This window comes from Streptomyces sp. NPDC085927 (assembly GCF_044540975.1).
Lineage (GTDB): Bacteria > Actinomycetota > Actinomycetes > Streptomycetales > Streptomycetaceae > Streptomyces > Streptomyces hirsutus.
Window position 1 is genome coordinate 1 of sequence record NZ_JBITSN010000018.1, and the last position, 55793, is coordinate 55793.

The 55793-nt window shown below is 69.7% G+C and carries 55 protein-coding genes and 9 pseudogenes (1 of these 64 running past the window's edge); 39 read left to right on the plus strand and 25 right to left on the minus strand.

Annotated features, from left to right (window positions below):
• Positions 1–105 precede the first annotated feature (105 nt).
• The 3 genes and pseudogenes from ACIF80_RS32365 to ACIF80_RS32375 all read left to right on the plus strand — a co-directional run bounded on the left by ACIF80_RS32365 (position 106) and on the right by ACIF80_RS32375 (position 2574).
• Positions 106–594 (plus strand): hypothetical protein, encoded by a 489-nt coding sequence (locus tag ACIF80_RS32365; RefSeq protein ID WP_399811195.1) that lies wholly within the window; start codon positions 106–108, stop codon positions 592–594.
• A gap of 197 nt (positions 595–791) precedes the next feature.
• A pseudogene (locus ACIF80_RS32370) lies at positions 792–2047 on the plus strand (IS256 family transposase).
• Entirely contained in the window at positions 2044–2574 is a 531-nt protein-coding gene (locus tag ACIF80_RS32375; RefSeq protein WP_399811197.1) for a GNAT family N-acetyltransferase, read from the plus strand. Before ACIF80_RS32370 ends, ACIF80_RS32375 begins: the two are co-directional and overlap by 4 nt.
• A 269-nt stretch (positions 2575–2843) precedes the next feature.
• Here the strand turns inward: ACIF80_RS32375 and ACIF80_RS32380 are convergent, their stop codons facing one another.
• Entirely contained in the window at positions 2844–4916 is a 2073-nt protein-coding gene (locus ACIF80_RS32380; protein ID WP_399811200.1) for a SpoIIE family protein phosphatase, read from the minus strand.
• Positions 4916–5251, minus strand: a complete 336-nt coding sequence (locus tag ACIF80_RS32385) for a hypothetical protein (RefSeq protein ID WP_399811203.1) — start codon at positions 5249–5251, stop codon at positions 4916–4918. Before ACIF80_RS32385 ends, ACIF80_RS32380 begins: the two co-directional genes overlap by 1 nt.
• A 749-nt stretch (positions 5252–6000) precedes the next feature.
• On the opposite strand from ACIF80_RS32385, the gene ACIF80_RS32390 reads away from it, so the two are divergent.
• Positions 6001–6723 carry a dienelactone hydrolase family protein gene (locus tag ACIF80_RS32390; protein WP_399811205.1) on the plus strand — a complete coding sequence of 241 codons (723 nt, stop codon included), beginning with the start codon at positions 6001–6003 and terminating at the stop codon, positions 6721–6723.
• 405 nt (positions 6724–7128) lie between these two features.
• Here ACIF80_RS32390 and ACIF80_RS32395 read toward each other — a convergent pair.
• Positions 7129–7236 (minus strand): annotated as a pseudogene (locus tag ACIF80_RS32395) (IS5/IS1182 family transposase); the annotation flags it as partial.
• A gap of 82 nt (positions 7237–7318) precedes the next feature.
• On the opposite strand from ACIF80_RS32395, the gene ACIF80_RS32400 reads away from it, so the two are divergent.
• A complete protein-coding gene (locus ACIF80_RS32400; protein WP_399811207.1) occupies positions 7319–7963 on the plus strand; it encodes a nucleotidyltransferase family protein in 645 nt (214 codons plus the stop codon).
• 61 nt (positions 7964–8024) lie between these two features.
• Here ACIF80_RS32400 and ACIF80_RS32405 read toward each other — a convergent pair whose 3' ends face one another.
• On the minus strand, positions 8025–8615 hold the full coding sequence (locus tag ACIF80_RS32405) for an SMI1/KNR4 family protein (protein WP_399811210.1): 591 nt from the start codon (positions 8613–8615) through the stop codon (positions 8025–8027).
• 303 nt (positions 8616–8918) lie between these two features.
• Between ACIF80_RS32405 and ACIF80_RS32410 the strand changes: the two genes are divergently transcribed.
• Both ACIF80_RS32410 and ACIF80_RS32415 read left to right on the plus strand, forming a co-directional pair.
• The gene (locus ACIF80_RS32410; protein ID WP_399811212.1) at positions 8919–9206 is read left to right on the plus strand and encodes a DUF6355 family natural product biosynthesis protein; all 288 of its coding nucleotides are present in this window, start codon (positions 8919–8921) and stop codon (positions 9204–9206) included.
• A 249-nt stretch (positions 9207–9455) separates the two neighbouring features.
• Entirely contained in the window at positions 9456–9875 is a 420-nt protein-coding gene (locus ACIF80_RS32415; protein ID WP_399811215.1) for a hypothetical protein, read from the plus strand.
• Positions 9876–10041: 166 nt separating this feature from the next.
• On the opposite strand, the gene ACIF80_RS32420 is transcribed toward ACIF80_RS32415, so the two are convergent.
• Complete coding sequence (locus ACIF80_RS32420; RefSeq protein ID WP_399811217.1) at positions 10042–10761, minus strand: IS6 family transposase; 720 nt, start codon at positions 10759–10761, stop codon at positions 10042–10044.
• An 80-nt stretch (positions 10762–10841) separates the two neighbouring features.
• On the opposite strand from ACIF80_RS32420, the gene ACIF80_RS32425 reads away from it, so the two are divergent.
• The 3 genes and pseudogenes from ACIF80_RS32425 to ACIF80_RS32435 form a co-directional block, all read left to right on the plus strand.
• On the plus strand, positions 10842–11108 hold the full coding sequence (locus ACIF80_RS32425) for a hypothetical protein (RefSeq protein ID WP_399811220.1): 267 nt from the start codon (positions 10842–10844) through the stop codon (positions 11106–11108).
• Between the two features lie 169 nt (positions 11109–11277).
• Positions 11278–11640 carry a hypothetical protein gene (locus ACIF80_RS32430; protein ID WP_399811490.1) on the plus strand — a complete coding sequence of 121 codons (363 nt, stop codon included), beginning with the start codon at positions 11278–11280 and terminating at the stop codon, positions 11638–11640.
• Between the two features lie 8 nt (positions 11641–11648).
• Positions 11649–11847, plus strand: a pseudogene (locus ACIF80_RS32435) (porphobilinogen synthase); the annotation flags it as partial.
• Between the two features lie 25 nt (positions 11848–11872).
• On the opposite strand, the gene ACIF80_RS32440 reads toward ACIF80_RS32435, so the two are convergent.
• The 4 genes from ACIF80_RS32440 to ACIF80_RS32455 form a co-directional block, all read right to left on the minus strand.
• A complete protein-coding gene (locus tag ACIF80_RS32440) occupies positions 11873–12532 on the minus strand; it encodes a response regulator (protein WP_399811223.1) in 660 nt (219 codons plus the stop codon).
• A complete protein-coding gene (locus ACIF80_RS32445; protein WP_399811225.1) occupies positions 12529–13677 on the minus strand; it encodes a sensor histidine kinase in 1149 nt (382 codons plus the stop codon). The genes ACIF80_RS32440 and ACIF80_RS32445 overlap by 4 nt, the downstream gene beginning before the upstream one ends.
• A complete protein-coding gene (locus ACIF80_RS32450; RefSeq protein ID WP_399811228.1) occupies positions 13674–14510 on the minus strand; it encodes a lysostaphin resistance A-like protein in 837 nt (278 codons plus the stop codon). The genes ACIF80_RS32445 and ACIF80_RS32450 overlap by 4 nt, the downstream gene beginning before the upstream one ends.
• A 473-nt stretch (positions 14511–14983) precedes the next feature.
• The gene (locus tag ACIF80_RS32455; protein ID WP_399811231.1) at positions 14984–15643 is read right to left on the minus strand and encodes an IS6 family transposase; all 660 of its coding nucleotides are present in this window, start codon (positions 15641–15643) and stop codon (positions 14984–14986) included.
• 208 nt (positions 15644–15851) lie between these two features.
• On the opposite strand from ACIF80_RS32455, the gene ACIF80_RS32460 reads away from it, so the two are divergent.
• From ACIF80_RS32460 to ACIF80_RS32470, 3 genes are all read left to right on the plus strand, one after another.
• A complete protein-coding gene (locus tag ACIF80_RS32460) occupies positions 15852–16229 on the plus strand; it encodes a hypothetical protein (protein WP_399811233.1) in 378 nt (125 codons plus the stop codon).
• On the plus strand, positions 16226–16627 hold the full coding sequence (locus ACIF80_RS32465; protein WP_399811235.1) for a hypothetical protein: 402 nt from the start codon (positions 16226–16228) through the stop codon (positions 16625–16627). Before ACIF80_RS32460 ends, ACIF80_RS32465 begins: the two co-directional genes overlap by 4 nt.
• A gap of 67 nt (positions 16628–16694) precedes the next feature.
• Positions 16695–17078 carry a hypothetical protein gene (locus ACIF80_RS32470; protein WP_399811237.1) on the plus strand — a complete coding sequence of 128 codons (384 nt, stop codon included), beginning with the start codon at positions 16695–16697 and terminating at the stop codon, positions 17076–17078.
• On the opposite strand, the gene ACIF80_RS32475 is transcribed toward ACIF80_RS32470, so the two are convergent.
• The gene (locus ACIF80_RS32475; protein WP_399811239.1) at positions 17059–17307 is read right to left on the minus strand and encodes a transposase family protein; all 249 of its coding nucleotides are present in this window, start codon (positions 17305–17307) and stop codon (positions 17059–17061) included. The genes ACIF80_RS32470 and ACIF80_RS32475 overlap by 20 nt on opposite strands.
• A 652-nt stretch (positions 17308–17959) precedes the next feature.
• Here ACIF80_RS32475 and ACIF80_RS32480 point away from each other — a divergent pair.
• Entirely contained in the window at positions 17960–19216 is a 1257-nt protein-coding gene (locus tag ACIF80_RS32480; RefSeq protein ID WP_399811475.1) for an MFS transporter, read from the plus strand.
• Positions 19217–19528: 312 nt separating this feature from the next.
• The gene (locus ACIF80_RS32485) at positions 19529–20629 is read left to right on the plus strand and encodes a transposase (protein WP_399811241.1); all 1101 of its coding nucleotides are present in this window, start codon (positions 19529–19531) and stop codon (positions 20627–20629) included.
• Between the two features lie 185 nt (positions 20630–20814).
• Here the strand turns inward: ACIF80_RS32485 and ACIF80_RS32490 are convergent, their stop codons facing one another.
• Positions 20815–21957 (minus strand): pentapeptide repeat-containing protein, encoded by a 1143-nt coding sequence (locus ACIF80_RS32490; protein ID WP_399811243.1) that lies wholly within the window; start codon positions 21955–21957, stop codon positions 20815–20817.
• A 583-nt stretch (positions 21958–22540) separates the two neighbouring features.
• A protein-coding gene (locus tag ACIF80_RS32495) for an IS5 family transposase (protein WP_399811478.1) occupies positions 22541–23340 on the minus strand; the annotation gives its coding sequence in 2 pieces (ribosomal slippage) (positions 22541–22992 and positions 22992–23340; 801 coding nt in all).
• Positions 23341–23540: 200 nt separating this feature from the next.
• On the opposite strand from ACIF80_RS32495, the gene ACIF80_RS32500 reads away from it, so the two are divergent.
• Complete coding sequence (locus tag ACIF80_RS32500; RefSeq protein ID WP_399811245.1) at positions 23541–24044, plus strand: GNAT family N-acetyltransferase; 504 nt, start codon at positions 23541–23543, stop codon at positions 24042–24044.
• A gap of 269 nt (positions 24045–24313) precedes the next feature.
• Complete coding sequence (locus ACIF80_RS32505; protein ID WP_399811248.1) at positions 24314–24976, plus strand: IS5 family transposase; 663 nt, start codon at positions 24314–24316, stop codon at positions 24974–24976.
• A gap of 85 nt (positions 24977–25061) precedes the next feature.
• On the opposite strand, the gene ACIF80_RS32510 is transcribed toward ACIF80_RS32505, so the two are convergent.
• Positions 25062–25580: a hypothetical protein gene (locus ACIF80_RS32510; RefSeq protein ID WP_399811250.1), complete on the minus strand. Its 519-nt coding sequence runs from the start codon at positions 25578–25580 to the stop codon at positions 25062–25064.
• Positions 25581–25587: 7 nt separating this feature from the next.
• On the opposite strand from ACIF80_RS32510, the pseudogene ACIF80_RS32515 reads away from it, so the two are divergent.
• Together ACIF80_RS32515 and ACIF80_RS32520 are read left to right on the plus strand one after the other, a co-directional pair.
• Positions 25588–26508: pseudogene (locus tag ACIF80_RS32515) on the plus strand (IS701 family transposase); the annotation flags it as partial.
• Between the two features lie 160 nt (positions 26509–26668).
• Positions 26669–26970 (plus strand): annotated as a pseudogene (locus ACIF80_RS32520) (lamin tail domain-containing protein); the annotation flags it as partial.
• Between the two features lie 420 nt (positions 26971–27390).
• Here ACIF80_RS32520 and ACIF80_RS32525 read toward each other — a convergent pair.
• Positions 27391–27795 carry a peptidoglycan-binding protein gene (locus tag ACIF80_RS32525; RefSeq protein WP_399811253.1) on the minus strand — a complete coding sequence of 135 codons (405 nt, stop codon included), beginning with the start codon at positions 27793–27795 and terminating at the stop codon, positions 27391–27393.
• 165 nt (positions 27796–27960) lie between these two features.
• On the opposite strand from ACIF80_RS32525, the gene ACIF80_RS32530 reads away from it, so the two are divergent.
• A complete protein-coding gene (locus ACIF80_RS32530) occupies positions 27961–29028 on the plus strand; it encodes a winged helix-turn-helix domain-containing protein (protein WP_399811256.1) in 1068 nt (355 codons plus the stop codon).
• A gap of 48 nt (positions 29029–29076) precedes the next feature.
• On the opposite strand, the pseudogene ACIF80_RS32535 reads toward ACIF80_RS32530, so the two are convergent.
• From ACIF80_RS32535 to ACIF80_RS32545, 3 genes and pseudogenes are all read right to left on the minus strand, one after another.
• A pseudogene (locus ACIF80_RS32535) lies at positions 29077–29706 on the minus strand (HNH endonuclease family protein).
• A 37-nt stretch (positions 29707–29743) separates the two neighbouring features.
• A complete protein-coding gene (locus ACIF80_RS32540) occupies positions 29744–30268 on the minus strand; it encodes a hypothetical protein (protein WP_364745406.1) in 525 nt (174 codons plus the stop codon).
• Positions 30269–30636: 368 nt separating this feature from the next.
• Positions 30637–31382, minus strand: a pseudogene (locus ACIF80_RS32545) (IS6 family transposase).
• Between the two features lie 53 nt (positions 31383–31435).
• Here ACIF80_RS32545 and ACIF80_RS32550 point away from each other — a divergent pair.
• Together ACIF80_RS32550 and cynS are read left to right on the plus strand one after the other, a co-directional pair.
• Entirely contained in the window at positions 31436–32065 is a 630-nt protein-coding gene (locus ACIF80_RS32550; RefSeq protein WP_399811260.1) for a carbonic anhydrase, read from the plus strand.
• Complete coding sequence (cynS, locus tag ACIF80_RS32555) at positions 32007–32477, plus strand: cyanase (protein ID WP_399811263.1); 471 nt, start codon at positions 32007–32009, stop codon at positions 32475–32477. The genes ACIF80_RS32550 and cynS overlap by 59 nt, the downstream gene beginning before the upstream one ends.
• A gap of 494 nt (positions 32478–32971) precedes the next feature.
• Here cynS and ACIF80_RS32560 read toward each other — a convergent pair whose 3' ends face one another.
• Complete coding sequence (locus ACIF80_RS32560; RefSeq protein ID WP_399811265.1) at positions 32972–33652, minus strand: endonuclease; 681 nt, start codon at positions 33650–33652, stop codon at positions 32972–32974.
• A gap of 383 nt (positions 33653–34035) precedes the next feature.
• On the opposite strand from ACIF80_RS32560, the gene dacB reads away from it, so the two are divergent.
• Entirely contained in the window at positions 34036–35622 is a 1587-nt protein-coding gene (dacB, locus tag ACIF80_RS32565) for a D-alanyl-D-alanine carboxypeptidase/D-alanyl-D-alanine-endopeptidase (protein ID WP_399811268.1), read from the plus strand.
• 384 nt (positions 35623–36006) lie between these two features.
• On the opposite strand, the gene ACIF80_RS32570 is transcribed toward dacB, so the two are convergent.
• A complete protein-coding gene (locus tag ACIF80_RS32570; protein ID WP_399811271.1) occupies positions 36007–36726 on the minus strand; it encodes an IS6 family transposase in 720 nt (239 codons plus the stop codon).
• A 192-nt stretch (positions 36727–36918) separates the two neighbouring features.
• Here ACIF80_RS32570 and ACIF80_RS32575 point away from each other — a divergent pair, with 192 nt between their 5' ends.
• Positions 36919–37302, plus strand: a complete 384-nt coding sequence (locus ACIF80_RS32575) for a PPOX class F420-dependent oxidoreductase (protein ID WP_399811481.1) — start codon at positions 36919–36921, stop codon at positions 37300–37302.
• Positions 37303–37466: 164 nt separating this feature from the next.
• Here ACIF80_RS32575 and ACIF80_RS32580 read toward each other — a convergent pair whose 3' ends face one another.
• The gene (locus ACIF80_RS32580; protein ID WP_399811274.1) at positions 37467–38384 is read right to left on the minus strand and encodes an alcohol dehydrogenase catalytic domain-containing protein; all 918 of its coding nucleotides are present in this window, start codon (positions 38382–38384) and stop codon (positions 37467–37469) included.
• 121 nt (positions 38385–38505) lie between these two features.
• Here ACIF80_RS32580 and ACIF80_RS32585 point away from each other — a divergent pair, with 121 nt between their 5' ends.
• Positions 38506–38955, plus strand: coding sequence for a winged helix-turn-helix transcriptional regulator (locus ACIF80_RS32585; protein WP_399811277.1), 450 nt, complete (start codon positions 38506–38508; stop codon positions 38953–38955).
• 120 nt (positions 38956–39075) lie between these two features.
• Here the strand turns inward: ACIF80_RS32585 and ACIF80_RS32590 are convergent, their stop codons facing one another.
• The 4 genes from ACIF80_RS32590 to ACIF80_RS32605 all read right to left on the minus strand — a co-directional run bounded on the left by ACIF80_RS32590 (position 39076) and on the right by ACIF80_RS32605 (position 42940).
• On the minus strand, positions 39076–39501 hold the full coding sequence (locus tag ACIF80_RS32590; protein ID WP_399811279.1) for a hypothetical protein: 426 nt from the start codon (positions 39499–39501) through the stop codon (positions 39076–39078).
• 30 nt (positions 39502–39531) lie between these two features.
• The gene (locus tag ACIF80_RS32595) at positions 39532–40482 is read right to left on the minus strand and encodes an ATP-dependent DNA ligase (RefSeq protein ID WP_399811282.1); all 951 of its coding nucleotides are present in this window, start codon (positions 40480–40482) and stop codon (positions 39532–39534) included.
• 276 nt (positions 40483–40758) lie between these two features.
• Complete coding sequence (locus tag ACIF80_RS32600; RefSeq protein ID WP_399811284.1) at positions 40759–41877, minus strand: fatty acid desaturase family protein; 1119 nt, start codon at positions 41875–41877, stop codon at positions 40759–40761.
• A 7-nt stretch (positions 41878–41884) separates the two neighbouring features.
• On the minus strand, positions 41885–42940 hold the full coding sequence (locus ACIF80_RS32605; RefSeq protein ID WP_399811287.1) for a ferredoxin reductase: 1056 nt from the start codon (positions 42938–42940) through the stop codon (positions 41885–41887).
• An 87-nt stretch (positions 42941–43027) separates the two neighbouring features.
• Here ACIF80_RS32605 and ACIF80_RS32610 point away from each other — a divergent pair, with 87 nt between their 5' ends.
• The 14 genes and pseudogenes from ACIF80_RS32610 to ACIF80_RS32675 all read left to right on the plus strand — a co-directional run bounded on the left by ACIF80_RS32610 (position 43028) and on the right by ACIF80_RS32675 (position 55171).
• Entirely contained in the window at positions 43028–44167 is a 1140-nt protein-coding gene (locus ACIF80_RS32610; protein ID WP_399811289.1) for a PucR family transcriptional regulator, read from the plus strand.
• Positions 44168–44314: 147 nt separating this feature from the next.
• Positions 44315–45198 (plus strand): IS5 family transposase gene (locus ACIF80_RS32615; RefSeq protein ID WP_399811292.1). Its coding sequence is split into 2 segments (ribosomal slippage): positions 44315–44662 and positions 44665–45198, totalling 882 coding nucleotides; the frame shifts between segments, so codons are not numbered across the junction.
• Positions 45174–45679: pseudogene (locus tag ACIF80_RS32620) on the plus strand (ketoacyl-synthetase C-terminal extension domain-containing protein); the annotation flags it as partial. The gene ACIF80_RS32615 and the pseudogene ACIF80_RS32620, both read left to right, overlap by 25 nt.
• Positions 45680–45753: 74 nt before the next feature.
• Entirely contained in the window at positions 45754–46191 is a 438-nt protein-coding gene (locus ACIF80_RS32625) for an acyl carrier protein (protein ID WP_399811295.1), read from the plus strand.
• A complete protein-coding gene (locus tag ACIF80_RS32630; RefSeq protein ID WP_399811297.1) occupies positions 46185–46724 on the plus strand; it encodes an AfsA-related hotdog domain-containing protein in 540 nt (179 codons plus the stop codon). The genes ACIF80_RS32625 and ACIF80_RS32630 overlap by 7 nt, the downstream gene beginning before the upstream one ends.
• A gap of 16 nt (positions 46725–46740) precedes the next feature.
• Positions 46741–47064: pseudogene (locus ACIF80_RS32635) on the plus strand (AfsA-related hotdog domain-containing protein); the annotation flags it as partial.
• Between the two features lie 188 nt (positions 47065–47252).
• A complete protein-coding gene (locus ACIF80_RS32640) occupies positions 47253–48002 on the plus strand; it encodes a TetR/AcrR family transcriptional regulator (protein WP_399811299.1) in 750 nt (249 codons plus the stop codon).
• Positions 48003–48046: 44 nt separating this feature from the next.
• A complete protein-coding gene (locus ACIF80_RS32645; RefSeq protein WP_399811302.1) occupies positions 48047–48712 on the plus strand; it encodes a maleylpyruvate isomerase family mycothiol-dependent enzyme in 666 nt (221 codons plus the stop codon).
• 194 nt (positions 48713–48906) lie between these two features.
• Positions 48907–49818 carry an NAD-dependent epimerase/dehydratase family protein gene (locus ACIF80_RS32650; RefSeq protein ID WP_399811304.1) on the plus strand — a complete coding sequence of 304 codons (912 nt, stop codon included), beginning with the start codon at positions 48907–48909 and terminating at the stop codon, positions 49816–49818.
• 274 nt (positions 49819–50092) lie between these two features.
• Positions 50093–51691 carry a tyrosine 2,3-aminomutase gene (cmdF, locus tag ACIF80_RS32655; RefSeq protein WP_399811306.1) on the plus strand — a complete coding sequence of 533 codons (1599 nt, stop codon included), beginning with the start codon at positions 50093–50095 and terminating at the stop codon, positions 51689–51691.
• 198 nt (positions 51692–51889) lie between these two features.
• A complete protein-coding gene (locus ACIF80_RS32660; RefSeq protein ID WP_399811309.1) occupies positions 51890–52444 on the plus strand; it encodes a hypothetical protein in 555 nt (184 codons plus the stop codon).
• Positions 52441–53484: a carboxymuconolactone decarboxylase family protein gene (locus tag ACIF80_RS32665; protein WP_399811312.1), complete on the plus strand. Its 1044-nt coding sequence runs from the start codon at positions 52441–52443 to the stop codon at positions 53482–53484. Before ACIF80_RS32660 ends, ACIF80_RS32665 begins: the two co-directional genes overlap by 4 nt.
• A 139-nt stretch (positions 53485–53623) precedes the next feature.
• Positions 53624–54622 carry a methyltransferase gene (locus tag ACIF80_RS32670; RefSeq protein WP_399811314.1) on the plus strand — a complete coding sequence of 333 codons (999 nt, stop codon included), beginning with the start codon at positions 53624–53626 and terminating at the stop codon, positions 54620–54622.
• A 126-nt stretch (positions 54623–54748) separates the two neighbouring features.
• The gene (locus ACIF80_RS32675) at positions 54749–55171 is read left to right on the plus strand and encodes an SgcJ/EcaC family oxidoreductase (protein WP_399811316.1); all 423 of its coding nucleotides are present in this window, start codon (positions 54749–54751) and stop codon (positions 55169–55171) included.
• Between the two features lie 458 nt (positions 55172–55629).
• Here the strand turns inward: ACIF80_RS32675 and ACIF80_RS32680 are convergent, their stop codons facing one another.
• On the minus strand, positions 55630–55793 hold the 3' portion of the coding sequence (locus ACIF80_RS32680; RefSeq protein ID WP_399811319.1) for a beta-ketoacyl synthase N-terminal-like domain-containing protein. It continues 5149 nt past the right edge of the window; the window shows 164 of its 5313 coding nt (coding positions 5150–5313); its start codon lies beyond the right edge, outside the window — the gene reads right to left on this strand; the stop codon is at positions 55630–55632.

The following is a 55793-nucleotide window of genomic DNA, read 5'->3' on the forward strand; positions in this document are numbered from 1 at the left end:
TCAACCCAGATCCTCTGCCGTGCTACCGCTGCCCGCGGCCAGAGCTGGGGACGTTGGTCCGTACGCAACTGGGGAGAAAAGTCCGTACGCCGACACCAATGCGTCATGGGAGTCGGAGTGCGGCAACTGCGGCGGAATCACGGCACCCACGCTCAGCAGCGTCCGCAAGGCAATCAGGCATGGGCAGCCGAAGTGCTGCGACCTTTGCAGGAGGAACGGCCCGGTTACCGCGGCCGCCGCGGAAGACCTGCTGCGCCTGGCCGGAGCCGAGCCCTTCGTTGCCTTCCCCGGCATCAAGAGGCCCTGCGAGCAAGCTGCCTGAAATGCCACAGGGAGATCGCGCCCAGCCTGGGCAGCATCAAGCACGCCGGCACCGGCGCCTGCCGATTCTGCGGCGGATACGGCATCGGCACCGACGACGCCCTCATCTACCTGACCACACACCAGACTCTGGGTGCGGCGAAGATCGGAATCGCGAAGATGGGAAACAAACGGCTGGACCAGCACAGAGCGCGTGGCTGGACTGCGGTCAAGACGGTCAATCTCCCCGGCGGACGCGCCCGAGCCGTGGAGCACGCCGTCCTGACCATGTGAAAGGCCCTCGCGCTGCCCTACGGCGTTCGGCCCGCCGACATGCCAGAAGCGGGCTTCACAGAGACCGTCAGGAGCAATGCTCATGACTTGTGGATCGGTCTTCGGGACGGCATGCGAAGGGCGTACCTTCCCGAATGATCCTGTATCGGTCACCAAGTCAGGCCCGCGTTCGCAGCGCGGGTCGGGAAGGCACGCCCGTGCTCAGCGTAGTCAACGAAGAAGGCTCCACCGCTACCGGTTCCCTGATCGACGAGATCGTGCGGGAGGGCGCCAGGCGGATGCTCGCCGCCGCACTGGAAGCCGAAGTAGACCAGTACATAGCCGAGTTGGCGGCTGAGCGGGACGAACGGGGCCGCCGTCTGGTCGTGCGCAACGGCCACCACTGTCCCCGCAGCGTGACGACAGCGGCTGGCCCGGTCGAGGTCCGCGCCCCGCGGGTGAACGACCGCCGCGTCGACGAGGCGACCGGTGAACGGCAGCGGTTCTCGTCGAAGATCCTGCCGCCCTGGTGCCGGAAGTCCCCGAAGATCAGCGAGGCCCTCCCTCTGCTCTACCTGCACGGCCTGTCCAGCGGTGACTTCGTGCCCGTGCTCGAGCAGTTCCTCGGCTCCGCGGCGGGCCTGTCGGAGGCGACCGTGAACCGGCTGACCAAGCAGTGGCAGGACGACCACGCCGCCTTCCAGCGCCGCGACCTGTCGGAGACGGACTACGTCTATGTGTGGGCCGACGGTGTCCACCCCAAGGTCCGTCTCGGACAGGCCCACTCCTGCGTCCTGGTCCTGATGGGCGTCCGTCTGGACGGCACGAAGGAGCTGATCGTCCTGGCGGAGGGGCTGCGGGAGTCGACGGAGTCGTGGGCGGATCTGCTGCGGGACTGCCGCCGGCGCGGCATGCGCGATCCGGAGCTCGTCGTGGGCGACGGGGCGATGGGCCTGTGGCGGGCCCTGGCGGAGGTGTTTCCGCAGGCCAGGCACCAAAGGTGCTGGGTTCACAAGACCCGGAACGTGATCAACGCACTGCCGAAGTCCGTGCACGCGCGGGAGCGAAGAAGGCCCTGCAGGAGATCTACAACGCCGAAGACCGGGCCCACGCCGAACAGGCGGCGAAGCAGTTCGCGAAGGACTACGGGGCGAAGTGGCCCAAGGCCGCCGAGAAGATCACCAGCGACCTGGACGAGCTGCTGGCGTTCTACGACTTCCCGGCCGAGCACTGGATCCATCTGCGGACCACGAGCCCGCTCGAGTCCACGTTCGCCACCGTCCGGCTGCGGACCAAGGTCACCCGCGGTGCCGGCAGCCCGGCCGCCGCCCTGGCGATGGTGTTCAAGCTCCTCGAGTCCGCCCAGGAACGCTGGCGCGCGGTCACCGGAGCCCGCCTGGTCGCCCTGGTCCGCTCCGGCGCGAAGTTCGAGAACGGCGTCCTGGCCGAGCGTTCTGAGAGGATCGCAGCATGACCGGCCAACGCCACGCCTCCACCGAATCCCACTGGCCCTTTGCTGAACCAGTCCGGCTCGACCTGTCCGATCCCGGCACCCTGCGTCATCTGTGGGACCTTCAGCGGGCCTCCTACGCGGTCGAAGCCCGGCTCATCGGCTTCGACGGCATCCCGCCCCTGCACGAGTCCCTTGAGCAGTTGCGCGCATGTGACGAGACCTTCCTCGGGGTTCGCGACGAGTTGAGACTTGTCGGAGCGGTCGCCTGGACCCGCTTGCCGAATGGTGCTCTGGACATCTGCCGCCTCGTGGTCCATCCCGTCGCGCATCGCCGCGGCGTCGCAACGGCACTGCTCGACGCTCTGGACTCGATCGAGCCCGCGGAACTGACCGTCGTCTCCACCGGAACCGCCAACCTGCCTGCGGTCGCGCTCTATCGACAGCGCGGATTCGTACCAGTCGGCGAGCGCCAGGTCGCGCCCGGAGTCACGGTCACACTGCTGGAACGTAAGAACGCATCAGCATCTCAGTCAATCCACAACTCTTGACAATTGCTCGATCGTCAGCCTGCAGGACTACAGCCTTCAGCAAGTCCAGCAGGACTTTGCCCGGGCATTGGCGACGGTATCGGAGGCGCCGACTGCCCGCCGCTCCGGCTCCAGATGACAGCCGCGATTGCCGGACCGCCTGTCCGGCGATCGCTCGCGTATCCCGGCCTCGGGACTGGTGAGCTCGCATGTAGAGGTGTCGCGTATTCATTGCCAGACGGTCTCGGCGAGTTGCTTCATGAGAGTTTCCGTGCTCGGTGATCGTCGCTTCATTCGGGGTCGGACTGAGAGCTGATGAGGAGCAGGGCGATGTCGTCTACGGGGGTGGGGGCGTGTCGGATGAGGGCATCGGCCATGGCGTCGAGGTCGGTCGGATCCGCCTGTTCCACGAGTCCGGCCAGGGCGGCGGTGGCGTCGTCGAGGTCGACTCCGGGGGATTCGACGAGTCCGTCGGTGTAGAGAACGAGCACACAGCCGGGTGGCAGGGGGAATTCCAGTGTCGGGTACTGGGTGTCCGGGGCGATGCCGAGGAGGAGGCCGGGTGGGACGTTGAGGAGTTCGGTGCGTCCGTCCGCGTGGCGCAGCAGGGGTGGTGGGTGTCCGGCGGTGGCCAGGCAGGCGCGGTGGCGGGCGAGGTCCAGGTGGGCGTAGAGGCAGCTGGTGAACAGGCCGGGGTCGAGGTCGGTGAGGAGACGGTTGGTGCGGGCCAGGACGCGGTCCGGCGGTGCGCCGACGGTGGCGTGGGCGTGGACGGCGGTGCGGACCTGTCCCATCAGGGCGGCGGCGTCCTCGTTGTGGCCCTGGACGTCGCCGATGGCGGCGGCCGCGGTGTGTGCGTCGAGGCGGATGAGGTCGTAGAAGTCGCCGCCGATGCCCAGGCCGCGAGCAGCGGGCAGGTAGCGGGCGGCGGCCTTCAGGCCGGGAACGTGGGGCAGGCGGTGGGGCAGCAGGGCGGACTGCAGGCGGTGGGAGAGATTGTCTTTGCTGTCGTAGAGGCGGGCGCGGTCGAGGGCCTGGCCGACCAGGCCGGCCAGAGAGGTGAGGACGGCGCGTTCGCTGGGCGAGAAGGTATGGGGCCGGTTGTAGGCGAGGATGAGGGAGCCGATGGGGCGACCGGAGGAGATCAGCGGCAGGACGGCCCATGCGGCCATCCCGTCCTCATGCACGGTAATCGGGTAGGAACGCTTCAGGTCGGCAAAGGTGGGGAAGAAGCCCGGCTCGCCGGTGGTCAGGACTCTGACGGCGGGGTTGCCCAGGCTCAGGGGAATAGCGTCGAAGCGGTCCATCAGTTCGGTGCTGTAACCGCGATGGCCGTGGATCTTCAGGCGGCCGTCCTCGGCGGTCATCAGCACCATGCCCTGTGCGCCGAGAGCGGGCAGGAGCTGGTCGGCGGTCTGGTCGACCACGTCCCGCACGCCGACGGCCTCGGTAAGGGTGGTGGCCAGATGCATCAGGTGGTACAGCACAGCGGCACGGCCGGGGCCCGCAGCAGGCGCCGTCTTCGGTGCGGGAGTGTCCTGGGCCTCGCCAGCGGGGATGATGCGGACGCTGATGCCGGAGGAGTCCGGGTACAGCTCGAAGGACAGCCACGCGTCCGGTGGGCGCAGGACCGTGAAGGTCTGGGGTTTCTGGCTGATCAGTGCGGCCCGGTAGCGGTCTTCGACCTGGGGGACATCCATCCACGGCAACGCCTCCCAGGGCAGAGCGCCCAGCAGGTCGTCAGAATCGACACCGAGGAGGTCGGCGGCGGCTGGGGTGATGAAGGTGATCTGGCCCTTCAGGTCCAGCGCGCAAGCTCCTTCGGGCAGACGGTCGAGGAACGCTGCGATCGCCGGTGCCTCGGCGGGGGAGAGAGTCCGTCCCGGCGGCGGGGGCAGGGTTCGCGGCCGTCCCGCGGGTAGCAGCGGATCGCCGCGGTCCGCGGCCTGTTGCAGGAGAGCGCCCAGGCGGCGGCAGCCCGTCTCGATGGCGTCCCGCTCGTCACGGCTGAGCTGCGGCGGATGATCACCGGGCCACAAAAGCACCAGTCCGCCCCAGATCGTGGCCTTCGAAGCGACCGGAGCGGCCGCCAGCGCAAAGTCGTAGGGCAGCACGAGCGCCAGCCTCGGGTAACGGCGCGCCATCTCCTCCTGACCGCCGATCCATACCAGGCGCTGCTCGCGCACAGCGTCCGCCACCGGCATCGGGTCGGTCACTGCCACCCGCGTCCATGGGACGGCGATCTCATAGGGACTCCCCGTCATCACAGCCAGCCACAAAGCGTTCCCGTCCGGCGCCAGCACATACAGCAGCGCCCCGAAGGCATGACTCTCCCGCACCACTTCGGCCAGTGCGGTATCCATCAGCTGCCCGCCTGAACCCGCAGCGGCAGTGAGGCCGATCCGGTTCCGTCCCGCTCAGTGTTGCCGGGCGGCGGGTGCTGAGAACCACGCGTCCGCCCGAAGCGTGCCCTGGCCGCCTCCCCGCTGATGTCCAACGCAACCCCGATCTGCGCCCAGCTCGCCCCGGCCCGCCGGTCGGCCAGCACGGCCGAGCGCACCAGCCGCGCCGCCCGCTTCGGAACCTCGGCCACCGCAGCACAATGACACCCGCCAGCCGGCTCCGCGGAAGAAAGCCCGCTCATCTGCTGGGTGACGGCCTGCACCTGGGCCAGAAGATCGGCCCCTGCCAGGAACATCTCCTGCCGTGCACCGTCCGCGGCCTGCCAACGACGCCGCGCCCGCCAGGCCGCCTGCCGGTGCGCCGGGCGGCAATACCGGCGGCCATGTCCCGCCGGCTCCGGCAGGGCTGCACCACACCAGCCACACCGAGCATCGCCCATAGCCGGACAATACGCCCACTCTGGCGTGACAGCATCCAGGCGCCGGAACAGCACGCGCGACGAGTCACGTCCGCTGAGTCGGGGTACCGATAGGAACCGTGCCATCAACCGCAATCGGGCATAACCACGGGCCAGGCTGAGTGGAAGCCGCAGAGTGTGCAACATCCCGCGAGTTCGCCGTGCCCCTCGGTTCCTCGGTATGGAGTCTGACCAGGCACCTCGTGGCTCTCGGCCTGTGCATCTATGTAGAGATCATGATGGCTCTTCAGGAATTCCGAAGGCCTATCATGATCTATGCGGATCCATCTCCTGTCTGCCGGGCTGACCTGCGGCAACGGGAGATGAAAGCCAGGACGAACTCGCGAGATGTCGCATATATCTAAGGCCGTGTCCTATGTGGTGAGGTGGCATCCGGCCACGGAGCCTCCGCGAAAACCCGTTGGCGGACAACGGCGACCGTTGCTAATCTCCCGGAGGCCGTGCGAGAGAATGAGGAGGTGGTACCCGTGAACGCAGTATCGACATGGGTGCTCCCCTCCGGGGTCACGGTCGGACGATAGGTCGTCCGGGAGCGCTGTTCAAGAGCACTCCCGAAAGGCACGACCATGCAATTCAGTTCTGAAAAGCGCCTCGACGACGGAGTCCTCGAGCGCGAATTCACCCTCGGCGAAATCCCCGGCACCCTGTGGACGCCTGGATCCGCACCGGCCCCGCTGGTCCTGATGGCCCACAACAACGGCCTGCCCAAGGCGGAACCCCGGCTGGTGGCCCGGGCCCGGTACACCGCGGCGCGCGGCTACGCGGTGGCCACCATCGACGCCGCCGGGTGCGGTGACCGTCCCCGTTCCGCCGCCGACGAGCAGGCCCGTGCCGACCTCCGGCGGGCGATGCAGGCCGGCGAGCCGGTCGACGAGATCTTGGAGTCCTTCATCGGCCCGCTGGTCGAAAACGCGGTCCCGGAATGGCAGACCACTCTGGACGTCCTCCTTGAGCTGCCCGAGATCGGCGGCCCGGTCGGGTACTCCGGGGGGTGGGCCGCCCTCGGCATTCGGCTGGCGGTGGTCGAGCCGCGCATCGCGGCCGCAGGCTTCTTCGCCGGGGGGTACGTGCCCCGTGCCCAGCGCGAGGAGGCCCGGCAGGTCACCATTCCGCTGCTGTTCTTGCTGCAGTGGGACGACGAAGGGAATCCCCGGCAACGGGCCCTGGACCTGTTCGACGCCTTCGGCAGCAAGGAGAAGACGCTGCACGCCAATCTGGGAGGGCACACCGGCACCCCGTGGTTCGAACTGGAGGACGGGTGCCGGTTCTTGGACCGACACCTGAAGTGAGGCCGGGCCGTCTGGCGGGCAGCAGACGGTAGGCGGTGTCGGCCAGGATGCCGTCATCGAGGACAGGTCCCGGCCCTCCTCGATGGCGGTGGCCGGCAGATGCCCAACCGCCCAGACCGGCCGGTCGGGGCGGTGCTTGGCCACCAGCGCCGCCATCAGCTGGGACCATGCCGTGAGGCACTCGACCCGTACCTTGCGGATCGCCGGCCAGGCGACCGACTCGACCACCAGCGCCCGGGCCGGGGCTGGCGGCCAGCAGCCGGCAGTAGGTACGCATCGCGGCGTTCAGCATCCCGCGGGGGCCGTCGCTGGGCTCGGTGATCCGGCTGACCTCGGTGGACAGGACCTCGGTGGCGGCCCGGTACGCGGCGACGAAGAAGTCGTCCTTGACCTTGAGACCGTGCCCTATGTGGCGAGGCGGAGAAGCCGTTTGTAGCAGCAGAGGGTGGCGGCGAGACCGAGAAAGGCCAGATAGTTGCGGGGGTGGCGCTCGTAGCGGTGGTTAACTGACCGTTTCAGAATCAGATCCTTCGGGAGGGCCCTCGCAGGAGAGGGCTGCGGGCGTTGTAGGCCCGTCACGTGGTAGGCATGGGCAATGATTGGTCGCCTCCCGCTCGACGAGCAGCTTGCCGCCCTGAAGTCTGCGCTGGCCCGTAACGAGGTGCTGGTGGAGGTGCTGAACCGCACGGCAGGACTGGAGCTGCCCAACTGGTACATGACGGCGGGTTGCCTGTTCCAGACCGTCTGGAACGTGGTCACGGACAGGCATCCCACCAGTGGGATCAAGGACTACGACATCTTCTACTTTGACGACCGTGACTTGTCGTGGGAGGCGGAGGACGCAGTGATCAAGGCCGCCGGCGAAGCATTCACCGGGCTCCCGACGGAGGTCGAGGTCCGCAACGAGGCCCGCGTCCACCTCTGGTACGAGCAGAAGTTCGGCGTCGCGTGTGCTCCCCATGCCTCCACGGAGGCGGCCATCGACAGCTTCGCGGCGACCACCTGCTGCCTGGGCGTCCGCCTGGAGCCGGGCGGACGGTGGCGCGTCTATGCGCCGCACGGGCTCTCCGACGTGTTCAACCTCGTCGTGCGCCCCAACCCGGTGCTTGCCCCGCGCGAGGTGTACGAGACCAAGACGGCCCGCTGGCAACAACAGTGGCCCGAGCTGACCGTACTCGGCTGGCCGTCGGAGTCTGCCGTTCAGCAGACCACGGACCTGACGTCAGCACGATCGATGTGAACACCGAGCCCTGCCGCGATCCTCGACGCCTCACCGCCTACCGTGCACGAGCTCGTGAGTGCTACTCAGCCCGCCACCAGCCCTGTCCGACGTGCCAATCCCTCACCCAGTAAAGGAAACCGCTCCCAGACTGATCGGACGGAGAGTCGGCATAGGGTGCGGCACATCCGTCTCTGAGCCACCACACCCGACCACGTTGCGGCCCGGTCACCACCAGCGTCCAGTACTCACCAGGCCTGTCGCTGCCCAGCAGCACCGAGCCGTGCTGGTAGGTCTGGTGCAACAGGGACGCGTGGCGGGTGTCGTCGTAGTAGTCGTACTCCCACTGCCATTCTTCCTCAAGGGGAAAGGGCTGATCGAGCACGCGTGCGCCGGTGCCATCGAATGGCTCCGGGCTCATCCAACAGTCCGCTTCCCAGACAGCCCAGCTGTCCGGCTTCTCTCCCACGGGCAGCAAGCCACCCTCATCAGGCGGACCGTCGTCGGTGCCGTTCGCGATCTCAGCCACGAAGGTGCGATGCGGCTCAGGCAATACCACCCCGTGCCTCCGCTCCCACGCCCGAAGCTCTTCCCAGCCCAGAGGAGAGCGCAGGACTTCTGCCGGCAAGGCTTCGCACAGGTCGGCTATCGCTCCCGAAATCGCATCTTCCACGCCCTACAGGTACCACCGGTCACCGATACTCGGGCCTCGGTCCACAGAACGCAGCAGGTTAAAAGACAAGTTGAGAGCCTGTTTTCGAACTTAGCGGGTGGAGCCGGCACACCCGCTTCTGACCCGGCGTACGGGAACTGGCAAAGACCAACCGGTCGGCGCAGAAGCGAATCGATTCGTCGGGTGAATGGTGCCACTGAGGACCGAAACGACTGCTCTGAACTGCCACTCTCGGGTGTCGACAACGGATCGGCAGGCACTCTGCGGTTCGGACTCCCGTCCCTCTACTGTTTGGAGCTCCCCTTGCGTCTTCGTCGTATCGCGACCGGTGCCCTTGGTTCCGTCGCTCTCCTTCTCGCTTCCGCCGGCGCAGTCACCATGAGCGCCGGTCCGGCCGCAGCGAACCCCTGCGGCTTCTACGAGACCCACTCCGACGCCTACTACAACCACTGCACCTCGGACGGCTCACGCATCGTCATCGAGATCGATGACTGGGGTCCGAACAGCGAGCAGTGTGTGGGACCGGGTGTGACCTGGATCGGTTCCAGTTCCGATGTCGACGGTGCTTGGTACACCGGCCGTACGTGCTGATCTGGGTAGTGTGAAAGCACTCAGCGGATTCGTTCGGGGAACGGTCACCATGACCGTTCCCCGAACGCTTACGCAAAGCTCCCATTCCGGACTGACGGCCCTCGGCCTGCTGTTACGGGGTTCAGAAACAGGCACTGATCTTGTTGTTTAACGTCCGGCGGGTCCTGCGGGACGTGGCATCCTTCGGCAGTGCGACTTACTGATCGAGCAGGCGGCATCGGCCTGCGGCCGCTCCGTTACCAATTTCCAGTGGCCAGTGGTGACCGCTGGGACGACAACTGGCTCGTCATTGGGGCCGAGGTCACCACTCCGGCGGCCAACTGGTCCTTCACGGACTCGTGTCTGCTGGTCGACGAGGCTCGTGAGGTGTCCGCATGGTTGCGTGCTGTCGCAGACGGGCGTAGGCCGGACGCGAAGCCGGACCCGGAAGGGGACCTCGTCCCGGATCTTTCCTTCCTCGAACCGGTCCTCGCCTTTAGCCAGGTCCGGTGGCACGACGGCACGGGAGTGCTACGGGTCCACCTCTCGCTTGAGGCTGCGCCGCCCCGGCGGCAGGACGAGAACCTGGATCTCTATCCATACGTGATCGAAGTCGAGACAGACCAGGCCGAGCTGATGCGGGCAGCAGAGGAATGGGACCAGCACCTTGCACAATTCTCCCTGCGCTGAGGCTGCAGTTCATTCTGTGCGTCGAGGTTTGGTCCCGGTTTTGTGGTGGGTGGGGTGGCTGTAGGACTGGCCTGTGGCGAGGACCCGGCCGGGCGTTGTCACGTTGGTGGGGTGTTGATCGATTGAGGGCGTGTCAGGGCGTGTAGCGGTTGGGCGGGGGCCTGGGTCACGCCGCGGTAGGCCGGGCGGTGGCGCCGGTGACCTGGTCCCAGACGGCGAAGCGGACGGTCATCTCGGTGCGGTAGTCGGGGGCGGTCATCAGATGGCGACGGAGTCGGAAGTGCGGTGAGATCCCGCTGAACGCGGACAGGAATCTCTGGACTCCGCAGACCGAGCGAAAGCCTTTCATGGCGCGTTCGCGCTGCCTCGTTGGCTGGTGGGAGTTCTCGGCCCGGTTGTTCAGGCCTTTGTGGGAGCGGTGCTCGACCGAGGGCATCACCTCGCGGTGGGCCGCCCCGTAGGAACGCAGCTGGTCGGTGATGACCACCCGCGGCACCGCACCGGTCCTCTTCAGCAGCCTGCGGAAGAACCGCCTGGCCGCGGCCTTGTCCCGGCGGTTCTGCACGAGGATGTCCAGCACGTTGCCGTCCTGGTCCACCGCCCGCCACAGGTACTTCCGCTCTCCGTTGATCTTGATGAAGACCTCGTCCAGGTGCCACTTGTCGCCGGGGCGGGGACGTCGGCGGCGCAGCGCGTTGGCGTAGGCCTGCCCGAACTTGGCGCACCAGCGGCGGACCGTCTCGTGGGAGACGAGCACGCCGCGCTCGAGCATCAAATCCTCGACCTCGCGGTAGGACAGCGGGAAGCGGAAGTACAGCCACACGCAGTGCGAGATGATCTCGACTGGGTACCGGTGCCCTTTGTACGACAGTGGCACGGACGACATCAGTAACCCCCGACACGGCATGATCAACCCGAAGACCATCCCACACCGTCAGCCAACGTGACAGTACCCGGGCAGCGGCTATGCACTCCCGAGTTCTGACCTGGCACCAGGTCAGCCGCCTCGACACCGAGCACGTGCCGCGGACGCTGGGCCTGTTCCACTTGGTGTGGGAGGACGCCGACCCGGCCGATCTGGTGCGGGCGGATGAGCAGACCGCCCGCGGCAACTTCCGTACCTGGGTGAAGATCACCTCTCACGTCTGCGCAGCCCGGGACCGCGACTCCGGCACGAGGGTGGGACAGGAGGCGATCAACCGGGCCTGCGCCCGACTCGGCCCGTACCCGTGACGGCTTCTCTCACAGGCCCGGGTCGCACCAGGTCCGACGGCAGAGCACCCATCTCGAGTGATGAAGAGAAGGCACGATGGCGGACAGTCGACCGGAAAACACCGACGCCGGCCACAGAGTTGACGGTGCGTGCGGGCAGACGTTGCCACCGCCGGGGGATCCGGTCGGCGTGCTGGGGGATCAGCCCCTGGTCGCGTTGCGGGCGCCTGCGGTGCGACGCCTGCTGGCGCTGCGGGCCCAAGGCGGTCTCTCGCGCCGGCATGTACGGCTGGCGGGGGAGTGCCTGAGGGCATCGGAGCGCACGGTCTGGCGATGGCTGGCCGAGGCATCCCAGAACCCGGCGGCGGCCGCGCACCCCGGAGCCCGCCGCACGATGCGCCTCCTGCGACTGCGCGTCGTCACCGGTATCCACCTGACCCTGATCTGCCACCGCCCCCACCTTCCCGCCGCCCTGCACCAGGCCCTGCGGACAGTCGACTACGCCATCACACCGCCGACTTCCAGGCAGCCCGCCACCACTACTGCTCGATAAAGCCACCCAAGGTGGCCGACGGGGTGGACGTGCCGGTCGCGGTGTACCAGATCAGTGGTGAGTACGCGGTGATCGAGGCTGCCGCGGAGAAGGGCTGGATCGACCGGGACGCGGCGATCCTGGAGAGCCTGACGGGCATCCGGCGCGGGTGCCCGGATGATCCTGACGTACCGGGCGACGGAGGTCGCGCAGCTGCTCGGCCGCTGAGGCCCGTCAGGGGCCGTGGCCCGCTTCAGGACACCAGGCCTTGACGGTAGGCGTAGACGACTGCCTGGACGCGGTCGCGGAGGCCGAGCTTCGTGAGGATGCGGGAGACGAAGGTCTTGACTGTCTCCCGGCTGATCACGAGGGCCGCGGCGATCTCGTTGTTGGAGAGGCCGTCCGCGATGAGGCGCAGGACCTCCAATTCGCGGGGAGTCAGCGGGACGTCGGGCCCGTTGTCCTCGGCGGGGCGGATCCGGACGGCGTACCGACCGACGAGCTGGCGTGTCACCTCGGGGTCCAGCAGTGCGGCGCCCGCCGCCACGGTCCGGATTCCGTGCAACAGTTGAGCCGGTGGCGCGTCCTTGAGGAGGAAGCCGCTCGCGCCGGCGCGGAGCGCCTCGTAGACGTATTCGTCGAGGTTGAACGTCGTCACCACGAGCACCTTGACGGGGTGCGGTACGCCGGCGCCGGCCAGGATGCGGGTGGCCGATATGCCGTCGAGCACCGGCATGCGGATGTCCATCACCACGACGTCCGGGCGGAGCTGGCCGACGAGATCGACGGCGGTTTGCCCGTCCCCGCACTCGGCCGCGACCTCGAGATCGGGCTGGGCGTCGATGATCGTCGCCAGTCCGGTGCGGATCAGTACCTGGTCGTCGCAGATCAGGACGCGGATGGGCGCGGTCACGACGGGCTCCCGGCGGGTATGTGGGCGCGGACGACGAAGCCGCCGTCCTTCTGTTCCTCCGCGCTGAAGTCGCCGCCGAGGACGTCGACCCGTTCACGGAGACCGGCCAGGCCGCGCCCGCTCCCGGAGAGTCCGGGGGCCTCCGAGCCGGAACCGTCCGTGCCGACCTCCACGGTGATCTCTCCTGATCCGTAGCGCACCCGTACGGAAGTGCGGCTGCCGTGAGCGTACTTGAGGGCGTTCGTCAGGGACTCCTGCACCACCCGGTAGGCCACGAGGTCGGCGCTGCCGGTCGACTCGGCCGGTGTGCCCTCTTCGGTGAACTCCACGGGCTGACCGGCCCGTCGTGTCTGTTCGACGAGGGCGAGGAGCCGGCCGGCGGGTGGGGTCCCGGGCTCGGTGCTGTGGTCGGGGTTGAGCAGGTCGAGCAGGTGCCGCAGATCCGTGATCGCCCGGCGGCCGGTGTCGGTGACGGCTGTCAGACTCTGGTCGAGGCGATCGGGGACGGCGGTCAGATAGCGGGCCGCCTCGGCCTGTACGACCATCGCCGTCACGTGGTGGGTCACCACGTCGTGGAGTTCGCGGGCGATGCGGGCGCGTTCGGCGGCGCGAGTGTCCTCGGCGACGCGGCGGCTGCGCTCGGCCTCCAGGGCCCGGGTGTGACGAACCCATGACCCGACGCCCCAGGCGAGTGCCACGGCCAGGTAGAACGTCACGAACTCGCCGGGCGGTTCGCCGGGACCGAGCCGGTGGAGCGCGACCGCCAGCGGGACGTATGCCACGGAGGCGGCGATCGCGGTTGCCCGCCTGTGGTGTTCCAGGTGGGAGGCCACGCTCAACAGCGTGATGGGCAGCGCGATGCCGGCGAGTGAGTGGTAGCCGCGGAGCTGGTCGAGGGCGAAGCCGATCGACACCACGGCGAAGCAGAGGACGGGCCACTGCCGGCGTCCGGCGAGCGGGAGGCACTGGAGGGCGATCGCCGCGAGGGCCAGGGCGTCGAAGGGGCGGGTCGGCAGGCCGCCGAGCTCCGTGCCGTTGTCGTGGTAGACCAGCGAGGCGGCGAACAGGACCGCTGCGAGCGGGATATACCAGACTGCGGCGCCTGACCGGCGCCACAGTTCCTGGATCCGCGGAAGTCCGGTCACCGGGGCAGTGTAGTGGGGGTGGCGGCGATCCGGTCGGCGCGCCGACGGGGCACCAGGTTGCCGCGCTTGCGGGCCAGCCACATGAATCCGATCGTCACCAGTACGCCGAACAGCACCGCGTACACGCTGCCTTCCGGTCCGAAGTCACCGCCGGTGACCCACGTCGGGCCCGACGTCATGGTGTCCAGCAGTCCCTGCGGGGTGTCGTTGCCGGAGACCTCGGTGCTGAAGATGCCGGCCGCCGCGAAGTTCCAGCCGAAGTGGAGGCCGATCGGCACCCACAGGGTGCGGGTCGCGGCGTAGGCGGCGGCGAGCATGCCGCCGGCCTCGATCGCGATGGCGAGGGCGCCCCACAGGTCGGCGTCGGGGTTCAGCAGGTGCGAGAGGCCGAACAGCAGTCCGGTCAGCGTCAGTGCGATCCAGGTGCCGGTGCGCTCCTCGATGATCCTGAACAGGACCCCCCGGAAGATCAGTTCCTCCGTCACGGAGGCGGCCGCCATGAATCCGACCAGCCCCACGGCGCCGGACACCGAGCCCAGGCCGTTGATCTCGTAATGCGCGTTGACGTAGATGTTCGTGATCACGGCGCCGAACATCGCGACGCCGATCAGCATCCCCCGGCCGATCGCGGCCCCGGCACCCTTACGGGCCACTTCGGTGGCCGGGCGGTGCTCGGTCTTGCTGACCACCCATCCGTAGACGAGTACGGCGAGCACGGAGACCAGGAGTCCCAGGACGAGCTGGAGCCAGGGGTGGTTCTCCACTGCGGCGACGACCTGACTGCCGATCATGGCGACCACCACGACTGCCGACAGCTGCCAGACGAACCTCATGAACGCTCCTTCTCCGGGTCCGCGGCCGGGGTGCCGCGACGCCTCGAACGCTACGGATCCGGTGTCCGCGAATCGTCACCTCACGGTGGACACCTGCGCGTAGCTCGCGTGGGGGACAGGCGCTCCGACGGGCCGTTCGATTCGGGTGTCGGCGCACCTGGCTGCCGGGAAGACCGCCCGCATGTCCGCGCGTTCTCGCACAGGAGGCACCGTCCGACGCCCCCCGAACCGGTCACCGGCCTGGGAGTGCCTCGACGGGTATGACGTCCCCGGCGCGCTGACGTCCGGCGGGGCCCGGCGCCCGGTGAAGTGACCCCTCGGGGCCCGACACTTCCGTTTTATGCCGCGAGGTCCAGTCGTTCGTGGCAGCGAACCCTCGCCTGGTGCGGTGTGATGGGTGTTGTCACGTTGTCGGTCGTATGGGTGCCTGACGGTGTGCCGAGGCGTCGCGCGGCCGGGTACCGACCCGCTGCTCAGGCCGTGGTGGGCTGGCCGGCGGCGCCGGTGACGTGCTCCCAGATGGCGAAGCGGACGGTCATCTCGGCTCGGTAATTGAGGGCGGTCATCAGATGACGACGGGGCCGGAAGTGCGGGGAGATGCCGCTGAACGCCGACAGGAACCGCTGGGCCCCACCGGTACTCCGGAAGCCCTTCATCGCGCGTTCATGCTGCCTCGTCGGCTGATGACTGTTCTCCGCCCGGTTGTTCAGACCCTTGTGTGAGCGGTGCTCGACCGAGGGCATGACCTCGCGGTGGGCTGCGCTGTAGGAGCGGAGCTTGTCGGTGACGACCACCCGGGGCATCATGCGGGTCTTCTTCAGGAGCCTGCGGAAGAACCGCCTGGCCGCGGCGGTGTCCCGCCGGTTCTGCACGAGGATGTCCAGGACGTTGCCGTCGGCGTCCACCGCCCGCCACAGGTACTTCCGCTCTCCGTTGATCTTGATGAACACCTCGTCCAGGCGCCACTTGTCCCCGGGCCGAGGCTGCCGACGGCGCAGCGCGCTCGCGTAGGCCTGCCCGAACTTGGCGCACCAGCGGCGGACCGTCTCGTGGGAGACGAGCACGCCGCGCCCGAGCATCAGCTCCTCCCGGTCAGCGGCCCGGGCCGCCGTCTCGGTAAATCGCGTATTCACCGCGACGGCGGGCCGCTCCAGCAAGGGCGACGGCCTCGTTTTCGCAAGTGAGGTGTATGCGTTTACCGCGAATAAGCCCAGACGGTCAGTCACTCTCCGCTACATATCCGTCTGCCGTAGCTATACAAGAACCGGGCCGCGCCGACCGTATGTCGAGGGACGCACATACCGGCAGATAGGTCTACACCTGCGGGTAGGGTCCTTCGGCATGAGCACAACACCGCCCGACATACGCCGGGTCAGCCTCCGCGTCGCCGCCGGAATCGGGGCGGCCTTCACCGCCGCCGCGTTCGGCGCCGGATTCACCCTCGCCGCCGACCAGAGCGGCAGCGCGGACCCGGACAACATCGTCGTCGAGCACTCGGTCGGCCTCCGCCACAGCACCGGGAACCAGTCCATGACCCGGGACCCGTTGCCCGGTGTGTGCACCGGTGATTCCGCGACCATGGGGAATGAGGCCGCCATGCGGGAGGAGGCACTCTCGACCGCCTGCCGGTTCATCCGTGACAGCCGGGCCAAGGACGCCGAAGCCGCCGTCCAGGCGCTACGGGACGCCGCCCGTGTTCTGGAACGGGGCCGCCGGTGAACACCCCCCGCCGGGTCACCCCACGCCGCCTCGGCGCCGCCGCCGCGATCTACGGCGTGTTCGTTGCGGGCTGGTACCTGGGGCAGCCCGTCACCCCCGAATGCCACGTCGACCAGGCTGCCCTCGACCGGATCGCCGAGGAGTACGAAACCGAACCATCCCCCACACTCACACCCACACCCACGCCGACGGCGTCCCCGTCACGGCACGCCTCGAAGTCCCCCCTCCCACTCGACCCGACGCCGGACCCGGCCTACAAAACCCCCTACAACCCGCGTGGGGGCGCCGACGCCAGGCGGTCCCAGACGTTCACGATCACCACCTACGCCGTCGTCTGCACCAACGACACGAGCGAACGCCCCCGCATTCGAGCGTGGTTCGAGGGCCACTGGCGGTAGAGAGGTGGTGTGGCCCGGTGTGTCCGCCGACGCGGGCGCCGGCCTCGTGTCGTGCGACACTCCCCGGATGCCTGCCTGGATCACCCTGCGCCGCCTCGGCGCCGCCACCACTCTGTACGCCGTGTTCCTGGCCGGGTGGTGGCTGGGCCAGCCCGTGCGCTCCGACGGCTGCCTCGAAGACCGGCTCACCGCCGGGGCGGACGGTCGTCCCACACCGGTAGAACCGGCCGACCCCAACCGGTACCTCAAGAACCTCAACCTCGACTTCGGTCTCCTCGACTGGGCCGACGACATGGACGGCCACCGCGACGGCGAATACGGCCCCAGCGACTACGGGCACGACCTGCGGGGCGGGTCCGAAACGTACGTCACGTCCGGCGCTGTCTACACTCCTTGCTCCTACAAGAAGCGCGCCCGCCTGCTCGCGTGGATCAACGGCGACTGGGGCTGACTACAGCTGTGCTTGCCTCACAGGCACGGCCAGACCACGGGCCCCATCGCCCCCGACACACCGTCAGGTACTCCACAACGTGACAGCGCCGGCAAGCGCCCTGGCGACAGCGGGACCGGCGGACTCGTAACTCGATGACCACGGGGCGGCCGCCGACCGCGCTGTCGGCGAGCCGGCGTACGTACCGGCTGTGCACCCGGGCCGACGTCGTTCCGCAGGCAGGGCACACGGCCCGGTCCGCTGACGCGCGGACCTGAACGACCAGGAACCCACCGTCGGATACGACCGACGTCTTCGATCACAGCGCCTTCGACCTGGTGGGACCACAGGTCCTGGAGAAGTACATCAGCCACGGCCGTTCATGATCGCGGTTGTGGTGGCCCTCCGTGGCCTGAGCACGAAAAGTAATCCAGAACCAGCATTCGGCCGTCGTCGAGAAAAGTCCGCGCCGCCGCGGACCAGCGAAATGCGGGGCAGACCCGCTGGCCAACCGGACCTTCACGTGCCGAGGTCGGTTCTTCGCGGACGTGTGGTCGGTGGTGCGTTCGGCTGGCGGTTCGCAGGAAACCACTGGTCGCGCGTATGGCCTTGGCTGACCAGGTGTGACGTTCGGCGAGTTGATCACGCTGCTGAAGTGTGCCGGTTGGTCACCGGCGTTACGCCGCAGCTCAAGCACCCGTCGTGGACTGCAGGCGTAGGCTTCCCGCTTCCGACCTGTCCGGGAGCGGGTCCCACTCGTTGTGACCATGGTCCGGAATGCGGCCTGTCTCGCTCTCACAGGAAGGGGTCCCCCGAAGGCTCACTTCGTCAAGATTTACACCTTTGCCTTTCAGATCGCTCGCCGACCACCTTCGGTTCCACAGAAGAAGCACGTTCCCTTGATATCTACGAAAGTCCGGTCCACCGCGCCCCGGCATGCCCGCACCGTCACCCACAGTCGGGTCCGGGGTATTTATCTCCCCCGTCTCGCGGATGCAGTCGCGTCCTCCATGGCCACCTACGGCATCCCGTTGCTGGTGCTGGGCACGACGAACTCGTCCTCTCTGACCGGAATCTCCTTCGTGCTGGCGTGGGCGCCGCGGCTGTGCGTGTTCGGTCTGGCCGGCATGGCTGTCGACCGCTACGGGCCCGCACGGGTTTTCCGGCTGGCTGCCACAACCCGGGCCCTGCTCAGCGGACTTGCAGCCCCCGCCCTGGCCATGACCGCCGACAGTACGGCCTTGGGGCTGGTGATGCTCCTGTCGGCGTGCACGGGGTGCCTGACCCAGTTCAGCTACATCGCGGCCGAGAGCGTCGGCGCGGTCGCCAGCAGGGACGCGGGCAACGCAGCACACCGCGTCCAGTCGGTCCTCCTGGGCATCGACCAGGCAGCCGCTCTGGTCGGCCCCGCGGCAGGCGGCCTCCTTCTGCAATGGAACGGTTCCAGCGGCATGCTCGCCGTGATCGGCGGCTTGTCTCTGCTGTCGGCCGCCATCGCCCCGCGCCTGCGCCAAGCACCCCCACGGACGCCCGAGGCGAGCGCGCCCGCGGCAGGCGGATGGCGCACGGGCTGGTCCACCCTGCGCGCGTTGCCGGCGCTCGCGTGGCTGGTGGCCGGGCTGGCACTGTCCAACCTGGCCCTCGGTCTGCTGGAGGTGGCGACCCCCGTGCTTGTGGTGAAGCAACTCGGCCGCTCCAGCGCCTCAGTCGGCCTGGTGTGGTCCTGCGCGGCCGCCGCTTCTCTGCTGGCGGTCGCCGCCTGCCGCATCATGATCGACCGGTGGGGACTGACAATGGTGGGCCGCTGCGCCGCTCTCGTGACGAGCGTGCCCTGCTTCCTCATCCCGCACGCCGACTCCTATCCGGCCTACCTCATGCTGATCGCCGTCTTCATGGCCGGCGACAGCGTGCTGGCCGTGGTACTGCGGACCCTCCGGTCCCGGCTCATCCCCGCCGAGGTGTTCGGCAGCACACTGTCCGTAACCGTGCTGCTCCTGCTCCTGCCCTACCCCCTCGCCGGCATCCTCCTGGCCGTCATCGACCCGGCAGCCATACCCACACTGATCACCGTCTGCGCGATCCTGCAAAGCCTCGGCCTGGCCTGCGCCCTCACCTGGGGCACCCGCTCCCAGCCCCGCCGCGGCAAGCACCGCAAATGAGATCCACGCGGAGCGGCAGGCACCCTCCAACGGTGGCTCCAGGAGGTGACATCGGTCAGGAGCGAGCGCGGACGACGGCACCACACGGCCGTGCCGGTACGGTACGCGACCAGCCGGACCCGGCACAGCCCGGCAGGGCGCCGGCTCCGCCGCAGTCATGTTCATGGTCGGAGTGCCCCGGCGCACCGTGGCCCGTTTACGTGGTCAGGCCGTGCGACAGCTCAACACTCAACCCGTAGCGCTCCAGAACTGCTTCACCGAGGCTGACCTCGGGTGACGCCCGCGCTGAGCGATCCGGCACGATCGGGTCTCGTGCTCGTACGGATGATTTACCTGCTCGCCACGCGCGTCCTCGCGTGGCTCGTGCTGCTGTGCCGATCGTCAGCGGCGAAGAACGCGGAGATCCTGATTCTGCGGCACGAGGTCGCGGTGCTGCGCCGCCAGGTGGCCGCCCCGAAGCCCACCTGGCCGGACCGGGCGCTGCTTGCTGCCCTCGCGCGAGTGCTGTCCCGGATGCTTCGCGGCCACCGAATCGTCTCCCCGCGCACCCTGCTGGCCTGGCACCAGCGCCTGATCAGCAAGAAGTGGAACCAGCCGCCCCCGCCGGGGCGCCCGCCCCTGGCCGGCGAACTGCGCGACTTGATCATCCGGCTCGGCGTCGAGAACCCGTGCTGGGGCTTTCGCCGCGTCCACGGCGAACTGCGCCGACTCGGACACAGGATCAGCCCGGCCACCGTGCGCCGTCTCCTGCGCGAAGCCGGGCTCGGACCCGCGCCCCGCCGGCAGCCTGCCCGGCGTGAGTGGGCCGCCTTCCTCAAGGCCCAGGCCGAGGGGCTGCTCGCCACGGACTTCTTTCACGTTGATACGACCAACCTGCGGCGGCTGTACGCCCTGTTCGTGATGGAGGTCCGCACCCGCACCGTGCACATCCTGGGCGTCACCGCCCATCCCACAGCGGCGTGGGCCACGCACCAGGCCCGCCAACTGCTGTGGCATCTCGGCGGCCGGGCAGGCGAGTTCACTCACCTGATCCGTGACCGCGACACGAAGTTCACTGCCGCCTTCGACGCCGTCTTCTCCAGCGAGGGGATCACCGTGGCCAAGATCCATCCCAGGAGCCCCAACTGCAACCCGCACGCGGAGCGCTTCGTCCGCTCCGCCCGCGAGGAATGCACCGACCGCCTCCTGCTCTTCGACCGCGGCCACGCCGAGCAGGTCCTCCACGACTATGCCCGCCACTTCAACCATCACCGGCCTCATCAAGGCCGCCAGCAGCTCGCTCCGCTCGACGACCCGAACGTCCTTCCCCTACCGACGACCCGGATCCGGCGACGACGAGCCGTCGCCGGTCTCATCAACGAGTACCACCCGGCAAGCCGGCCACCCGACGAACCCCAAGCTCACAGCCAGTGAAGTCCTTTTGAAGCGGTACGCTTCGAGCAGGAGGCCCGGCTGCCTCGCATTCGAGCGGATCTCACCCCCCGGGTACCTGCCGTTGTTCGGCACAACCTGTCCGTCCGCAGGTGGTCGATGCGCCCCTCCTCGACGTCGGTGAGTTCTACCGCGTCTTGGCCAGGTCGGAACCGCACTCGCACGGTCTACGCACCCGAAGGTACGGGGAATGTGCCCCACTCAGATATGGTGCCGGTGAATATCGCATCGGTGAAGTTGACCCTGCCGCCATTGCGCGTTGCGCCGCTGAAATCGACCCTGCCACCGGCAAACCTCGCGTGAGTGAAATTGACTGTGCCGCCGTTGAATGTCGCGTCGCCGAAGTTGACCGTGCTGTCGCTGAAATTCGTATGGGTGAAATTGACTGTGCCGCCGTCGTTGAACGTCGCCTCGCGGAAGTTGACCGTGCTGTCGCCGGTGAACGTCGCGTCGCTGAAGACGACCGTGCCGTGGTCGAACACTGCGCGGTGGAAGTAGGCTCTGCTGGCGCCGGTGAACGTCGCCTCACGGAAGCTGACTGTGCTGCCGTCGGTGAACGTCGCGTCGCCGAAGTTGACGATGCTGTCATCGCTGAGGTCCACCCAGCTGAAGTAGACCGTGCCGCTACTGAACGTCGCGCCGCCGAAGTCGGCCATGCCTCGGAAGTGGCTGTGTGAGAAGTCGCCGCCGTCGAAGAGTGCGCCGGTGAAGTTGAAGGCGTAGGTGCACCAGGAGATGGGGGAGTCCGGCTGCTGCAGGTGGTCGCGGATGACGCGGATGACGGTGTGGCGGACTTCCCGCTCACCGGCTTTGTGGTCGGCCTGGTCGGGGTCGGGTTGGTAGGGCATGCGGAGGTAGGCGCACAGGACGTCGATGCAGACCTGGCGTTGTTCTTCCCAGTCGTCGGCGAGGCGGGCGAGGGCGTAGACACCGGCGAGGCGTACGGCGGCTTGTTCGTGGCCGAGTTGTTCGGCGGCGGTGGTGTAGCGGTGGGCTAACTGACTGGCGTCTGCGCGGTGGGCGTCGCCCTCGGACAGCAGTTGCTTGCGGTAGGCGTAGAGGCCGGCGAGGACGGCACCGACCAGGGTCAGTGCGGTGACGGTGGCTTTGAGAACGTCGTTGACGTTGACCGGCTTGACCGGTTTCTGGCTGGTGGCCACCTGCGCGAAGTAGTCGTAGGCATACTGGTAGATCGCCCAGCCGAGCAGGCCGGCGACGAGGAGGGCGACGGGGACGACGAGCGAGAGCGGCCAGAGGGCCGGGGTGTACCGGCCCCGTGGAGGCTCGCGCTTGCGCAGTGAGAGTGCCACGTTTAGAGCATGGAGCCGGGCGGGCGCCCGGGACAGCGACTTGACCAAAGACACTGCGGGCCCCGGCCGGATGGAGTCGGCCGGGGCCCGCAAGTATTGAGGTCCACAGCTGTAGGAATAGGTACAGCACCGCCTCACCTGGGTCTGGACGGCGGAGGAGGCCTCGGTCGATGCGTGGTCGGAGTGCGATCACAGGTCGGTTCGTGAAGCAGCCGACGGTGAGCAGGCATCCGTCGACGACGGTGAATGAGGGCGCGTCGCGCCGCTCGAAGAAGAGCAAGCAGGCGGGCTTCGAGCCCGCCTTTCACATATCCCGGCCCGCTGCGGCGGGCAGAGGAAGGGAGGTCGTCATGACGACCTCGGACACTCAGCACGAAGAGGTCGACGGCAAGAAGGTGACGGTCACGGTGGACGGCGAACCCGTAGAGGCGCCCAGGCACACCACGCCGAACACGGTCCGCGCTGGTGAACGTCACCTCGGCAAATCTTCGCCACAGGTATGCCCTACCCGGACAGCAGCACCATCTGCGCCTGCCGCCACTGACCCGCTGCCCTGGCGGATGATCCGCAGTAAGAAGTCATCTCATTTGGTGAGTCTGCGGTAGCAGATCAGGGTGCAGGCGATGCTGGTGAAGGCCAGGAAGTGGTCGGCCTTGCGCTCGTAGCGGCGGTGCAGACGGCGGCAGCCGGCGAGCCAGGCCATGGTGCGTTCGATGGTCCACCGGTGTCGGCCGAGCCGCTGCGAGGTCTCGACGCCCTTGCGGGCTATGCGGTGCCGGATGCCCCGGCGGGAGAGCCATTGCCGCAGGTGGCGGTAGTCGTAGCCCTTGTCGGCGTGGAGCTTGCCGGGCCTGCGGCGGCGTCGGCCGCGGCGGGAGCGGATCGGGGGTATGCCCTTCACCAGCGGGATCAGGGCCTGGCTGTCGTGGAGGTTGGCGCCGGAGATTCCGACGGAGATGGGCAGACCGGTCCGCTCGGTGATCAGGTGGATCTTCGACCCGTACTTGCCCCGGTCGACAGGATTCGGACCCGTCAGGTCCCCCTTTTCAGGGCCCGCATGTTCACCGAGTCGATCGCACAACGGGACCAGTCCAGCTCGCCCCGGGAGCCGAGTTCGTCGAGGATCAGGCGGTGCAGCTTGGCCCACACCCGGGCCTTGGTCCACTCGGTGAACCGGCGGTGGGCCGTGGCCCCGGAGGGCCCGAACGACGCGGCGGGCAGCTGCTGCCACGTGCACCCGGAGGTCGTCACGAACACGATCGCGGCCAGCACCTCACGGTCGCCGTGCCGGCGCCGGCCGCCGCCCTGGGGCCGCGAAGGCGCCTCCGGCACCACGCGCTGGAACAGTTCCCACAACTCATCCGGCACCAGCCGCTCAACGATCCCTGCCACGGCCGACAGCCTACCGAGCCAAATGAGATGCCCTCTTGGAAGCCGTTGCCATACCGATCATGGAGTCTGTCGATCGAACGGGAGTCTCGATCGGGTGATCGTGGGCACTGCCCGGCATGAGAGCCGGTCCTGGCGGTATACGGGCAAAATCCAAAGGAACGGAGGGCCGCGCGCTGCTACGGTCGGGCGCTATGAGCTGGCTCCCCGATAACTTCGTCCATCCTGTCCTGGTACCGCTGCCGGGCAGTGGTCATCACCTGCGGCCGATCCGGGAGGCGGACACCCCGCTCGACTATCCGGCCGTGATGGGTTCGCGCGAGCGGCTGTGGACCATCTTCGGCCCAGCCTGGGGCTGGCCTGCGGCCACCATGACCTACGAGGCCGACCGGGCCGACCTGTTGCGGCACGAGAAGGAGATCGCCGCACACCAGTCTTTCAACTACGCGCTGTTCGACGCGGCGGAGACAGCTCTGCTCGGCTGCGTCTACATCGACCCACCGGAGAGGGCCGGCGCGGACGGCGAGATCTCCTGGTGGGTGGTGGACGAGCTGGTGGACAGCAAGGTCGAGCAGGCCCTCGATGAGCTGGTGCCGCAGTGGATCGCCGCCGACTGGCCGTTCGAGCAGCCGCGCTTCCTCGGCCGAGAGATCTCCTGGTCGGACTGGCTCACCCTGCCGGAGCACCCCGACGCGTAAGTAGCTTTTGTCGTACCGAGAGGTTCGGTTGCGGGTCGAACTTGGGTGCTCGGCTGGGTGATCGGCTCGTGGCCGGTGAATGAAAGCAGGGCCTCCCGCACAGCTCATGGGTGTTGAAGTCCATTCGAGCGTCAGGAGGCCCTGTGCCTCAGTCTTCCGTGCCGGTGTCCGTGGAGTCCAACCCTGATATCCCGTCGTGTGACTGTCTCGCCCATGTGTACGGGAACGCGGCCGACCACGGTCTGTGAGGGCGTCATTACCCCTCGGACATGACGGACCGGGAGTGGGCCCAGGTCCGTGCCGCGATGCCGGTGCCCGGCTGGCTGGAGGGCCGTGGCGGGCAGCCGGAAAGCTATTGCCACCGGCAGATGATCGACGCGATCCGCTTCCTCGTGGACAACGGAATCAAGTGGCGGGCGATGCCAGTGGACTTTCCCGCCTGGCACCGGGGCTACGTGTTCTTCCGCCGCTGGCGGGACAAGGGCCTGGTCAAAGAGTTCCACGACCGGCTGCGTGGGAAGACCCGTGCCGCGGCCGGCCGGGGCCCGGAGCCGACCGCAGGCATCATCGACTCCCAGTCGGTCAAGGCCGCCGCGTCCGTGCCCGCCTCCTCACGCGGCTTCGACGGTGGGAAGAAGATCAACGGCCGCAAGCGGCACATCGTGGTCGACACGACAGGGCTGCTGTTGACGGTCATGGTCACCGCGGCGAACGTGACCGACCGGGAGGCGGCCCAGGTTCTACTCGCCCGGCTGACCAGGAGGTTCTTCCTGCTCAGGCTGGTCTGGGCCGACGGCGGCTACACCGGTCCTCTGGTCGACTTCGCCGTGAAGGCACTGCGTCTCGCACTCACGGTCGTCAAACGCGATGCGGACCTGTCGGGCTTCGTGGTGCTGCCCCGCAGGTGGGTGGTGGAGCGGACGTTCGGGTGACTGATGCGCTCGCGCCGGCTGGCACGCGACTACGAAAGGCGGACCGACACGTCCGAGGCGATGGTGCTGTGGTCGATGACCATGGTCATGAGCCGCCGCCTTGCGAAACAGCGACGCTGAAGGAGCCCGGGGTGTCCTCGACGAGCCAGCCTCGCGCGGCCGGACGCTTCGCCTTGGACCGCACCCCTTCGATCTTCGCCGGAACGAGCTCGAGGTCCAACAAGCTGGCGAGTTGCCGGCAGATCGCCGACCCTTCGCCGGCCCGCTCACGATCGGCCAGGACGTGCATGATCCGCTGGTAGTCCGGCGGCAGCACCGTCACGTTCAGCCCTTCCCGCCGCGCCGGCACCACGGAGCCGGGCACCGTCCGGGCCACCGCCGGTTCCGGCTCAACCGGCCGGGCATGGGAGACTCGCACGTCCTTGGGTTCGCCGGCCTCGGACAGCACCTCACTCACCGTTTCCTTCGCGATCACCAGGCGATCCCGCGCGGCCTCCGCCTCCTCCAGCTCGGCAACAAGCCGGTCCAGCTCGTTCCGCAGCGACTCCACCCGCTGCCGGGCAGCGACCTCCCTCTCCTCGATCAACCCCATCACCGACGGCATCTGGCACCTCCACCACCTCGGAGACCCTCAAGCCGTGCTGATCATCGATGACACCGGCTTCCTGAAGAAGGGCGTCCGTTCGGCCGGCGTGCAGCGGCAGTACTCCGGCACTGCCGGACGCACCGAGAACTGTCAGATCGGCGTGTTCCTCGCCTACGCCACCGGCCGCCGAGGCACGCTGATCGACCGACGGCTGTATCTGCCCACCTCCTGGACGGACGACCGGGACCGCTGCCGCCGGGCCGGCATCGACGACAGTGTCGCCTTCGAGACGAAGGTGGTGATGGCCAAGGCGATGGTCCGCCGGGCCGTCGCCGAGAAGATCCCGTTCCGGTGGGTGACCGCGGACGCCGGCTACGGCTACAGCAAGGGCTGGCGGTTCGAGCTGGAGCAGGCCGATGTCTTCCACGTCATGGCCACCACCCGGCACGACACCGTCGTCACCCGCTGGTCCATCGACCACCCCGTGCACGAGCTGTTCCCCGGGCTGCCGCGGCAGAAGTGGAAGCGCCGTTCCTGCGGGGACGGCGCCCGCGGTCGGCGGATCTATGACTGGGCCCGGGCCGAGGTGCGGCCCTGGCACCGGCCGGATCGTCGGCACTGGGTGCTGGCCCGCCGCAGTGTCAGCCGGCCCGAGGAGATCTCCTACTACATCGCCTACTGCCCCGTCGGCACGACCCTGGACGAGCTGATCCGCATCGCGGGCAGCCGCTGGGCGATCGAGGAGTGCTTCCAGAGCGCCAAGCAGGAGTGCGGCCTGGACGACTACCAGGTCCGCCGCTATCCGGGCTGGCACCGCCACATGGCGTTGGCCATGGCCGCCCACGCCTGCCTGACCGTCCTGCGCGCCCGCCAGTTGGATGCGGAGAAAGCAGAAACGGATCCTCCCCGCTCATCCGCCTCAGCCTCGCCGAGATCAGACGGCTGATCACCCGCCTCACCGACCGCCGCCCCACCCCGGTCGAGCACATCCTGCACTGGTCGACATGGCGTCGCAGACGACAACACCAGGCCCGCGTCAGTCACTGCAAGCGGCGCGGGCACAGTCCCTGAAACTGGTCAGCAATCAGTACAAACACCGTTGCAGTACTAACCGTTCCTTGAACCGCGAGTGGGTGGAGATCACCAACAACACCCGCCGTGCGGTGAACCTGGACGGCTGGACGCTGCGGGACGAGGACGGCCACCGCTACCGCTTCGACAACGTCCGCCTGGACGGGCCACGGTCCGCGTCCACACCGGCATCGGCCGCGACACCCGTACCGACCTGTTCCAGGACCGCCGCCACTACGTGTGGGACAACCGCTCCGACAGGGCGACCCTGCGCGATGACCGCGGCCGCACGGTCGACACCGAGTCCTGGGGCCGCCACCGCGGCGGCCGCCGCTGACACCAGACGGGCATCGCCGGCAGCCAGGGCCCGGCACCGGCACACCCTCACCCCGCCCCACCACCACAGCGCGCCGCCCCTTCGAAGGGGCGGCCGCCGCCGGTTCTATAAACGGTTCGGCCCTGTTCTCGTACAGCTACGGCCAGGTAGCGTGTAGCGCTGAGTAACAGTCCTGGAGTCAACGGAGTTGGCGTATCCGGCGTCCGCCCAGACCAGGCAGACACTGCGGAAGCCGACACCGAGCCGAGCCGGGCCAGGACCGCACGGCGGCCGGCACGGCCTTCCCGGACTCCGGAACAACTGGTCTCCGGGTCCAGGTGCCCGGTGCGGTCGTCGCCGGACAGGCCGGGCTGCCTCTGCGCGGACCCGGGTGACGAGGTGACGAGGCCGCCGGGGCTCACATGGAGTCGGTCAGGTTCCTCAGGGAACGCGGACGCAGTTCGTGCTGCCGTTGAGCGGCTCGTGCTTGATCGCCTTACGGGTGTTCGGGCCGTACTCCCCGTCCGCTGGCGTACCGGCCGCTTGCTGGGCCTTGATGAGCGCGTTCCGGGTGGCGGGGCCGAACGACTTGTCCACCGTCAGACCTGCTTTGTAGCACTTGTTGAGCGTCGTCTGCAGCTGCCGGACGGCTTCGCCGTACGTGCCCTGCACCAGGTTGCAGTTGACGTTGGTACCCGTCCGATAGACGGGAACCCAGGCTCCGCTGTACGAGGCCACCCAGTCGCACGTGGGGGTCGCGGCCGCGGCGGGACTCGCGGGCGCCAGCGCAATCATGCCTGCCGCGAACGTCGTGGCCGCGGCAACCGCAGCCTTCACCTTGCGCATGAACTCTCCTTCGAAGGGGGCAGGGTTCCGGAGATCCTGCCGTGCGCCCAGAGTGCCGGGAGGAGGAACCTTGGGCCACAACTTTCCCTCTAGTCGTAATAACCATGGTCAGTGCGGCGCACGGCATGCAAAATTCGGCCGGGCCGAGAGGAGACGGGACATTGCATGCTGAGAGTCCACTTCACCACTGAGGACCTGCTCCGTACGAAGGTGGCGCCGGGGCCAGACCCCCTCTGGGAGGTGGCGCTCAGCGCCAACCTGCTCGGCAACCGCGACGGGCAAACGGTTTTCGACCCCTGGCGCGCGCGGACCCGGGCTCAACTCCGCCACCTCGCCCCCGGGCACGCTCAGTTGATCCGCTGCCTCGCCCCGCCTCGCAGCGACTTCCCGGACTTCCTCACCCCGCCGGAAGGGATACACGGCCTGGAGGTAGGAGTCGACGCAGTCCTCGCCACCCCGGCCCAGCGATTACGCGCGGAGCTGGCGGTCCTTCCCGCTCTGCCAGCATGGATACGCCCCCTGGCCGCAGGCGACCTGGCCGCCGTCACCAACCTCGGCCACGCGCTGCTCGGCTACCACCGCGTGGCGATCGCCCCGTACTGGCCCCGGATTCGGGCTCTCGTCGAAGCGGACCGGGCGGTGCGCGCACGCTCCCTGCTCGACGGGGGAGCTGATGGCCTGCTGCACAGCATGCGACCGACCCTCCGCTGGAACCCGCCCGTGCTGGAAGCCGACTACCCGGTCGAGCGTGATGTCCACCTCGACGGCCGGGGCTTGCTCCTGATTCCGTCCGTCTTCTGCTGGCGCACTCCGGTCTCCCTCATCGATCCGATCCTCGACCCGACGCTCGTCTATCCCGTGTCCCGAGAGGCGGAATGGTGGACGGTCGCCCGCACCGGCCAGGGCGCGGACCGCGCCCTGGCCCGCGTGCTCGGCCCGGGTCGTGCGCTGACCCTCCGCATGGTCGAGGAGGGCTGCACGACGGGTGAACTGGCCCGGCGGACCGGCCTCGCCGCGCCCACGGCCAGCCGCAACGCGACGGCCCTCCGGGAAGCCGGACTGATCGAATCCCTGCGGACAGCGAACACGGTGAGCCATGTCCTCACCCCGCTGGGGGCGGCCCTGCTCAACGCCGACTCCTCGTACGGGCCCGGAGACCACCTCTCACCCGCAGGGCCGTCCACGGAGACCGCCGTACCCCGACGTGCCGCCCACCGTGTGCCGCTCAGGTGAGGTGCTGGCCGCGCGGGGTGGGCAGCAGTCTGGCAGCTGTGCAGGGCCTTATGGGGCGAGGGTGTAGGTGACGGTGGTGTCGCCGCAGTCGGCGGCGAGTTGGGTGAGCCGGTCGTGTTCGCTCTGGTCGGTGGTGAGGTTCCAGCGGAGTTTGGTGGCGGTCCACTCGGAGACATACCGGCACAGTGCGCTCGTGGCGGGCGGGAGCCATTGGGCCGGGTCCTGGTCGCTTTTGGACCTGTTGGAGCGTGCGGTGACGGCGACCAGGCTGGAGTCCTGTCCGAGGTCGTTGGCGTAGGCCTCGCGCCGTTCGGCAGTCCAGGCGAAGGCGCCGGAGTCCCAGGCCTCGGCCAGGGGGACCATATGGTCAATGTCCAGGCCCGACGCCGCGGTGACGGTCGTCTCGTCGTAATACGAGAACCAGGTGCCGCCGGTCAGTGCGCAGCGGGCGCCGACGGTGGGGGCGGTGACGGCTTCCGCGAGGAGGACCTCGGCGCGGGTGCTGCAGCCGTCGGCGGGGTCCTCGCCGGCGTTTCAGTGGCGGAAGCTGCTGCGGGTGCAGTCGTCCCGGGACTCGGCCGCGACCGGCAGGGGCCGCGACCGGCAGGGGCCGCTGGCGGCCGGGAGACGAGCCATACGGTCAGTGTGGCCCGGGCCCACCGTTCGGCCCGCCCTCAACGGGCCGAACGGTGGCTGCGGGTGTGCGGGGTACGGCTCAGCAGCCGCCGCAGTTGTAGTACGTGACGTCCCAGTGGTTGCCCTCTTCGGCGTAGATGTTGCCGGAACCGGAACGCCACTGCGGGGCGCCGTCGCCGCGCACTCCGATGTAGGCGAAATTGTTCTTGATGTAGTTCCCGAGACACGTGTACTTGCTGTAGTCGAGCTTGTAGCCGTTCCAGTGCGAGTACGTCCCGGAGGCATGGCCCGTCTCGGTGCCGCCGGTGATGTTCAGTGCGCAGCCGCTGGCCCGCTTGAGGGTCTGGGCGCCCTGGGCGCTGGCGAGGTTGAGCTGTTCGAACGACGTGCATGTCGAGGTGTTGCGGTTCGAGCAGTTGCCGGAGGACGACCAGGTGATGCCCACCTCGCGGAACATCGAGGTCGCGGTGGCGTGACTGATCTTCGTGGCGGCGGACGCCTCGCCCGCCGTGCCGATGACGGCGGCGCCGGGGGCGATGACCAGAGCGAGAGCGATCAGGACCGAGCGGATCCTCGGGAACCTCAGAGCCTTCACGTCCTTCATGTGCGAACCCTTCCTGCTGGGGGCCAGGTTTCCTTGGGGGGTGGCTGTGCAGGTGGTGCCCGCAGATCATGGCGGATATCTACGCGCGTCCGCCAGAGGGCGGACGGTATCCGTCCGCAGGCACACGAGGAAGGGGCGGTGTCATGTCGCGTGATGGCCGGTACGTTGCCGAGTGGATCGCAACGAAGCTCCGCTGGAGTCTGATGGCGGTGAAGCCGAGGTGGCAGCCCTGCGCGAGGTGGCGGCCGGCTGCCCGGACCAGACCGTGACGTACGAGCCAGCCGCATAACTGGCGTTGTCACGGGGGGTGGGGGTGTGACCAGATGGGGGCGTGTCAGGGTGTGGTGGGATCGGGTGGCAGTTTCGAGTCAGGCCGCAGTGGGCATGGCGGCAGCGCCGGTGATCTGGTCCCAAATCGCGAAACGGACGGTCAGCTCAGTGCGGTAGTTCGAGGCAGTCATCAGGTGGCGGTGGGGCCGGAAGTGGGGTGAGATGCCGCTGAACGCGGACAGAAACCGCTGTGCTCCTCCGACGCTGCGGAGGCCCTTCATCGCGCGTTCGCGCCGGCGGGTGGCTGGTGGGAGTTCTCGGCCCGGTTGTTCAGGCCCTTGTGCGAGCGGTGCTCGACCGAAAGCATCACCTCGCGGTGGGCCGCCCCGTAGGAGCGCAGCTTGTCCGTGACGACCACCCGCGGCACCGTACGGGTCTTCTTGAGCAGTGTGCGGAAGAAGCGCCGGGCCGCGGCCGTGTCCCTTCGGCCCCGGACCAGGATGTCGAACACGGTGCCGTCGGCGTCGACGGCCCGCCACAGGTACTTCCGCTCTCCGTTGACCTCGTCCAGGTGCCACGTGTCCCCGGGCCCGGGCCGACGGCGGCGCAGGCCGTCGGCGTAGGCCTGCCCGGACTTCGCGCACCAGCGCCGGATCGTCTCGTGGGAGACGAGCACACCGCGCCCGGGCATCAGCTCCTCGACCTCCCGGAAGCCGAGCGGGAAGCGAAAGTACAGCCGCACGCCGTAGGCGATTACCTCGACCGGGTACCGGTGCCCCTTGCACGACGGCGGCGCGGACGACACGAGCGAACCCCTCCCCGGCACGATCAACCACGAGGTCATCCCAGGCCGGTCAGCCAACGTGACAACGCCGCGCCGACGCCCGCGTCGCCCCGGTGCCGATCACGGACAGTGAGCCGGGCGAGCTGTTCGTCATCAGCACCGCCGGCAACCTGGTGCCCGCGCATACCTCCGGCGCGGACGGGGTGGCGGCCAGCATCGAGTACGCCGTCACCGTCCTCAGAGTCACGGACATCGTGGTGTGCGGGCACTCCGCCTGCAGTGCGATGACCGTCCTGGCCGAGAGCCACGACCTGCCCGGCACCCCAGCGATCGCCGACTGGCTGCGCCACGCGGACCCTCCGAGGCCCGTACCACCCCGCAGCCCCGGGCGGCGGCGAGAAGGCGGCCGCCCTGGTACCGGAGAACGTCACCACCCAGCTCGCCAACCTGGCCACACGTCCCTCGGTTGGTCTATGCGCTGGCGCACAACACGACTACCCTGCACGGCCGGGTCTACGATGTCCCCACCGGCACCGTCGAAGAAGCTGGCGCCCTTGGCACCGCTGTGGCGGCCTGACCGCACGACCTGTGATCCCCGAGCATCGGTCCCGGATCACCCACCACCCCGCAAGCTCGCCGCCTCGCCCTCCTGCGGACCAGCACCTCGGATAAGGAAAACCTCTCATGGTGCATGCTCAGTTCGACCCCACCGCCCGTCAGCAGCTGGCCATCGCCGCGGTTGAGGCCAAGACCCGCCGGGATGTGTCCTGGCAGCGGATCGCGGACGCCGCAGGCCTGTCGGTCACCTTCGTCACCGCCGCCATTCTGGGCCAGCACGCCCTGCCCGCCCACGTCGCGAAGGCCGTCGCCGAGCTCCTGGGCCTGGACGACGACGCGGTGATGCTGCTCCAGACCATCCCCACCCGCGGCTCGATCGGGGACAGTGTTCCGACCGACCCGACGATCTACCGCTTCTACGAGATACTCCAGGTCTACGGCACCACCCTCAAGGCCCTGGTGCACGAGCAGTTCGGTGACGGCATCATCTCCGCGATCAATTTCAAGCTGGATGTGAAGAAGGTCGCCGACCCCGAGGGCGGCGAGCGGGCGGTCATCACCCTGGACGGCAAGTACCTGCCCTACAAGCCCTTCTGACCCTCCCCGGGGCGGGCCGGAACCCACAGGCTCCCGCCCCCGTCTTCCCGCGAGATGCTCAGATGCCGCGCAATCGCCCGGATCGGCATCTGCTCAGCCCGGTGCAGCCGCTGGATCTCTGCCCAGTGCTCCACGAGAATCGCCTTCCCTCCTGACCTTGACCACCCAGGGCGGAGTCAGACGAAGATCATCAAGTGGGTCACTTTTGATCCGACGTCAGAGGGTCAGCATTCGGGTTCTGGATCACTTTCCGTCCTGGGGCCACGGAGGGTCGCCACAATCACGATCATGAGCGGTCGTGGCGGCACTGTCACGTTGTTGAGTGTGTGAGTGCCTGATGGTGTGACGGGTGTGGTGGGCCGGGTTCCGGCTCCGGGCTCAGGCCGCAGCGGGCAGGCCGGCGACGCCGGTGACCTGGCCCCAAAGGGCGAAGCACATGGTCATCTCGGTTGCTTCACTCCGGACGTCGCACCATGTGCTCCGCGAAGGGCTTGTCAGGCTGCCCCTGCGGCGGCGACCACCTCGTCCGCCAGCGGCTTGTCGAGGGCCGCGTGGACCAGGCCGTCCGCCAGCCGAGGCATTTCGCGGCCGGGGACGAGACTGCTCAGCCTTTCGGGTGAGGCCGGCAGCCCGAGCCGTCGGGCGCCGTCCAGGGCTTTGTGGTCGATGTACGGCGCGAACTCCGACCACACGCCCTGTACATTACGCAGGAAGATGTCGACCCCTGTGGGCCCGATCCCGGGTATGTCCAACAGGGCCTTCTTCGGGTCGGGTGCCTCACGCAGTCGGCGCAGATCGCCGCCGTAGCGTTCCAGCAGCAGTTCAGCTCCCTTGCCGAGCATTGTGGAGGTCCGCTCGTCGTAGCGCCGGTAGCCGCCCTCACCGAGTGCGTCGACGCGCTGCTGCCAGGACGCGTCCGCCATCGCCCGTGGGGTGCGCATTCCGGCGTCGAACAGCGCCTTGGCCGCTGCCACTGCGGTGTCGGACCTGATGGGAGCGCTGAGGAGGATCGCGAGCACGAGCGTCTGGTACAGCGGCGCGGGGGTGTTGCGCAGTCGGATGCCCGCCTGCGCCGCATAAGTGCGCCGTTGTCGGTCGAGCAGTGCACGCGCCACTGCTTCGTCCGTCGCGCCGGTCGTCTTTTTACCGGACTTTCCAGTGGTCTTCGTCGTCATCGCCTGGTCACCAATTCAACGCTTTGCCGGTTCTTCCCATGGGAGTCATAACCCACCTTGTTCGAGTACCCCTCACGTTCCATCGATACAGCCGTGTGTCCCCCGGGGTCTCGGGAACACGTGAGCAGGGCTGGGAAGCGGTAAGAGCCGGGAGTGCCGTCGACCGGTTCGTTGGACGCGTCGCTGTAGAGGCCGGTGCCACTGAGGGTCGCGGCAGGCTGAGCTTGACTCTGTCGGGGATCTTGGAATTATCAGGCGGAAGGGCATGGTGCGTGGCGAGGTGGTGGTGATCGGTCGTGCCGGGCACCTGCGCAGCGGTGGCGGGGTGCGGAGCGGCGAGGGGGTCTGTTGCCGTCGGTCGGGATCCGGGATGCTCCTATGGCATGAGTAGACCCGTGAGACGCACCACGCGTATGCGCCACTGGATCTGGCCCGTCGTCGCCGTCGTGGTCGCGACGACGTTCAGCTGGAGCTCGCCCGCGGGGGCGGGCGGTGACCGGACCGGGCTGCCGGAGGCCATCGACACGATCCTCGGCGACGCCCGCATGGACGGCGGCGCCGCGAGCATCGTCGTCGCCGACGCGAAGACCGGCGCGGTCCTTTATCAGCGTCTGCCGAGCGGGCGGCTCATGCCCGCCTCCAACACCAAGTTGCTCACCTCGGCCGCGGCTATGGCGCTGCTCGGCCCCGACCACCGCTTTACCACCGACGTCCTGTCGACCGGTGCCCGGCACGGCTCCGTGCTCGCCGGCGACCTGTATCTGCGCGGCACCGGCGATCCGACCCTGCTCGCCGAGGACTACGACCGGCTCGCCGCCGCGCTCGCCGACTCGGGGGTGCGGCGCGTCACCGGGCGCCTGGTCGCCGACGACACCCGCTTCGATGACCAACGGCTCGGCCGCTCTTGGGCCTCCGACGACGAATCCTCGTACTACTCGGCGCAGACCTCCGCGCTGAGCGTCGCCCCCGACACCGACTACGACACCGGCACGGTCATCGTGCATGCGGCGCCGGGGGACAAGCCCGGCGACCGGCCGCGCACCACCGTCACCCCGGCCAATCACTACGTCCACCTCGACGTGCGCGCGACCACCGTCGACCGGGGCGGCCCGAGCGACCTCACCGTCGAGCGGCAGCACGGCGCCAACACCGTCACCGTCAGCGGCACCCTGCCTGTTGGCGGCGCCACCGCCAAGGAGTGGATCAGCGTCTGGGAGCCCACCGGCTACGCCGCGGACGTCTTCCGCGACGCGCTGGCCGCGCATGGCGTGCGCGTCACCGGGGCGACCCGGCTCGGCGAGGCGACTCCGAAGGGCGCGCACAGGCTCGCTACGCACGAGTCCATGCCCCTCAAGGAGCTGCTGATCCCGTTCCTGAAGCTGTCCAACAACATGCACGCCGAGGCGCTGACCAAGGCGATCGGATACGAGACCTCCGGGCGTGGCACCTGGGGTGCCGGCCTCGCCGGCATCAGCGGCTACCTGAGGCGCGTCGGCGTCGACCCGGGCAAGCTGCGCCAGGTCGACGGTTCCGGGCTGTCCCGGATGGACAGCGTTCCCGCGGACCAGCTCGCCAAGTTGCTCCTGTCGGTGCGCACCGAGCCCTGGTACGCCGACTGGTACCGGGCCCTCCCGGTGGCCTGTGACCCGAACCGCTTCGTCGGCGGTACGTTGCGCTCGCGTCTGTGCGGCACGCCGGCCGCGCTCAACGCGCGTGGCAAGACGGGGTCGTTGACGGGCGCGTCGGCCCTGTCGGGATACGTCACGGACGGGGGCGGACGCGAACTCGTCTACAGCGTCGTCCTCAACAACTATCTCGTCGGCTCGGTCAAGAGCATCGAGGACGCCATCGTGGTCGCTCTCGCCTCGTCCGACGAGAACCGGGCGGTGACGGTGCGGCCGAAGGCCGTCCGGAACACGGAGAGCAACGGGGACCTGGAATGCTCGTGGCGCAAGCCGGCGCAGTGCTGAGGCACCCCTGTGCGCTCGCGCGGGCCGCCGGGCAGTCCGCGCCGAGCAGGGCCGGGGCTCAGCACTGCGCCGCGTCGGATCGCGTAGAGCGGCAGTGCGCAGGCGGCACCGGTGACCGGGACGAGGTTGCTCTTGCCGAAATCCTCGTCTGGGCAGGTCAGGTGGCATCCTCCACGAGTACGAGCACGCCGCATGACCTGCACGGACGAAATTTTCGGCAAGCGCAACGCCGGGCAGGTGGGGAGTGGTGTCATGGGTTCGGACGAGATCAGGTCCCAGGGCTTCAGCCTGAAAGAACTGTTCCGCGGGCGTTGTCACGTTGTTGGGTGCGTGGCTGTCTGTTGGTGCGTCGGGGCGTGGTGGGCCCGCGGCCCGGGCCTGTGTTCAGGCCGTGGTGGGCAGGTCGGCGGCGCCGGTGATCTGGTCCCAGATCGCGAAACGGACGGTCATCTCGGTGCGGTAGTTCGAGGCAGTCATCAGGTGGCGGTGGGGCCGGAAGTGGGGTGAGATGCCGCCGAACGCGGCCAGGAACCGTTGTGCTGCGCCGACGGAGCGGAAGCCTTTCATGGCGCGTTCGCGTTGCCGGGTGGGCTGGTGGGAGTTCTCGGCCCGGTTGTTCAGGCCCTTGTGCGAGCGGTGCTCCACCGAGGGCATGACCTGGCGGTGGGCGGCGCCGTAGGAGCACAGCTTGTCGGTGACGATCACCCGTGGCACCGCGCCCGTCTTCTTCGGCAGGCGGCGGAAGAACCGCCGGGCGGCGGCCTTGTCCCGCCGGTTCTGCACGAGGATGTCCAGCACGGTGCCGCCGGCGTCCACGGCCCGCCACAGGTACTTCGGCTCCCCGTTGATCTTCACGAACACTTCGTCCAGATGCCGTTTGTCCCCGGGCCGCGGCCGACGGCGGCGCAGTCCGTTCGCATAGGCCTGCCCGGACTTGGCGCACCACCGCCGGACCGTCTCATAGGAGACGATCACGCCGCGCTGGAGCATCAGCTCCTCCACCTCGCGGAAGCTGAGCGGGAAGCGGAAGTACAGCCACACACAGTGGGAGATCACCTCGACCGGGTACCGATGCCCCTTGTACGACGGCGACGCGCTGTCCATGGACGGTCCCCCCCTCCACCATGACCAACCCGAAGATCATCCCACCCGGTCAGTCAACGTGACAGCACCCCCGTTACGGTTGAAGCATCGGCCTCCCCGCCTCTTCGGGCTCGTGGACGTCGCGCTGAGCCGTTCGCACCGAGGAGACCCACGTTGGACATCAGGGCACCGCAGCCTGCCGAGGGGGACGACATGTTCTGGCGGGAGCGCCGCACGTGCTTCCTGACCACGCTCAGGCCTGACGGCACTCCGCACCTCACCCCGGTCGGCGTCACGTACGACCCCGAGGCACGGATTGCCCGCGTCATCACCGACGGCGGCAGCAAGAAGGCGCGCAACGTCCGCGCCGCCCTGGCCGTCGGCACCGAGGCGCGCGTGTCCGTGGGGCAGGTGGAAGGCCGGCGCTGGTGCACTCTCGAAGGCACAGCCGTGATCAAGGACGATCCCGCCTCCGTCGCCGATGCCGAGCGCCGGTACGCCGAGCGGTACAAGACCCCGCGGATCAACCCGAACCGGGTCGTCATCGAGATCACCGTCAGCCGCGTCATGGGCACCGCGAAGCCCTCCGGGTGGTGATTCCCAGCCCCGACCCGGGGTGGGCGGCATACAGGCAGGCTTTCCGTGGATGCCCACTCGAACTGAAGCCAGTGCACGTCACACCTGAACCGCTCCGGATTCGATAGGGACTCGATCGACGGCCCGCCCCGCCCCCCGCCACACCTCCGCCGGCGCCGGGCTGGTCAGGGGCAGATGATGTAGCGGCCGCGGAGGCCGCTCTTGGCTGTGGCCCGGTGGGCTTCGGCGGCCTGGTGCAGACGGACGACCGCATGGACGCGGGCCGAAAGTTCGCCCGAGGCGGTGCGGGTGAGGAGGTCGGCCAGGTGTGCGCTGTCGAAAGCGGTGACCACGGAGGCGACCGAGATCCCGCGCTCGGCGGGCGGCTCGAGGCCTGGCCGCAGCCCGACGTAGGCTCCGCCGTCGCGGACCAGCTTGAGCGCTTCCTCGTTCAACTGGGCGGGGTCGACGACTGCGTCCCATTCCGGCTCGGCGCGCGTGGTGAAGTCGGCGCCGAGGCCGCGGACGAACTCCTCGTCGCCGGCGCGGGCGAGCCCGGTCACCTGCCAGCCGCGTTCCCGGGCGAGGACGGCGACGTTCGCCCCGACCGCCCCCGCGGCGCCGGTCACCAGCAGCCGGGCGGCCCCGGCGGGCGCGTCGCCGAGCAGGTCGACGACCTGCGCAGCGGCCAGCCCGTTGAGGGGGACCGTGGCCGCGGCCAGCAGGTCCAGCTCGTCGGGGACCGGGACGACGTCGGCCGCTGCGACCACGATCTGCTCGGCGTAGGTGCCGTAGTCGCGGTCGAAGCCGACCACCAGACCGGCCACCCTGGTGCCGATGGCCAGGTCGACGCCCGGCCCGGACGCGTCCACGACGCCGGCGAACTCCCAGCCCAGGCCCGTGTGCTCGGGCTGATCGACCAGCCCCATCGAGTGGAAGAAACCCGCCGCGACGCCGAGATCGGTGGGGTTGACCGTCGCAGCAGCGATGGCGACGCGGATCTGGCCGGGGCCAGGATCGACGACGGGCACCTCGATGACCTCGATCGAATCGGGCCCGTTCGGAACACGGACGACGGCGGTGCGGAAAGTGGGGGTGCCCATGGCTTTGTTCCTCTGCGGTGGGGTGATCGTTTCCGTGCTCCATGCTCGTTCTGTGGATTTGGCAGCGTAAGAGGGCACTTGAGAGTGCGTAAGCTGCCTCCAGGTACCGAGGGGGCGATCGATGTCGACGCAGACGGCGGCTCAGCAGCGGGCCGAGGCGAAAGCGAGCTACAACGCGTTCATGGACGGCTGCCCCAGCCGGCAGTTGCTCGACCGCATCTCCGACAAGTGGGTCGCGTTGATCCTCGCGGCGCTCGGCAGCGACGGTCCGCACCGCCCCGGGGTCGACCACGAAGACGGGCCCCGGGCGATGCGCTATTCCGAACTGTCCCGCCGGCTCGCGGGCGCCAGCCAGAAGATGCTCACCCAGACCCTGCGTTCCCTGGAAGCCGACGGCCTGGTCACCCGTACCGTCACGCCCACCGTGCCCGTCACCGTCACCTACGAACTGACCGACCTCGGTCTGTCCTTGAACCACGTCATGGCCGGCCTCAAGGACTGGGCCGAAACGCACATGACCGACGTACTCGCCCACCGCGAGGAACACCACCGCACGGCAGCCGGACGCTGACGGCCTCGGAGAACATCGGTGCAGCGGTCAACGCCAAGCCGGTGATCATGGCCGGGCCGGGGATCCGAGAGCGGGTGACGCGGTTCGCGTACTCGCGGCGGGCCTTGCGCCGGACCGGGGTCACGGCGGTCCCCGGGGTGCCGTCGAAGGGCTGGGAGAGGCCGAGGAGTCGGCGGTGACGCGCAGGGTGTGGTCCTGTCCTCGCCGTACGGTCACCCCCTGGGGGAGCGCGGCCTGCTCGGCGGGCTCCAGGTCACCCGCGCGAAGGAAGTCGGCGACCTTGCCCGGCATGTCGAGGGTGACCGGCAGCTCCGGGACTGAGTCGTCCTCCGCGATGGCGGTGTGGCCGGGCAGGAGGTCGGCGAGGGCCGTGCGGATCGCGCCGCGGCTGACGCCGTGGTCGCGGGCGAGAGCGGCGATGGAGCGGCGCTCCAGGTACGCGGTGCGCACGTCGTCGGTCTTGTCGGCCGCTGCGGCGGGGCGGCGTCCGCCCTTGCTGCCCTTGGCCTCGGCGGCGCGCAGTCCGTCGTAGGTCGAGTGTGTCAACTTAACGGCTGATCTTGGTTGTTGAGTTGGTCAGTGGTCGGTGGGGGAGAGGTCGGGGCGGGTGCGATGCCAGCGTGCGGGGTGGTGCCACCGGCCGGCGGCGTCGCGGGCGACGTCGACTTCCATCACCAGCTCGGGTCCCACCAGCGTGACGACCAGTTCTCCCTGGCTGCCCCACCCGGCGGAGAACGACCAGCCCGTCCACGGATGCCCGCGCCGCCCCGGAACGAGCAGGCCGGCGACCACAGCGCCTGCGGTCCGGGCGAGGGTGGTGGTGCGGCCGACGTACTGAAGGCGGCCATCGGTGTCGTACCTGCCGAGCAGCAGCGTGCGGGGAGCGCCCAGAGGGCCGGTGACCGCGCCGACGATCGCCTCGCTCGTCTCGCGGACCTTGTATTTCTGCCAGCCCCTCACCGACGGGCGGTAGGGGGCGTCCAGCCTCTTGAAGACCACGCCCTCCATCCCGACCGCAGCCCACGTCAGCCATTCGCGCACGACGTCTGCCTCGGTGGTCGACGGGCACAGAGCCCACGGCGCCGACAGCCGGCGGGCGGCGAACACGGACTCCAGCGCGGCCCTGCGCCTCCGGTACGGCCAGGAGGTCGTGTCCGTCCCGGACAGCCGCAGCAGATCGAACGCGACGAAGTGGGCCGGCCACTCCTCCGCCGCCCGGGCCGCCCCGGCACCGCGCCGGGCAAGCCGGTTCTGCAACCGCTCGAACGCGAGGCGGCCCGCGGCGTCCCATACAACCAGCTCGCCGTCCAGCGCGGTCGCGTCCGGCAACTGCACGGCCCCCGCCACGACCTCCGGAAATGAGGCCGCCATCTCGGTGCCGCGCCTGGAACGCAGCGCCACCCGGCCCGCGTCGACGCAGACCAGCGCCCTAAACCCGTCCCACTTCGGCTCACCCGCCCACCCCGGCAGCAGCGCAGGGTCGGGCACAGAGGCGGCGAGCATCGGTTCCGGCAGTGTCCACGTCACAGCCCACGCCTTCCACCCAGCCCGCCCGGCGGCAAACCGAGTGCGCGTACGCACCCGACTACCGGACCGACCACGGCAGGTCAGCGCACTACAACATCTAACCGGGGGCTGTGTGCTGAGCTCCTGGCGCACGTCCAGGCAGCGCAGCCGGACACCGGGCTGCCCGGATCGCGTGTCGTACGGTCTGATGTCGCGGCCGCCCACCGTCCGCAACGGATCTCACCGAACCCGGCGGTGCCGCCGGTACGGCCGAAAGAGCTGAACCAATACCGGGAATCAGGTCGCGACGAGCTCCTGCTCGCGGTCCGGCGTCTTGACCTTGGGCTTCTTGTTCGGCAGCGAGAGCCGGAAGACCTTGCGCCACGCGGAGGCCACCTGCTTGGGCAGAGGCCCGGTGACGTACTCCAGCTCGTACTTTTCGAACAGCGCGCGCACCTTCACCGCGACCTCGGCGTACCGGTTGCTCGGCAGGTCCGGGAACAGGTGGTGCTCGATCTGGTGCGACAGGTTGCCGGTCATGAAGTGCATGGCCCTGCTGCCGCTGATGTTCGCCGAGCCCATCATCTGGCGCAGGTACCACTGGCCGCGCGTCTCGCCCTTGATCGACCGGCGCTCGAAGACCTGCACGCCCTCGGGGAAGTGCCCGCACATGATCACCGAGTGGGACCAGATGTTGCGGACCAGGTTCGCGGTGAACGTGGCGGCGAGCGTGGTGAAAAACGACGGGCCCGACAGCAGCGGGTGGAGCACGTAGTCCTTGAGCACCTGCTTGCGGATCTTGCGGCCCACGGCCTTGGCCCGCGCGCGGAACTCCGGGTTCTTGCGGCGGCGCTTGTGCAGGTTCTTGCCGAGCTCCAGGTCGTACGCTGCGATGCCGTACTCGAAGAAGCAGGCGTTGATGAAGTTCCACAGCGGCTGGCCGAGGTGGAACGGGTGCCACTTCTGGTCCTCGTCGACGCGCATGATGCCGTAGCCGAGGTCGTTGTCCTTGCCGATCACGTTGGTGTACGTGTGGTGCAGCTCGTTGTGCGAGTGCTTCCACTGCTCGGACGGCGAGACGTGATCCCACTCCCAGGTGGTGGAGTGGATCTTCGGGTCTCGCATCCAGTCCCACTGGCCGTGCAGGACGTTGTGGCCGATCTCCATGTTGTCCATGATCTTCGCCACGGACAGACCGGCGGTGCCGAGCAGCCACGCGGGCGGGAAGATCGAGAACAGCAGCACGCCCCTGCTGACCAGCTCGAGCTTGCGCTGCGCCGAGATGACCTTACGGATGTAGGCGGCGTCTTTCTCGCCGCGGCTGGCGATCACCTCGTCGCGGATCGCGTCCAGCTCGCGGCCAAGCTCCTCGATCTGCTCCGCGGTCAGGTGGGCGGTGGGGTCGATGGCGGTCAAGGTGCTCCTACCGTTCGATGTCGCAGGGGCCCGCCGCGGCGGACACGCAGGTCTGGATGAGGACGCCCGGCTCGGCCTCGGTGATCTCGCCGGTGCGCAGGTCGCGGACGGCGCCGGCCTTGAGCGGCGTGATGCAGCCGAAGCAGATGCCCATGCGGCACCCGGAGGGCATGAGCACGCCGGCCTCCTCGCCGATGTCCAGCAACGGCGTGGCGCCGTCCGCGTCGACGGTCTTGCCGGTGGCGCTGAACGTGACCTCGCCGCCGTCGCCGGCGACGACGATGCTGGGGCGGAAGCGTTCGGTGTGCAGGCGCTCTTGTACGCCGTGCTCGCTCCAGTGCTCTTCGGCGGCGTCGAGCAGGCCGGCGGGCCCGCAAGCCCAGGTCTCGCGCTCGGCCCAGTCGGGCACGAGTTCGTCGAGACGGGCGATGTCGAGCATGCCGTCCGTGTCGGTGTGCACCTCGGTGAGCCGCAGCTTCTTGTCCGCGACCAGGTCGTGCAGTTCGTTGCGGAAGATCACGTCTTGCGGCTGCGGCGCGCAGTGGACCATGACGACGTCGTCGAACTCGATGTCGCGCAGCATGCCCATCACGGGCGTGATGCCGCTGCCGGCCGTCAGGTAGAGCACCTTGGCGGGCTTGGCCTGCGGCAGCACGAAGTCACCGGTCGGCTGGTCGAGCTGGATCAGCGTGCCCGGTTTCGCCCTGCGGACCAGGTGGTTGCTGACCTTGCCGTCCAAGATCGCCTTCACGGTGATCGTGACGCGGCCGTCCTGGCGGTTTGTCGGCGAGGTGATGGAGTAGGCACGCCACAGGCGCACCCCGTCGACGTCGACCCCGATCCGCACGTACTGACCGGCTGTGTGGCCGCGCCAGCCCCGTCCCGGCCTGATCACGACAGTCGCGGCGTCACCCGTCTCGGGGTGCACGGCCTCGATGCGCCCACGCAGGTCAGCGCTCGCACGCAGCGGGCTGACCAGGTCGAGGTAGTCCGACGGCAGCAGCGGCGTCGTGACCATCTCCAGCAGTTTCCACGCCCTGCTGCGCAGGGCTGCACTCGTCATGACTCCAGCTTGCTGCGCCTCAAGGCGTAAAGTCCTGACCGCAGGACGTAAATCTGATCGGCTGAATTGTTCGCAGGGAACAAAAAAGTGAACCATGCAATCCGGAGGGCCAGCGAACTGGCCCTGGATGAGACGACGGTCACCGCACTTCGGGCCGCGCTGAAGACCACCGCCGACGAGGTCGTCCAGGCGATCATCGACGAGGTCCCTCCCTACGCCAACGCCCTTTCGGGCCGCATGGGCGGCACCATCCGCCGAGCCGTCCGTACCGCCCTGGGGCACTACCTGGACCTCGCGAGCGGCAACGCCACAGGCGGCGACGCCGGTGACGCAGCCTACGAGCTGGGCCGCGGCGAGGTGCGCGACGGCCGTTCGATGGACGCCCTGCTCAGCGCCTACCGCGTCGGCGCCCGCGTGGCCTGGCGATGCCTGGCAGCGGGTGCCGTACCCGCAGGTCTGCCCGCCGCCGAGGTCGCCAAGTTCGCCGAGCTGACCTTCGCCTACATCGACGAGCTCTCCGCCGCGAGCGCCGCGGGCCACGCCGACGAACTGGCCGCCCGGGGCAGGGCCCACGAGCGCCACCTGGAACACCTGGCCCGCGACCTCCTCGCCGGCGCGAGCCCGGACGTGCTGCTGGCCTCTGTTCAACGGGCCGGGTGGCAGCCTCCGGTTTCGCTGACCGCGGTCCTGCTGCCCGCCCCCCAGGCCCGGCCTGCCTACCGCGCGCTCGACCCGAGCACCCTCGTCCTCGACGATCTGCCGGACGCCACCGGTGTGCTGCTCGTCCCCGATGCCGACCGATCACATCTCTTGCGGCAGCTAACCGACCGCACCGCCGTGGTCGGCCCGGCCCGGCCATGGACTCGTGCGTCCGCCTCATACGCACGAGCCATACGCGCGCGCTCCCTCTCCTCTGATATTCGCGACACCGAGGACCACCTGCCCGAGCTGGTGCTGAGCGCCGACGTGGACGCATTCGCAGACCTGCGTGCCCGAGCCCTCGCACCGTTGCGGACCTTGCCTGTCGCGACCGCACGGCGGCTGGAGGAGACGTTGCGGGCGTGGCTGCTGCACCAGGGCAGGCGGGACGAGGTGGCGGCGGCGTTGTTCGTCCATCCCCAGACAGTCCGGTACCGGATGTCGCAGCTGCGGGAGCTGTTTCCGGATCTCGCATCGCCACACCGGGTCCTTGAACTGACGCTGGCGCTCGGTCTTCGGGTCAGCTGACCGTACTTCGACCGTCCACGACCGCGTCCGCGAGCGGCCCAGGAATCGTGCCTCGTTCTCGGTGCCATCAGCTGGCTCATGCGGCCCGGGGAAGAGCGGTATTAGAGCTCCTGACGGAAGTCGTTGATGGTGTGACTGTCGGCTCGGATGCTTGTTGGTTCGTTCGGGGGGAAGAGGAACTCTCGTCCGTGGATCGTGTCGGACGAACGGTGGTCGCTGATCGAGCCGTTGTGGCCAGAGCCGGGTCCGAAGCTGGTCGCGGGGCGGCCGAGGGTTCCTGACCGGCAGGCTCTGTGCGGGATCCTGTTCGTCCTGCACACCGGCATCCAGTGGGAGTACCTGCCCCAGGAGCTCGGCTTCGGCTCCGGCATGACGTGCCGGCGGCGGCTCGCCGCCTGGAACGAGGCCGGCGTGTGGGACCGGCTCCACGTCGTCCTGCTGACGAAGCTGCGGGCGGCGAAGCGGCTCGACCGGTCCCGGGCGGTGATCGACTCCAGCCACGTCAGGGCCGCTCGGCGGGGCCCCAAAGCGGCCCCGGCCCGGTCGACCGCGCACGTCCGGGCAGCAAGCACCACGTCCTTGTCGCCGGCCGGGGCATCCCGCTCGCGGTGTCGCTGGCCGGCGGCAACCGCAACGACGTCACGCAGCTGCTGCCCCTCCTCGCCAAGGTTCCGTCCGTCGCGGGCCCGGTCGGGCGACCGCGGCGGCGGCCCGGCCTGGTGCTCGGCGACCGCGGCTACGACCACGACAAGTACCGCCGGCTCCTCTGGGCCCTGGGCATCAGACCGGTGATCGCCCGCCGCGGTGTCCCTCACGGTTCGGGGCTCGCAGTGCACCGGTGGGTCGTCGAGCGCACCGTCGCCTGGCTGCACGGCTTCCGGCGCCTGCGCATCCGCTGGGAACGGCGCGACGACATCCACGAAGCCTTCCTCGGCCTCGCGACCTGCCTCATCACCCACCGACACGTCCAACGCCTTTGTTGGGACCTCTTATGGGCAGGGTCGTCCGGCCGGTGCTGCTGGGGTCGTTGAAGTCCAATATCGGTCATGCCCAGGCGGCGGCGGGTGTGGCCGGGCTGATCAAGATGGTTGCGGCGATGGAGCAGGGCACGGTGCCGGCGACGGTGCATGTCGATGCGCCGAGTCCGCATGTCGACTGGTCCTCGGGTGCGGTGCGGCTGGCCACGCGGCGTCAGAAGTGGCCGGACAGCGGGCGGCCCCGCCGGGCCGCGGTGTCGTCGTTCGGTGTCTCCGGAACCAACGCACACATCATCCTCGAACGGGCACCCCCGACCCGCCCCGGCGCCCCGCGCCCGCCGTGCCGTGGGTGCTCTCCGCGAAAACCCCGGAGGCACTGGCCGCACAGGCCACCCGGCTGCTCGCCCACCTGGAGGAGACGGACCCGGACACCGACCCGGCGGACGTCGCCCTCACCCTCCTCACCCGGGCACGGTTCACCCACCGCTGCGTCGTGCTCGGCACGGGCCGCGACGAACTGCTGGCGGGGCTGCGCACCTTCACCGACGCACCGGAACCGGCCACGAACCGCTCGGCCGCACCACGCTGCGCACCGCGGCCGAGCGGTTCGTGGCCGGCGGCTCGGTCGACTGGGCCGAGGCGTTCACCGCCACCGGTGCACGCCGGGCCGACCTGCCCACCTACCCCTTCACCCGGCAGTGCTGGTGGCCGGCACCGGCCACGACGGACACCGCGATCGAGCAGGCGGCCGACATCACCACCGCGGTGTGCACCGCCGTCGCCGACGTACTCGGCGCACACGGCACAGTCGGCCTCGGCGACGACATCGTCGCCCGGGGACTCAACTCGCTGGCCGCTGCGGAACTCCGGGGCCGGCTGCAGGCGGTGACCGACCTGCGGATCAGCATGACCGACATCCTCGACAACCCGACGATCCGCTCACTGGCCAAGGTCCTCGACGAGCACCGCCGGCCCGGGAGTCCCCGGCGACCACCGATCCCGTCCACACTCTCGGCTTCGACCGGTGGGTGCCGCCCACGATGGTGAACCGGCTCTCGCCCCGTGAGGTGTTCGTCACCGGCCACGCCCGAGCCGGCGCCGCGGAATTCGCGATCGCCGTACGGGTGGCGCACGACCACCCCCTCTGGTCCGACCAGCGGACGCACCGGCACGACCCCGCCGTCGTGATCGAGGCGTTCCGGCAGGCGTTCGTCGTGGTGCGGCACGAGTACCTCGGCGTCCCGCGGGGTACCCCGACGGCCGTGCAGCAACTGAAGCTGGCCGTACAGGAGTTGCCCGCCTTCCGTATCGACGGAACCACACCGCTGCAAGGCGTCATCAAGGTACGCGTCACGCGCACCGGCGACACGCTCGACGTCACGGGCGACTTCTTCGTCGGCCCGGTACCGGCCATGACGCTCTCGTTCGGGAGCATCCTGTTCCCCCGCGACTCCTACCGCGAGATCCGGGACTACCCGAGGTTCCGGCGAACCGCCGAACCGCCGAACCGGGCGGAGCGCCGGGGGCCCGGCCGGTCGGACCCGAGCTGGTCGGACGGTACGACCGGAGCAACGTGGTGATCGGGCCCGCCGTGCGGCGCAATCGGTTTCCCTGGTGGTGGACCGGTCCCACCCCTCGTTCTTCGACCGGGACTACGACCACGTGCCGGCATCGCTGCTCATCGAAGCCATGCGGCAGTCCGCGCCGCGCAGCGCGGCGGACTCGGGTCTGCGCACGGGCGAGGCGGTCCTGACCCGGGCCGAACTCGAATTCGGCATCTTCGTGGAAACCGACGTGCCCGCCACCTGCACGGTGGCGGCGACCGGGCAGCAAGGAACGGTGACCGCGTCGGTCGGCATCGACCAGGCCGGCGTCCGCGTCGCGGGCGGCACCGTGGAACTGACCGAGGTGAAGCCGTGACAGCCGGCGTCCTGACGCCAGGAATCCAGCGCCGCTTCGGGCGAGCCACGTTCGCCCCGAACACCCCTCTTCGCAAGACGGCGCCTGTCGCGTACTGCGGGCATGAACGTACGGAAGACGCAGCGGCGCGGAAGGGGCCGCCGTCGTCATGGGGCCCTCCTGCCGGCCGTGCCCAGCGGCAGGCCGGCATGACCGACGCCCGGGCTGCGGACCGGCCGGACGTGCCGGCACCCCGGCGGCGTGACGCGCTGCGCAACCGAGAGCTGCTGGTGCGGGCCGCCCGCGATGCTTTCGCCGCCGAGGGGCTGCACACCTCGCTGGACCGGATCGCCCGGCGGGCGGGCGTGGGAAGCGCCACGCTCTACCGCCACTTTCCCCACCGTGAGGCACTCGTCGACGAGGTCTCCTCCAGCACGCTCACCGACATCACCACCGCGGGCGACCGGGCCCTGGCCGTCCCGAGCGCATGGACAGGGCTGACGGACTATCTGTACACGGTGTTCGCGGCTCTGCCGGCCGAGCGCAGCGTCGGTCGCCCGGCCGGCCCCCGCCCCGAAGGCGCGACCACCCTGGAGCTGGTTCACCTACAGCACCGCCGGACCGTCGGCGCCCTGCTCCGCCAGGGCCAGAGGCAGAGCACGATCGGCCCCGATGCCACGAGCGAGGACCTGCTCCTCGCCGTGGCATCGGGGCCGGGCCCTTCCCGCACTCGTCACGGCCGCGCCCACCGCCGCCCGCTCGCCCTGCTCCTCGACGGCCTGCGCCCCCACCCCGCAGCGTCCCGTCTTCCCCCCACCCCCTCTCACCACGGACGAGCTCGGCAAAGTACTGCTTCCCGCCCACCGGTAGCGCCCCGTGCGGAGCACTGCGACGGATCCGCTCCGGAGCAGAAACCTCCCTCAGGAACACCCCTGCCGGACGGAACCACCCCTTCCTGACCGGGAAGATGGAGGGCACGATCCGCGACAGGAGACCTGCCCACATGACTGACCCAAACATGACAGCAGACCGTGACGGTGCAACCGGGGTCTGGCCCTCGATCCGCGCCGAGCGGGCAGCGCTGGCTGCCGATCTGGGAGACCTGACCACCGACGAGTGGGCAACGCCTTCGTTGTGCTCCGGTCTGACGGTGCGCGAGGTGCTGGCGCATCTCACCGCGAGCGCGAGCCTGAACACCCTGCGCTGGCTGGCGGGGGTGATCCGCTGCCGGTTCGACTTCGACAAGCAGGTGGCCATGAGGCTGGCCGAGCAGCTGGGAACGACTCCGGCCGAGACCCTTGAGCGGTTCCGGCATGTCGTTCCCAGCAGGACCAAACCTGCTGTGCCCGCCATCGCCGTGCTGGGCGAGACGATCGTGCACGGAGAGGACATCCGGCGCCCGCTGGACATCCGTCGTGACTATCCGGTCGAGGCCGTCACGCAGGTGGCCGAGTACTACCGGGGCACGGACCTCGTGGTGGTGGCCAAGGGACGCATCGGTGGATTGAAACTCGTCGCGGACGACGGCCCGTTCACGAGCGGTTCCGGACTGCTGGTGTCCGGGCCCACCATGGCGCTGGTGATGGCCATGACCGGACGCGCGGCGTACTGCGACGACCTCGACGGCGACGGCGTGGAACTGCTGCGCAGCCGCTGCGAACCGGCGTGACCTGATGCCGTGAGGCGTGACCGGCTCCCCGGGCCGGTAGCCGATCGGCGGGCCGGAAAGAGGTCCGGTGCCGGTCTCGACGATGCCCCCGGCGGATACTGGCCGGACATCGCGGCCGGCCCGACGACCACGGCCGGCCGACGCCGAGTCCGCCGGCCGCAGGGCCCTGCCACCCGAGGGAGTCCGACCACCGCATGCGCATACTCGTTCTGGGCCACACCGGTTATCTCGGCACACATGTCACCGCACGGCTCGCCGCGCTGCCCGGTGCGCTGGTTCTCGGCGGCGGACGCTCCTCCAGCGCCGACGTGCCCGTCGACCTGGCGTCCGACTCCGTCGGCCGACTGTCCGAGCAACTGGCCGCGGCAGCGCCCGACGCCGTCGTCAACTGCGCCGGAGCGACGGGCGGCGACCCGGTGACGCTCGCGGAGGCCAACGCCCGCGGCCCGGCCGTGCTCTGTGCGGCGCTGGTCCGGACCCGTCCCACCGCCCGCCTGGTCCATCTGGGGTCGGCCGCCGAGTACGGCCCCCGGACGGACCGGGTCCCCGCGCCGGAGTCGGCGGCCACCCGCCCGGTGACCGTCTACGGAGCCACGAAACTGGCTGGCACGGTGACGGTGTCCGCCTCGGGGCTGGACGCACTGGTCCTGCGAGTCGGCAACCCGGTGGGGGCCGGCGCACCGGCCTCGGGACTGCCCGGCCGGGTCTGCGCCCTCCTGGGCAAGACGGACACCGGCCCCGACGCGGTGCTGCGCCTGGGCGACTTGTCGGCGTACCGGGACTTTGTCGACGTACGCGACGTGGCGCGGGCGGTGGAGCGGGCGGTGACCGTCCCCGGACCGCTGCCGCCCGTGCTCAACGTGGGCGGCGGGGAGGCCGTCCCGGTGCGCGATCTGGTGCACCGGCTCGCGGACACGGCCGGCTTCCGCGGGCGCATCGAGGAACAGGGCGCCGGTTCCGCCCGGTCGGAGCGGGTCTCCTGGCAGTGCTCGGACATCTCCGCCGCCGCCGAGGCCCTCGGCTGGCGGCCCGTGTACCCGCTCGCCCGGTCGCTGGATGCGCTGTGGTCGGCCGGCCCGCCCCTGGAAGGCGATCGTCCGGCGTGACTGCGCCCGTCCGCTGCGGACACCGCCCCGCTCACCGGACGTGGCGAAGTCGCCACGTGCTGCAGTGTGTCCGGCGACTTGCGCAACTCAGTCTGTACACCCTTTGTTGTACGCCACATGATTCCCGGGGCGCTCCGTGGACAGGAAGGCTGTTCGTGTGCCCGCCGAACAGCGGCGGAGCCGGTGTCACCCGGCTCGTGACGGCCCGGGAGCGGCTGCTCGGGCTGCGCCGCCCGGTTCGGGACCCGTTGGCGCCCCGCAGGGAGTGTGAGAAGTGACCACAGCTGAGACCGCCACCGGTCCGGTCGTCGTCGACGGCGAGAGCCTCACCGTCGACGCCCTGCGTCGCGTCGCGGAGTCAGGGGCCCCCGTGGAGGTCCACGCCGAAGCGATGGAGAAGGTACGCAGAAGCCGTGCCGCGCTGGAGAGCATGATCGCGCGTGGCGAGCCCGTCCCCGGTGCCGTCGGCGGTGACGGCCGGGAGAGCCCGCCAGGCGTCGATGCGGCGGGGGAGTGCGAACGGCAGACGAACCTGGTGCGCAGCCACAGCGCCGGCGTCGGGCCCCTGTACGCCGAGGACGAGGCCCGGGCCATGGTGACGGCACGTCTGAACTCGCTGGCCAAGGGGCACTCGGCCGTGCGGCCGGACCTGCTCGACCGCATGGTGCTCTATCTGAACGAAGGGATCGTCCCGGCCGTGCCCGAGATCGGGGCACCTGGTCCGGTTGATCTCGTTCCCCTCGCCCATGTGGCAAGCACCCTGATCGGGGAAGGGCATGTGCTGCACGACGGCAGGCGCCAGGAGACCCGCAGGGTCCTGGACGCGAGGGGAGTCGCACCGCTCCGGCTCGGGGTCAAGGAGGGCACTGCGCTGATCAACGGCACGTCGGGCACGGGCGGCCTGGGAGCGCTCGTGGTGGCACGGGCCCTTGACCAGGTGCGCCAGGCGGAGATCGCCTCGGCCTTTGTCGACGACGCGGTGCAGGGTCCCGGCAGCCCGTCCCTGGCCGCAGGAGACGACCCGGCCCGTGCGCATCGGGGGCAGACCGACTCGGCCGCCAACGTGCGCGATCTGCTGGCGGGCAGCCGGGGCAGCCGGGGCAGCCGGGAGAGCAGGGAAGCGGAGCACAAAGGCGCCGCGCCCGGATTCCCCGGGCAGCAGGTGCACGGGATGCGCACGGCACCGACGGTGCCGCAGGTGCTCGGCGCGGCCCGGGACACCCTGCGGCACGCCACGGAGAAGCTGGAGAGGGAACTCAACTCCGCCAACGACGAACCCCTCTTCCTCCCGGACGGCAAGGTCCTCCACGGCACCACCGCGCAGGGCGGGGCCGTGGCGCTCGCCCTGGAGCTTGTCACCATCGCGCTCGGCCACGTCGGCGAGCTGGCCGTACGACAGATCGACCGCATGCTCACCCGCCGTCCGGACTCCGGCGTCCCGCGGTACCTCGTGGCGGCGGATCCGGCACGGCACCACGGTTTCGCGGGCGTCGGCCACACCGCGCGGGCCCTCGCGGCGGAGAACCGGATGGTCGGCACTGCCGCCGCTCAGGCCGTGACCGCCCTCGGCGACGACCGGGGACCGGCCGGCACCGGGCTCCTGGCGGCCCGCACCGCACGACGCGTGCTGCAGAACAACGACCGGATCCTTGCCATCGGCCTCATCGCCGCCGCTCAGACCGCCGACCTCTCCCGGAGATCCGACGAGCTGAGCCCGGCGAACATGGCCACGTACGACATGGTGCGTTCCCTGGTCCCGCCCCTCGGCGTCGACCGCTCGATGGCGCAGGACGTCGAGCTGATCGCCACTGCCCTGTCCCGGGCCGAGTTCCTCCATCTGCTCCTGCGGCAGGAGGGGATCGTTCTGCGCTGACCCTCCGGAGCAGGGAGCGGCGGCGAAGCTGCGCACGTGGGAAGAGGCGTCGTTCCGCACGACCGGCTGAGAATGATCCTTCACAGCCAGGGGCCCTCCCGGCCCGGGCAGGCACCCGTTCGCGCGGCACAAGTCCGCGTGAGCGCGGCCCTCGCCCGTGCGGACGCCTGGCTGCCGTCACGGCGAGGGAGGCAGAGTATGAGCTACATCCCCCTGTTGAATTCCACCCCGAGGAACGCTCTGGTCGGCGGGCGCCGCAGAACGTCCGCGGGGTGCCGTGCCGAGGGGCCGACGAGCGCACTGGCCACCGTCGCCCCCGCCTACACGGCCGATTCCGCGCGCCTGGCTGCAGCCGCGCTGATGCGTCTGTTCATGGACCAGGGCGTTCCCGGCTTCGGATTCGCCGACCCGCAGGGCCCGGAGGACGGGCCGGGGACGGCAGGAGGGACAGCGGCGGTCCCGGTCGGTGCCGCTGACGGCCGGGGCGCGGCCGGGCCCGACAGCCGTGCCGCGCGTGCGTCCACGGCCGCGGCGTCCGGCTCCCCGGCGCCCGGCCGTACGGCGACAGCACAACCCGAGTCCCCGCTGGCCCTGCGCCGCCGGCGCCGCCGTGTCCGGTTCGCGAGGAGAGGCCTCGTCACCGGCCGGACGCGGGCCGAAGAGGACCGTCACGGCCGGCCCGCGGACACGGCGCCCCCGGCGACGGCCCCGGGCGGCCCGGCCGCCGCACGGGGCGGGGAGGAAGAGCGTTGAAGACCGTTGTCCGACGGTTGCTGAGGGACGCGTCACGGCAGGTGCGGCACGTCGCTGTCGTGGACCCGCGTACGGCTGACGGCCTAGTCGCGGCCGTCTACACGCAGTGCGAGCGGGACTTCGGCGTGCTGGCCCCGCCGCTCGCTCTGCACTCCCCGGCTGCCGCACCGCTCGCCGCCGGCTGGCTGCTGCTGCGAGAGACACTGCTCGCGGGCCGGGGTGCGGACCGCGCCGTGAAGGAAGCCGTCGCCGCCGCCGTTTCCCGGGCCAACAGGTGCCCTTACTGCGTCGAGGTCCACCAGGCAAAGCTCGACACCCTGCGCCGGCCGGCGGAGCAGGACGCGGCCGCGGACATCGCCGCCTGGGTGCGGGCCGTCGAGAGGCCCGGGCGCCCCCGGCGTCCCGCCCCCGACGGGCTGACCCCGGCACAGGCCGCGGAACTCTTCGGTGTGGCGGTCACGTTCCACTACCTGAACCGCATGGTCAGCGTGTTCCTCGGTGACTCTCCCCTGCCTGAGCCCGTCCCCGGACGCATGCGGGGGCTGCTCATGCGTGCCGTCGCCCAGCGCATGACTCCCGCCGCCCGGGTCCCTCTGGAGCCCGGGACGTCACTCGGTCTCCTGCCCTCGGCCCGCCTGCCCCCCGAACTGTCCTGGGCCGAAGCGAGTCCCGCAGTGGCGGGGGCCCTGGCCCGCGCGACAGCGGCCGTGGACGGGGCGGCGCGCTGGGTCCCCCCTCGGGTGCGCGAGGGGCTTCGCGGGCGTCTTTCCGAGTGGGACGGGGAGCCCGTGGGACCCAGCCGTGCCTGGCTCGACGAAGCGACGGGGGAGTACCCCCCGGCTGACGCGCCGGTCGCCCGGCTGGTCCTCCTGACGGCCTTCGCCCCGTACCAGGTCGTGGAAGCCGATGTACGTTCCTTCCGCGAACGGCACCCCCTCGACAGGGAACTGATCGAGGCCACCTCCTGGTCGGCGCTGACCACCGCCTTCCATATCGGGGCCGGCTTCCCGCGCTTCGGCCGGACGGCCCCCGTCCGGTGAACGCGCACCGGATGTCCACGGACGGACGTGCCTCCGCCACGGCGCGTCCCCGCCGATCAGGCGGACTCCACCACAGGTGTTCTCGGCAGTCAAGGACAAGGAGCGGGCCCGTGCCCGCCGGGCGGAGAAGGGAGCAGCCGTGGGAAAGAGGGCTGCACACATCGGGTTGAGGGCGCTGGCCGATCTGGCGACTCCCATGGCGGTCCGCGTGGCGGCCACGCTGCGGGTCGCCGATCACATAACGGCCGGACACCGCACCGCCGAGGAGATCGCCTCCGCGGCCGGGGCACATGCCGATTCCCTGGACAGGCTGCTGCGCCACCTGGTCGCCGTCGGCCTGTTCACCAGGGACGGCCAGGGTGCCTACGGTCTGACGGAGTTCGGGGAGCAGCTGCGCGACGACCACGCCGCCGGAAAACGCAAGTGGCTGGACATGAACAGTGCCGTGGGGCGGGGCGACCTCGGTTTCGTCGAGCTGGCCCACAGCATTCGCACGGGGCAGCCCGCGTATCCGGTGCGCTACGGGACGTCCTTCTGGCAGGACCTCGCCTGCGACCCCGTTCTCTCGGCGTCCTTCGACACCCTGATGAGCCATCACCTGGAACTGGACTACGCCGGCATCGCGGCCAAGTACGACTGGGCTGCCCTCGGGCACGTCGTCGACGTGGGCGGCGGCAGCGGCGGCTTGCTCAGCGCACTGCTCTCAGCCCACGCGGACCTGTCGGGAACCGTCCTCGACCTGCAGGGGCCCGCATCGGCCGCGCACCGCAGGTTCCTGGACACCGGGCTGTCCGAACGGGCACAGGTGGTGGTGGGCAGCTTCTTCGACCCGCTGCCGGCCGGCGCCGGCGGCTACGTGCTGTCAGCCGTCCTGCACGACTGGGACGACCCGTCGGCGGTGGCGATCCTGAGGCGGTGCGCGCAGGCGGCCGGCAGCGGGGGCGCCGTGCTCGTCATCGAAGCGGTAGCCGCCGACGAGCACGCCGGCACCGGCATGGATCTGCGCATGCTCACCTACTTCGGCGGCAAGGAACGCAGCCTTGCCGAACTGGACGAACTCGCCGCACGGGCCGGCCTAGCCGTACGCGCGGCACACCCGGTCAGCTACGTCTCGATAGTCGAAATGACCGCACTCTGACCGCTTCCCGAAAGCCGGAGAACGCCGGCCGGCGGAGTCCGCAATCCGCGATATTTCCGATGCCGGATTCCGACGACAGGATGCGGAGGGAACCTCGCAGCAGAATTCACGGAAATGGGAGTGAAAATGAGTTCTGGCCCTTCGGTAGCCGCGGCCGACCGGGACATCACGGCCGTGGCCGACGTCCCCCGGCGCATGATGGAGGCATGGGCGTCCAACGACGCCTCCGCCTTCGCGAGCCTCTTCGCACCGGACGGGACCATGGTGCTTCCCGGCGACATCTTCCAGAAGGGAGTCGACGGGATCCGGGAGTTCATGACCGCGTGCTATGCCGGCCCGTACAAGGGCACCTCGGTGTTCGGCGTGCCCATCGACGTAAGGTTCACCGGCCCCGACGCGGCGATCCTGATCACTCAGGGAGGAGTCATGGCTCCCGGGGAGGACTCGGTCGCCCCCGACAAGGAAATCCGGGCCACATGGGTCCTCGGCAGGCGTGAGGGTGCGTGGCTCATCGAGGCCTACCACAACAGCCCCGTCCGTCTGCCGTGACCCCTGCCGTCCTCCCGGAGCCCCTCACCGAGGGGCGCTGAAGCCCGTTCGCCGCCCACAGCCGGCGGCGAACGGACGGCGGGCGGGGGTGTTTTCGTTCCCCCGGACGTCCCTGCCCGCCACGGCGAGAGGCCCTTGCGGGCCGGACCTCGTGTCCGGCCCGCAAGGGCCTCTCGCCGTGCGCGTACGCCGCGCCGGCACCAGACAGGGGTCGGGGCCGGGGCCCGGGCCGCCGGCGCGGCGTACGCGGAGGGCCCGCGGCGGGGGGCCCCCCCCCCCGGGGGGCCCCCCCCCGGGGGGGGGGCCCCCCGGGGGGGGGGCCGGGGGGGGGCCCCGGGCCGGGGGGGGGGGGGGGGGGCCCGCGCCCCCGCCGCCCCCCCCCCCCCCCCCCCCCCCCCGACGCGGGCGGAAGGCAGACCGTGCGGCGGAACGGGGGCGGCCCCTGGGCGCGCCGGGCCCTACGCCGCCGCGGTCGGCGCAGCCACGTCCTCGTGGGCCTCCCCGGCCGGACGCAGGCTGTCGCAGACGTGTTCGGCGAGGGCCGCCACAGTCGGCTTGGCCCACAGGATCGTGGGCGGGAGCTCGAGGCCGTACCGACGCTGCAGGCGCACCCGGAGGGCGA

Bases quoted from the DNA above. Each gene is read 5' to 3' on its own strand.
- ACIF80_RS32365 (WP_399811195.1), top strand. From the start codon at position 106: ATGGGAGTCGGAGTGCGGCAACTGCGGCGGAATCACGGCACCCACGCT.
- ACIF80_RS32375 (WP_399811197.1), top strand. From the start codon at position 2,044: ATGACCGGCCAACGCCACGCCTCCACCGAATCCCACTGGCCCTTTGCT.
- ACIF80_RS32380 (WP_399811200.1), bottom strand. From the start codon at position 4,916: ATGGATACCGCACTGGCCGAAGTGGTGCGGGAGAGTCATGCCTTCGGG.
- ACIF80_RS32385 (WP_399811203.1), bottom strand. From the start codon at position 5,251: ATGTTCCTGGCAGGGGCCGATCTTCTGGCCCAGGTGCAGGCCGTCACC.
- ACIF80_RS32390 (WP_399811205.1), top strand. From the start codon at position 6,001: ATGCAATTCAGTTCTGAAAAGCGCCTCGACGACGGAGTCCTCGAGCGC.
- ACIF80_RS32400 (WP_399811207.1), top strand. From the start codon at position 7,319: ATGATTGGTCGCCTCCCGCTCGACGAGCAGCTTGCCGCCCTGAAGTCT.
- ACIF80_RS32420 (WP_399811217.1), bottom strand. From the start codon at position 10,761: ATGTCGTCCGTGCCACTGTCGTACAAAGGGCACCGGTACCCAGTCGAG.
- ACIF80_RS32425 (WP_399811220.1), top strand. From the start codon at position 10,842: ATGCACTCCCGAGTTCTGACCTGGCACCAGGTCAGCCGCCTCGACACC.
- ACIF80_RS32450 (WP_399811228.1), bottom strand. From the start codon at position 14,510: ATGAGGTTCGTCTGGCAGCTGTCGGCAGTCGTGGTGGTCGCCATGATC.
- ACIF80_RS32460 (WP_399811233.1), top strand. From the start codon at position 15,852: ATGAGCACAACACCGCCCGACATACGCCGGGTCAGCCTCCGCGTCGCC.
- ACIF80_RS32470 (WP_399811237.1), top strand. From the start codon at position 16,695: ATGCCTGCCTGGATCACCCTGCGCCGCCTCGGCGCCGCCACCACTCTG.
- ACIF80_RS32500 (WP_399811245.1), top strand. From the start codon at position 23,541: ATGAGCTGGCTCCCCGATAACTTCGTCCATCCTGTCCTGGTACCGCTG.
- ACIF80_RS32505 (WP_399811248.1), top strand. From the start codon at position 24,314: ATGACGGACCGGGAGTGGGCCCAGGTCCGTGCCGCGATGCCGGTGCCC.
- ACIF80_RS32510 (WP_399811250.1), bottom strand. From the start codon at position 25,580: ATGCCGTCGGTGATGGGGTTGATCGAGGAGAGGGAGGTCGCTGCCCGG.
- ACIF80_RS32525 (WP_399811253.1), bottom strand. From the start codon at position 27,795: ATGCGCAAGGTGAAGGCTGCGGTTGCCGCGGCCACGACGTTCGCGGCA.
- ACIF80_RS32530 (WP_399811256.1), top strand. From the start codon at position 27,961: ATGCTGAGAGTCCACTTCACCACTGAGGACCTGCTCCGTACGAAGGTG.
- ACIF80_RS32540 (WP_364745406.1), bottom strand. From the start codon at position 30,268: ATGAAGGACGTGAAGGCTCTGAGGTTCCCGAGGATCCGCTCGGTCCTG.
- cynS (WP_399811263.1), top strand. From the start codon at position 32,007: ATGGTGCATGCTCAGTTCGACCCCACCGCCCGTCAGCAGCTGGCCATC.
- ACIF80_RS32560 (WP_399811265.1), bottom strand. From the start codon at position 33,652: ATGACGACGAAGACCACTGGAAAGTCCGGTAAAAAGACGACCGGCGCG.
- dacB (WP_399811268.1), top strand. From the start codon at position 34,036: ATGAGTAGACCCGTGAGACGCACCACGCGTATGCGCCACTGGATCTGG.
- ACIF80_RS32570 (WP_399811271.1), bottom strand. From the start codon at position 36,726: ATGGACAGCGCGTCGCCGTCGTACAAGGGGCATCGGTACCCGGTCGAG.
- ACIF80_RS32575 (WP_399811481.1), top strand. From the start codon at position 36,919: ATGTTCTGGCGGGAGCGCCGCACGTGCTTCCTGACCACGCTCAGGCCT.
- ACIF80_RS32580 (WP_399811274.1), bottom strand. From the start codon at position 38,384: ATGGGCACCCCCACTTTCCGCACCGCCGTCGTCCGTGTTCCGAACGGG.
- ACIF80_RS32585 (WP_399811277.1), top strand. From the start codon at position 38,506: ATGTCGACGCAGACGGCGGCTCAGCAGCGGGCCGAGGCGAAAGCGAGC.
- ACIF80_RS32605 (WP_399811287.1), bottom strand. From the start codon at position 42,940: ATGACGAGTGCAGCCCTGCGCAGCAGGGCGTGGAAACTGCTGGAGATG.
- ACIF80_RS32630 (WP_399811297.1), top strand. From the start codon at position 46,185: ATGGTGAACCGGCTCTCGCCCCGTGAGGTGTTCGTCACCGGCCACGCC.
- ACIF80_RS32640 (WP_399811299.1), top strand. From the start codon at position 47,253: ATGACCGACGCCCGGGCTGCGGACCGGCCGGACGTGCCGGCACCCCGG.
- ACIF80_RS32645 (WP_399811302.1), top strand. From the start codon at position 48,047: ATGACTGACCCAAACATGACAGCAGACCGTGACGGTGCAACCGGGGTC.
- ACIF80_RS32650 (WP_399811304.1), top strand. From the start codon at position 48,907: ATGCGCATACTCGTTCTGGGCCACACCGGTTATCTCGGCACACATGTC.
- ACIF80_RS32660 (WP_399811309.1), top strand. From the start codon at position 51,890: ATGAGCTACATCCCCCTGTTGAATTCCACCCCGAGGAACGCTCTGGTC.
- ACIF80_RS32675 (WP_399811316.1), top strand. From the start codon at position 54,749: ATGAGTTCTGGCCCTTCGGTAGCCGCGGCCGACCGGGACATCACGGCC.